Genomic DNA, 57080 nt, shown 5'->3' on the forward strand with positions numbered 1-57080 from the left:
CAGCATCATCGCCAAGCTGTCCTGAGCGAGCTGAATGCTACGGCCTGACGCCGCGGCGTCAGGCGGCTTTCTTCTTCGCTAGCCTCGCCTTGATCGAGGCGACGTCGGCGCGCGGGGTCGCCGCGAACAGCGTCCTGGTGTAGCTGTGCTTGGGGTCGGCGAAGACCTCGTCGCGCGAGCCGTATTCGACCGCTTCGCCGAAATACATCACCATCACATCGTCGGCGATGTAGCGCACCACGGACAGATCGTGGCTGATGAAGACATAGGTCAGCTGGAACTCGTCCTGCAGGTCGGCGAGCAGGTTGAGCACCTGTGCCTGCACGGAAAGATCGAGCGCCGAGACCGGCTCGTCCAGCACCAGCAGGCTTGGGTTGAGCATCAGCGCACGGGCAATGGCAATGCGCTGGCGCTGGCCGCCCGAGAACATGTGCGGGTAGCGGTTGTAGTGCTCGTGACCGAGGCCGACCTTCTTCAGCATCTTCATCGCCAGGTCGCGCCGCTCGGCCGCCGGCTTGTCGGTGTTGATCAGCAGGGGCTCGCCCAGCACGTCGCCGATCTTCTGGCGCGGATTGAGCGATCCATAGGGGTTCTGGAAGACGATCTGCACCTTGCGGCGCATCTCTTTGGTCAATCCGCCCTTGGCGATGTCGACCTTGTTGCCGTCGATGAACAGGTCGCCTGACGTCGCCGGATCGATCAGCGTGATGATGCGGGCGAGCGTGGACTTGCCGCAGCCGCTTTCGCCGACGATGGCCAGCGTCTTGCCCTTGTCGACCTTGAACGAGACGCCCTTGACCGCGTGCACTGTGCGCGGCCCGGTGAACAGGCCACCACCGATATGGTAGTCGCGGACGATGTTCTTGCCTTCGAGGACCGTGGTGCTCATCAGGCGGCTCCAACTGCCGAAGGCGCCGGCTCGAACATCATGTCGGAAACGGTAGGCAGCCGGTCGCCGACGGCGTTCTCCGGCAGCGCCGACAAAAGCGCCCGCGTGTAATTGCTCTTCGGCGATTCAAACAGCGACAGCACGTCGGCCTCTTCCATCTTGCGGCCCTTGTACTGGACGATGACACGGTCGGCGGTCTCGGCCACCACGCCCATATTGTGGGTGATCATGATCAGGCCCATACCGTATTTGGCCTGCAGCGAAACCAGCAGATCGAGGATCTGCTTCTGGATGGTGACGTCGAGCGCCGTCGTCGGCTCGTCGGCGATCAGCAGCTTCGGATTGCAGGCGATGGCGATGGCGATCATGACGCGCTGGCATTGGCCGCCCGACATCTGGTGCGGAAACGAGCTAAGCCGTTCTTCCGGATCGGCGATGCCGACCAGCTTCATCAACTCGATGGCCCGCGCGCGCCGCTGAGCGCGATCCATACCCATATGGAAGCGCAGCACCTCCTCGATCTGGAAGCCGACGGTGAAGCACGGATTGAGGCTGGCGATCGGCTCCTGGAAGATCATCGAGATGTCCTTGCCGACGATCTTGCGGCGTTCGGACGGGCTGAGCTTCAGGAGATCGACGCCGTCGAAGGCCATGCGGTCTGCCTTGACGGTTGCGGTGTTGGGCAACAGGCCCATTACCGCGAGCATCGCCACAGACTTGCCGGAACCGGACTCGCCGACGATCGCCAGCACTTCGCGCGGCTCGATCGAGAGGTCGATGCCTTGCACGGCCATGAACGGTCCGGCCGCGGTGTCGAAGGAAACGGTGAGGTTCTTGATCTCGAGCAGAGGCATGCTCACGACCTCTTCAGCTTGGGGTCGAGCGCGTCGCGCAGGCCGTCGCCGATCAGGTTGATGGCGAAGACGGTGATCAGGATGGCGAGACCCGGGAAAGTAACCACCCACCAGGCACGCAGGATGAACTCGCGCGCCTCGGCCAGCATGGTGCCCCACTCCGGCGTCGGCGGCTGCGCGCCCATGCCGAGGAAGCCAAGGGCCGCCGCCTCGAGGATGGCGTTGGAGAAGGACAGCGTCGCCTGCACGATCAACGGCGCGATGCAGTTGGGCAGGATGGTGACCAGCATCAGCCTGAGATGACTGGCGCCGGCGACCTTGGCGGAGACGACATATTCGCGGGTCTTCTCGGCCATCACGGCGGCGCGGGTGAGCCGGGCGAAATGCGGCTGCAGCACGAAGGCGATGGCGATCATGGCGTTGACGAGGCCGGGGCCAAGCACCGCGACCAGCACCAGGGCCAATAGCAGCGACGGGAAGGCCAGGATGATGTCCATGATGCGCATGATCAGCGTGTCGACCCAGCCGCGGCAGTAGCCGGCGAGTAGGCCGAGAATGACGCCTGAAATCAGCGCTGACGTGACGACGACGAAGCCGATGGCGAGCGAGAACCGCGAGCCGTAGATCAGGCGCGACAGCATATCGCGGCCGACAGCGTCGGTGCCGAGCAGGAACTGCGCGTTGCCGCCCTCCTGCCAGGCCGGCGGCGTCAGGAAGAAGTCGCGGAACTGATCGTCCGGCGAATGCGGCGCCAGCAGCGGCGCGAAGATGGCGATCAGGATCAGCAGCGCAAAGACGAAGAGCCCGATCACCGCGCCCTTGTTGACGGAGAAGTAGTGCCAGAACTCGCCGAACATCTGCAGCCTGGCATCCTGCGGCTTGACGACGGTCGCGGCTTCGATGGTGGCTGGGCCTTCATTGCTCATGTCAGTTGGCCCGGATGCGTGGGTTGATGACGGCGTAGAGCACGTCGACGATGAGGTTGACCGACATGACGATCAGCGCGATCAAAAGCAAGCCGCCCTGCACGGTGAAATAGTCGCGCTTGGAGATGGCGTCGATCATCCATTTGCCGATGCCGGGCCAGGAGAAGATGCTCTCGGTCAGGATGGCGCCGGTCAAAAGCGTGCCGACCTGCAGACCGATGGTGGTGACGACCGGGATCAGCGCGTTGCGGAAGGCATGCAGGCCGATGACGCGGCGCGGCGCCAGGCCCTTGGCGCGCGCGGTGCGGACATAGTCCTCACCCAGCACTTCGAGCATCGCCGAGCGTGTCTGCCTGGCGATGACTGCGAGCGGGATAGTGCCGAGCACGATGGTCGGCAAGATCAGGTGCGACAGCGCCGAGCGGAATGCGCCCTTCTGCCCCGAGATCAGCGAATCGATGGTCATGAAGCCGGTCACCGGCTTGAAGAAATAGAGAAGGTCGATGCGGCCGGAAACCGGCGTCCAGTGCAGCGTGCCGGAGAAGACGATGATCAGCAGCAGGCCCCACCAGAAGATCGGCATGGAATAGCCCGCCAGCGCCGTGCCCATCGTCAGCTGATCGAACCAGGAGCCGCGGCGGATGGCGGCGAAGATGCCGGCGGCGACACCCAGGACAACGGCAAAGATCATGGCGAAGATGGCGAGTTCGACCGTTGCCGGGAAGCGCACCAGGAAATCCTTGAGCACCGGCGTCTTGGTTGAAAACGAGGTGCCGAAATCGCCGCTCAGGACATTCGTCAGATAGGTCAGGTATTGTTGCCAAATCGGCAGATCGAAACCGAACTGGTGCATCAGCGCCGTGTGGCGTTCGGGCGACAGGCCGCGTTCGCCCGCAAGCACCAGCACCGGATCACCGGGCAGGATGCGCACGAAGCCAAAGGCGAGGATGGTTATCCCGATGAAGGTCGGGATGATGAGGGCGAGCTTGCCGAGGATATAACGCAGCATGGCGGGCGAGTGGGGGCGTCACCACATGGTGGCGCCCCCGTTTCGCAACCTTATTCGGCGATATCGACGCCGTCGAAGCGGTGGATACCGAGCGGATCCATCGCAAAGCCGGTGACGGTCTTCTGCATCGGCATGAACACCTTGGAGTGAGCGAGCGTCGCCCAGGGTGCCTGTTCCTTGAAGATGACCTGTGCCTGTTCATAGAGCTTGGTGCGCTCGGCCTGGTCCGAAACGGTCTTAGCCTTGTTGATGAGCGCATCGAAGTCCTTGTTGCACCATTCCGCGCGGTTGTTCGAACCGACGGAAGCGCAGCTCAGGAGCACGCCGAGGAAGTTGTCCGGATCGCCATTGTCGCCGGTCCAGCCGACGATGACGGCGCCGTCGTGATCGACCGCGGAAGCGCGCTTAAGGTATTCACCCCAATCGTAGCTGACGATCTCGACGGTGACGCCGACCTTGGCGAAGTCCGCCTGGATCAGCTCGGCGGTGCGACGCGCATTCGGCATGTAGGGGCGCGACACCGGCATGGCCCAGACGTTCATCTTGAGGTCCTTGACGCCGGCTTCTTCAAGCAGCTTCTTGGCTGCATCCGGATCGTAAGGATCGTCCTTCACTTCCTTGTTGTAGGACCACATGGTCGGCGGGATCGGATTGATCGCCACCTGGCCGGCGCCCTGGAAGACGGCATCGATGATGGCCTTCTTGTTGATGGCCATGTTGAGCGCCTTGCGAACGCGCACGTCGTCGAACGGCTTCTGCTGGGTGTTGTACATCAGCGCGCCGACATTGAGGCCTTCCTGCTCCTCGACCTTCAGGTTCGCATCGGCCTGCAGGCCGGCGATGTCGGCCGGTGCCGGGTACGACATGATGTTGCATTCGCCGGCCTTGAGCTTCTGCGCGCGCACCGCCGGATCGGTGGTGATGGCGAAGACCAGATCGTCGATCTTCTGCTTGCCGCCCCAATAGTCCGGGTTGGCCTTGTAGCGGATGGCGGCGTCGGTCTGGTAGTCGACGAAGATGAACGGGCCGGTGCCGATCGGCTTCTGGTTGAACAGCTCAGGCGTCTTGTCGGCCTGCAGCTTGTCGGCATATTCCTTGGAGACGACCGAGGCGAAATCCATGCCCAGCGTCGGAATGAAGGTGATCGCCGGCTCCTTGAGGGTGAACTTCACCGTCAGGTCATCGACCTTCTCGACCTTGGTAATGTTGTCGCCGAACTGGTCATTGTAATACTGGTAGGCAATGCCCGGAATGTACTGGAACCAGGGGCCGTTCTTGTCGACCTGGCGTTCGAACGAGAACACCACGTCGTCGGCGTTGAAGTCGCGCGTCGGGGTGAAATAGTCGGTTGCGGCGAACTTGACGCCCTTGCGCAGCTTGAAGACATATTCCTTGCCATCGTCGGAGATCGTCCAGCTCTCGGCCAGGCCCGGCGAGGTCGTCGTCTTGCCGTGATCGAATTCGACAAGGCGGTTGAAGACGGTGCGCGATGACGCGTCGAACGTCTGGCCTGCGGTATACGGCGCCGGATCGAAACCTTCCGGCGAAGCTTCCGCGCAGTAGACCAGAGTTTTCGCATTGGCCATGCCGCTCAGGACGCTTGCAGCCAGCAACGCGGCTGCAAAAGTCAGCTTCTTATTCATTGAGCACTCCCTGATGTTCTTCCAAGCCCCTCTATCAGGCTCGCGAAGCGCGCATATAAGCACCGTTTTTCCGGCTTTGGAACACCCCGTTTGCTTACCCCGCGGGAAGCAGGAAAAAAATCCGCTATTTTGCCAAATTGCAGAAAAAATTAGCAGTTTTTTCCATTCACGAGATTATTAACAACCGAATTTTTTTATTGATCGCCAAGCTGACGATATAAATGTTCCCGGCGCTTCCGAGCGGCCGAGGGATACGCCAGGACACCGCCTGGGAGCGCTGGCGGCGGCAAAGACTTTCGACGGCAAATCTTTCGCCATGTTGCCGCAAGGGCAAGACTTGCACGGTCACCAACGGAGGCAATACATAGGGTGTAGCGGCCGCAGCGGAGGGCGTCCTTGTCAATTCAGGGGCGAGCGCGGCGCGGATGAACAAGACTTGTCCAGGGAGGAACGGTTGGCAAAAGCATCAAGGACGACGGCGCCGGTGAAAGCGGGAGCCAAGGCGCCGTCGAAAGCAGCCGGTACTGCCAAGCCGAAAGCACCCGTTTCCAAAGCCGCCACGCCGAAGGCGGCCGCGGCGCCCGTAAGGGCAAGCACAAGGCCAGTGGTGAAAGCCCCGGCCAAGGCTGCGGCCGGAAAGACGGCGTCGGGAAATAAAGCGGGGGCGGCAAAGCCCGCTGCCAGGCCGGCGTCGAAAGCCGCCGCGGCGATGAAGACCCCACCGGCGGCAAGGCCGGCCGACGCCACCGCCAACCGATTGCCGAAAACGCTGACGGCGCTGGCCGCCGGCTTGCCGGAAAAGCCGTGGCTCAAGAGCTATCCGAAAAACGTGCAGGCCGAGATCGGCGCCCTGCCCTACAGCTCGATCGGCGATTTCCTCGTCGCCGCCTGCAAGCAGTTTTCCGCGCAGCCGGCCTTCACCTGCATGGACAAGTCCATCAGCTACACCGATGTCGAGCGGCTGTCGGCGGCCTTCGGCGCCTACCTGCAATCGAAAGGCCTGCGGAAAGGCGCGCGCGTCGCGCTGATGATGCCGAACGTGCTGCAATATCCGGTGGCGATGATGGCGATCTTGCGAGCGGGTTATGTGGTGGTGAACATCAATCCGCTCTACACGCCGCGCGAGCTCGAACACCAGTTGAAGGATTCCGGTGCGCAAGCCATCGTCATCCTGGAGAACTTCGCCAACACCCTGCAGGCGGTGATCGCCAGGACCACGGTCAAGCATGTGGTGGTCGCCGCGATGGGCGACATGCTTGGCGGCCTGAAGGGCACGATCGTCAATTTCGTCGTGCGCCGCGTGAAGAAGATGGTGCCGGCATGGTCCTTGCCCGGCCATGTCAAGTTCAATGCCGCCATGAAGGCCGGCGCCGGCATGGGCTTCAAGCCGGCCAAGGTGGAAGCCGACGATGTCGCCTTCCTGCAATATACGGGCGGCACCACGGGCGTGTCGAAGGGCGCCACACTGCTGCACAGAAACGTGCTCGCCAACGTTGCGCAGAACGCGCAGTGGATGGAGGATGCCTACACGATCAAGCCGAAACCGGCGCACCCCAACTTCATCTGCGCGCTGCCGCTCTATCATATTTTCGCGCTGACCGTGAACGCGCTGATGGGCATGCAGCAAGGCGCCCGCAATGTGCTCATTCCCAACCCGCGCGACATTCCCGGCTTCGTCAAGGAATTGCAGAAATATCCGGTGCACATCTTTCCCGGCCTCAACACGCTTTTCAACGCGCTGCTCAACAATGAGGATTTCCGCAAGCTCGACTTCAAGCCGCTGGTGCTGACGCTGGGCGGCGGCATGGCGGTGCAGAAGGGCGTCGCCGAACGCTGGAAGACGCTGACCGGTTGTTCGGTCACCGAAGGCTACGGCCTCTCGGAAACCTCGCCGGTGGCCACCGCCAACAAGTTCACCGCCGGCGACTTCACCGGCACCATCGGCTTGCCGCTGCCCTCGACCGAGATCGCCATCCGCGACGACGACGGCAACAATTTGCCGCTCGGCGAGGTCGGCGAGGTCTGCATCCGAGGACCGCAAGTGATGGCGGGCTACTGGAACCGGCCCGATGAGACCGCCAAGGTGATGACCAAGGATGGCTACTTCAAATCCGGCGACATGGGCTTCATGGACGAGCGCGGCTACACCAAGATCGTCGACCGCAAGAAGGACATGATCCTGGTTTCGGGCTTCAATGTCTATCCGAACGAGCTCGAGGAAGTCGTGGCGATGCATCCGGGCGTGCTCGAAGTGGCGGCGGTCGGCGTGCCGGACGAGCATTCGGGCGAGGTGCCGAAACTGTTCGTGGTCAAGAAGGATCCGGCGCTGACCGCGGAGACGCTCACCGCCTTCTGCCGCGAGAACCTGACCGGCTACAAGCGGCCCAAATACATAGAATTCAGGACCGAGTTGCCGAAGACGCCGGTCGGCAAGATCCTGCGGCGAGCACTGCGCGAATGATTGCAGCCGGCGGCGCGGATGCCGTAAATGCACCTTGCCGTCCTGACCCGGCAGAATTCATCAGAACGAACATGCGCCTCGCCCCGGTGCCGTCGGTGCCTGAGATCCAGCTTTATACACCGCATCCGGCCAGTGGCCTGAGACGGCTCATAGATCCGCACCAAAGCGCTGGCGACGATGACGACACGATCGAGGCTGACAACGATGGACCCGAGCCGCAGCCGCCTTACTGGGCTTATGTGTGGGCCGGCGGCGCGGTGATTGCGCGCCACATACTGGATCATCCGCAAACGGTAGCCGGCCGCCGCGTGCTCGACCTCGGCGCCGGTTCGGGTCTTGTCGGCATTGCCGCCGCCAAGGCTGGGGCACGCGAAGTCATCGCCGCAGAGATCGACCGCAACGGCGTTGCCGCGCTCGCTCTAAACGCGGCGGCCAACGGTGTCGCCATCACCGTGATCGGAGACGACATCACCAGGGGTCCGCCGCCGGCCGTCGACCTCGTGCTTGCAGGCGATGTCTTCTACAGCCAAGGCGTCGCCGACCGCGTCATGCCTTTTTTCGAACGCTGCCTGAATGCCGGCATCGAGGTCCTGGTCGGCGATCCTAGCCGCGCCTATCTGCCACGATCACGGCTGCGCCTGCTCGCCGAACATAAGGTGCCGGATTTCGGCCAGGCGAAAGACAGCGCGCTCCAGCCAAGCGGCGTCTTTCGCTTCGAAGGCTGACGAGGCGGCCGCGTCTACCGACGGGATCAGATCGTCTCCTTGACCCGCGCCGAGAGAAAATCCGGCAGATCGGCAACGGAATCCAGGATGGCGTCGGCAATGCCGGCCAGCGATTCGCGGGTTCCGGTGCCGGAGAGCACGCCGACCGCCAGCCCGCAGCCGCCGGCACGCGCCATTTCGAGGTCGTGGCGGTTGTCGCCGACCATGGCGATTTCCGCCGGCCTGAGGCCGGTGAGATCGCTGAAGGCCAGGATCGTGTCGGGCGCCGGCTTCGGATTGGCCACCGCGTCGTAGCCATAGGCCGCGTCGAACAATTGGGCGACGCCGAGCGTGACAAGCGTCTTTTCCGCGCCGCTGGTCGAATCGTTGGTGGCGACGCCAAGCCGGTAGGACTTCCTGTGCAGTGCCGTCAGCGTGTCGACGATGCCCGGCAGCGCCACGGCCATCGCCGAGCCTTGCACCGAGGTGATCTCGTTGAAGCGGGCGACCGCCAGCATCTGATCCTCGTTGGAGAGGCGCGGAAACCACAATTCGACGACGTCGAGATTGGTGCCGGAGGCAAATATCGAGTCAGGCTTAAAGCGCTTGTTGGCGAAATCGAAGCCGGCGGCGGCCAGCAGCCTGTCGGCTTTCCAGCGATCGCCTTCGGACGCATCCATGGCCATGAAGTCGGCAACGCCGAGCCAGGTGGCGTTGAAGTCGACAAGCGTGCCGTCCTTGTCGAACAATATTCCCTTGATGTCTGCCAAGCTTTTCACTCCGAGCCACGCAAATGGTGGATGAATCCCACAAGGCCTGCGGTCGATGCGTCCCGCTTGGCGGCACTTTCCTTGCCCTCCACGACAGGCAGAAGGCCGGTGGCCAGTTCCTTGCCGAGTTCGACGCCCCACTGGTCGAACGAGTTGATGTTGAACAGCGTGCCCTCGACGAAGACGCGGTGCTCGTAGAGCGCGATCAGCCGGCCGAAGGTGCGCGGGTCGAGTTTGCGGTAAAGGATGGTCACCGAGGGGCGATTGCCGGAGAAGACGCGGTGCGGGGCTATCTTGTCGACCTCGGCCGGCTTCATGCCCTTGGCCAGCATCTGGGCGCGGGCTTCGTCCAGCGTGCGGCCCTTCATCAGCGCTTCCGACTGCGCCAGGCAGTTGGCGAGCAGCAGATCGTGCTGGTGCTTGAGATCGGGCTCGTGGCCGACGGCCGCGGCGAGGAACTCGACCGGGATGAAATCGGTGCCCTGGTGCAGCAGCTGGAAGAAGGCATGCTGGCCGTTGGTGCCGGGTTCGCCCCAGACAAGCGGTCCGGTCGGCGTCGTTGCCGCCGTGCCTTCGAGGGTGACGCTCTTGCCGTTCGATTCCATGTCGAGCTGCTGCAGATAGGCGGGCAATCTGGACAGGCGCTGGTCGTAAGGGATGACGGCGCGCGCCGGGTAACCGCAGATGACGCGATGCCACCAGCCGACCAGCCCCAGCAGCGCCGGCAGGTTCTCCTGCACCGGTGCGGTACGGAAATGCTCGTCCATCTCATGCGCGCCATCGAGGAAGGCGCGAAAATTCCGCGGGCCGACAGCGATCATCACCGGCAGGCCGATGGCGCCCCAGAGCGAATAGCGGCCGCCGACCCAATCCCAGAAGCCGAAGACGCGATCGGGCGCGATGCCGAACTTGGCGACCAGATCGAGCGCAGTGGACACGGCGGCGAAGTGCTTGCCGACCGCTTCCTTGCCGAGCGCCTTCTGCACCCAGTCGCGCGCCGTCTGCGCATTGGTCATCGTCTCGACGGTGGTGAAGGTCTTGGAAGCGATGATGAAAAGCGTGGTCTCGGCGGACAGCCCCTTCAGCGTGTCGTGGATATGGGCGCCGTCGATGTTGGAAACGTAATGCGCGCGCGGCCCGTCATGATAGGGCGCCAGCGCCAGCGTCGCCATGGCCGGGCCGAGATCGGAACCGCCGATGCCGATGTTGACGATGTCGGTGATCTTCTTGCCGGTGGCGCCGGCCGCCTTGCCGGAGCGCACGGCATCGGCAAAGGCGCCCATGGCGTCGAGCACGGCGATGACGTCAGCCTTGACATCCTGGCCATCGACGGTGACGCCCTTGCCGGTCAGGTTGCGCAGCGCCGTGTGCAGCACGGCACGGTCCTCGGTGACGTTGATCTTCTTGCCGGCGAACATGGCGGCGCGACGAGCTTCGAGATCGGCGGCCAGGGCGAGCTTTTCCAGCAGTTCCATGGCGGTCGCATCGACCGCGCATTTCGACCAGTCGAGCAGCAGATCGCCATCGGTGGCGGAGAATTCCACGAACCGCTTGGGATCGGCGGCGAAGGCCTGGCGCATGCTGGCGGGCGCTGCAGCGCGGTGATCGCGCAAGGCGGCGAGCTGTTTTTGAAAGGACGATTGATCCACTGCCAAACTCCGAGACCTCGAGCCATCATTACGGACCGGATGTTTCCGGCGCGTGTCGTCGCGACAATCTATCGGGCCGAACTCCACCCGTTTCAATGCGCAGCGATGACGCACAGAGTCACGCAACTATGCCGCGGCGCAGCATCAAAATGGCGTGAAGGATCACTGGCAAATCCCAACGATCAGAAAAATTGATTGGCGCAACCCCTTGTGCCACGGTTACGTTCGGCTGGTCCAGCCAAGCGAAAAAGGCTGGCCATCGAGGAAATCTCCCATGCCACAGCGAAACGACACGGCGATATGGTCCGGCCTGTTCCGGATTTCGGCTGAATCCGGCCAAACCCTGCAAGCGCAGATCCGCCAAGCCATCGTGGCCGCCATTCTGGACCGCCAGATCGCCGCTTCGATGCCGCTTCCTTCCTGCCGGATCCTGGCCGAAAAACTTGGCGTGGCGCGCGGAACCGTGGTGCTGGCGTTCCAGCAGCTCGTCGACCAGGGTTTCCTGGTGGCGCGCGAGCGGCGTGGACATTTCGTCAATCCCGATGTGCTGGCGACACCGGCCAAGCCGCACCAGAAGGCGCCCGACCAGGCCAACGAGATCGACTGGAAGGCACGCCGCAAGATCTTCGCCAGCGACATGCCGCCGCCGGCCAAGCACGAGAACTGGATCAAGTCGTCCTACCCCTTCGTCTACGGCCAGTTCGATCCGGCGCTGTTCCCTACCGCCGAATGGCGCGAGTGCAACCGCATGGCGCTGGCGGTGTTGGAAATCCGCAACTGGGCGTCCGACATGGTCGACCGTGACGATCCGCTGCTGATCGAGCAGATCCAGGCGCGGCTCCTGCCCCGGCGCGGCATCTTCGCCAATCCCGACGAGATCATCGTCACGTTGGGCGCCCAGAACGCGCTCTACATGCTGGCGACGCTGCTGATGTCCAAAGGCTCCAAGGTGGCGATGGAGGACCCCGGCTACCCCGACGCCCGCTCGATCTTCCGCCTTGCGGGCGCGGAGATACAGCCGGTGCCGGTCGACCAGTCCGGCATCGTAACCGCTTCTATTCCCAATGATTCCGGCTTCGTCTTCGTCACGCCCAGCCATCATTGCCCGACCATGGTGCCGTTGTCGGCTGAGCGGCGGCAGGATCTTCTGGCGCGAGCCAACCGCTACAACCAGATCATCATCGAGGATGGCTATGACAGCCAGCTTCTCGACGAGGCACCGCAGCAAGCGCTGAAGAGCCTCGATCGCTCCGGCCGCGTGGTCTATGTCGGCTCGATGTCCAAGACGCTGGCTCCCGGCCTGCGGCTCGGCTACATCGTGGCGTCCGCGGGACTGGTCGCGGAACTCAGGGCGCTGCGCCGCTTCATGCTGCGTCATCCGCCGGCGAACAACCAGCGCGCCGTCGCGCTGTTCCTGTCGCTCGGCCACCACGAGGCGCTGGTGCGGCGGCTGTCGTCGGCCTTCGACGAACGGCGCAAGCGGCTGGTCCATGCGATTTCCGCCTTCCTGCCGGAATGGCGCTCGACCGATTCGGCCGGCGGCACGTCGCTGTGGCTCGAAGGGCCGCGCGGCACCGATTCGCGCGGGCTGGCCGAGGCAGCGGCCTCGCGCAGCGTCATCATCGAGCCAGGCGACCGTTTCTTCGATCGCACTGAAAAGCCTTCGCGTTTCATGCGGCTGGGCATCTCGTCGATCGCACTGCAGCACATCGAGCCAGGCATTCGCGAACTGGCCACGGCCGCCGGACGCAGACCCGCAGCCGCCTGATCCATCGTTGATCTCTCATGACCGGAGCCGCTCGCAGCGGCTCCGGTATTTTAGTTCTGGCACATGGAACTGGGCCAGCTGGCCCATAGGATGGGCCAGTGCCGGCGGCATAGTCGGCGTCAGGGGAAGAAGCAGGCCGATGGTGGACCAACCGCCACGAGTTCCTGCCGATGAAGGTGGAGTGCTTCCATGCCAGTGGCTGTCGAACAGCAGGACACGCCGGCGAACCGTCGTCCACAACGCTCCGGTCTTCGCGAAACAGGACATGCCATGCGATCATCTCCCCTAGTGGAGGATACCAGACCACAGCACAAGGCCATCGAGGGCGGCGGCTACGGGCCGCTGCGCGGGGATGACCGCGAGCGTATCCACGAAGGCGTGCTGACGCTTCTGGAGACAGTGGGTTTCGCCAACGCCATTCCTTCCTGCATAAAGGTACTGACCAAGGTGGGGGCGGTCCATGGCGACGATGGCCGGGTCCGCTTTCCGCGCGCGCTCGTGCTCGACACCATCAAGCGGGCGGCACGACATTTCACACTTCATGGCCAGGCCCCCAGGCACGACATGGTGGTCCAGGGCAAGCGCGTGCACTACGGCACGGCAGGCATCGCCGTGCACCTGGTGGATATCGAAAAGCGCGAGTACCGCGAGTCCAAGCTGCAGGATATTTATGATGCCGCCCGCATCGTCGATGGGCTGGACAACATCCATTTCTTCCAGCGGCCGATGGTGGCGCGCGACATCGCCGATCCGCTCGAGATGGATTTCAACACGCTTTATGCCTGTGTGATGGGAACATCGAAGCACGTCGGAACATCCTTCACCGTGCGTGAGAACGTGAAGCCTGCGCTTGAAATGCTGTACGCCATCGCCGGCGGCGAGGAGAATTTCCGCGCCCGGCCATTCGTTTCCAACTCCAACTCATTCGTCGTGCCGCCGATGAAATTCGCCGAGGATGCCTGCGGCGTGCTTGAGGCCTGCGTTGAAGGCGGCATCCCGATCCTGCTGCTGTCGACCGGCCAGTCCGGCACCACGGCACCCGCGGCGATGGCCGGCGCCGTCGTGCAGGCGGTGGCCGAAGTGCTGGCCGGCCTGGTCTATGTCAACGCGCTCAAGCCCGGCCATCCGGCGATCTTCGGCGCCTGGCCGTTCATGTCGGACCTGCGCACCGGCGCCATGGCGGGCGGGTCGGCCGAGCAGTCGGTGGCAACGGCGGCCTGTGCCCAGATGGCGCAATTCTACGACCTGCCCGGCGGCTCCGCCGCCGGCATGACTGATTCGAAATTGCCCGATATTCAGTCCGGCTACGAAAAAGGCATCACCAATGTGATGGCCGGCCTCTCCGGCCTCAACCTCGTCTACGAGGCGGCCGGCATGCATGCCTCGCTGCTCGGCTTCTGCCTGGAGAGCCTGGTCATCGACAACGACATGCTCGGTCATTGCCTGGGCTGCGCGCGTGGCATCGACGTGACCGACGAGGCCCTGTCGATCGACAGCATCGCCGAGGTCTGCCTCAAGGGTCCGGGCCACTATCTCGACAACGAACAAACGCTCAAGCTGATGCAGACCGAGCACTTCTATCCCGCCCTCGGCGATCGTTCCTCGCCGAAGGAATGGAACGAAAAGGGCCGGCCTGATATATTGCTGCGTGCGATCACCGAGAAGAAACGCATTCTTGCCGAACGATTTCCGCGCCATGTGCCAAAACAGGTCGACGACAGATTGCGTGCCCGTTTCGGCAACCTGATCCACCTGCCGCGCACGCAAATGGGCGGCTGACCGGAGACGAGTTCGTGCAGCCATGCAGCCACCACCCAGGATCAACCATCGGGCAGAACGACAAATGAGTGTGCATCCTATCCAGCAAGCCCACACAGACGGCGACGCGATCGATCGGCTGGTGGCATCTCATCGGCCAGGTCACGGCCTGGTGCGTGCCTTCTATCATGACCAGGCAATCTTCGAGCGCGACATGGAACGTGTCTTTCGCCGCCACTGGCACTGCCTGGCCCATGCCAGCGTCATCGCGAACCCGGGCGATTTCGAGTTGTTCAAACTGGGCGACGAGGCGGTCATCCTGACACGCGGCATGGATGGCACCGTGCATGCCATGCTCAATGTCTGCCGCCACCGCGGCGCCGAGGTCTGCACCAAGGAAAAGGGCAACGCGAAGATGTTCGTGTGCCCCTACCACGCCTGGAGCTATTCCAATGACGGCTCATTGCGCGCTGCCCGCCTGATGCCGAAGGATTTCGACCGCTCGGCGCACGGGCTGAAGAAGCTTCATGTCCGCGTCGCCTCCGGGCTGGTCTTCATTTCCTTCGCCGAGACGCCGCTCGATTTCGATCCGATCGAACAGTCGCTGCGCACGAGTTGCGGCCAATATGGCTGGGGCGACGCCAAGGTGGCGTATCGTCAGTCCTATCCGCTCGACGCCAACTGGAAGCTCGCCGTCGAGAACTATGTCGAATGCTACCATTGCGGACCGGCGCATCCGGAATATTCGCAGACGCATGCGCTGGAAAAACCGGCCGAGATGATCGAGCAGCTCAATGCGGCGATGGAGCAGCGCACCTGCGCGCTCGGCATCGAGATCGGCAGCGCCAACCGCTGGCAGAACTCGGCGGCCGGTCAGGAAGCAATCGACACCTTCCGCTACGCGCTCTATGACGGCGTTTCGAGCGGCAGCCAGGACGGCTCTCCGGTGGCCCCGCTGATGGGCCGCTTCACCGACTATGACGGTGGCGTCACTTCCATCCATCTCGGCGGCACGACCTTTCTCGTCTGCTATCCCGATCACGGCATGATCTACCGATTCATCCCGAAAACGGCTGGTACATGCGAGATGGAACTGATCTGGCTGGTGCGCGGCGACGCGGTCGAGGGTCAGGATTACGATCTGGAGAAGCTGACCTGGCTATGGAAGGTCACCACCGACGAAGACAAGAAGATCATCGAGCACACCGCGCGCGGCGTGCGCTCGCACTATTTCGTGCCCGGACCTATCGCGCCGATGGAATACAACGAACTGCGCTACATCGGCTGGTATCTCGAGGAGATCAGCCGGGCCTGAACGGTTCGGCTGCCTTAGGAGGATCAGGCAGATCTTGCCTTTCGCGTCATTCCGCGCTGAGCCCGTATCGGTCGACGACTTCGGGGTTGATGAGCTTGGCATGCAGTGTCATCAGCACGATCTGCGCGTCGAGGCTGTCGCCGGTTTCAAGCGCCGCCTCGATGCGGCGCTCGGCTTCCAGCGTCCGCTGATGGCCATTGGCTTGCTCGAAGGTTTCGGGACCCGCGATGCAATAGCTGCATAATTGTGCCACCGACGCATAGGTACCCCGTGGCGGCTCGTCGGGCCAGCGATCCTTCATGAGATTGACCAGGGTAAGCTTCACGCCCTCCGGCACAAGGGCTGGATGCAGATCCGCGCCGCGCAATGCATCGTCGAGCTGCCTCAAGTCGCCCGAGCGGCCGAACATTCCGAGGAAGCCGAGGGAAGAGCGCCGTCCGGCCATGATGTTTCCTTCCGTTCCAGCCCACTTAGGTGGTGGGCAAGCGAATTACAAAGGCGGTGCTATCTAACCAGCCGCCGCCAGCAAGACCCCTGCAAGGGCGGATAGCGCGAGTGTCGGCAGCATGCCGATCTTCAGCTTCAGGATGGCGATCATGGCGGCACCCGAAAGCAAGGCCGCACGCCAGTCGATCGACGAAAGCACCGGCACATTCATGCCAAGACCCGTCGCATGCACCTCACGGAAGATGACGTGCAAGCCAAACCATAGGGCCAGATTCATAATCACCCCGACAATTGCGGCGGTGATCGCGCCCAGTGCGGCCGACAGTGCCTTGTTGCCGCGCAACGCCTCGATGTAGGGCGCCCCGAGGAATATCCAGAAAAAGCAGGGCGTGAACGTCACCCACAGGGTGAGCAACGCCCCCAGCGATCCGGCAAGCAACGGGTCCAGCGAGCCGGAGTGGCGGAACGCGGCGATGAAGCCGACGAACTGCAGCACCAGGATGAGCGGCCCCGGCGTCGTTTCGGCAAGCCCAAGGCCATCAACCATTTCACCAGGGGCCAGCCAGCCGAAGGACTGGACGGCTGCCTGCGCGACATAGGCAAGCACCGCATAGGCGCCACCGAAGGTGACGACAGCCATGAGACTGAAGAACCGGCCTATCTCGGTCCAGACGCTTGCAGAGCCGGTGAACCACCAGATCAAAAGAACAGGCCCGAGCCAGAGCGGCAGCCAGATGGCGACGGTGCGCGGCGCATGCCATTTGGTCGGTTTGACATGGGCGAGTTCGCCGCGTTCGAACATCAGGTCGACCGCTCCCTTGAAGTCGGCAACATCGTCCTTGCCATGGGCCGAGCCGGAAAACAGGCCGGGAGCAATGCGATCCCCCAGCCATCCCGTCAGGCCGGCGAACAAGACGATGAGCGGAAACGGCACATTCAACGCATAGATGGCGATGAACGCCGCGACCGCGATCGACACCATGACCCGGTTCTTGAGGGCGCGCCGTCCGATCCGGATCACCGCCTCGATGACGATGGCAAGCACCGCCGCCTTCACCCCGAAAAACAGCGCCGCGACGAGTGGCATGTCGCCGTAGAGCATGTAAAGGCTGCTCAAGACGAGCATGACCAGCGCGCCCGGCACGACGAACAGGATGCCGGCGACAAGGCCGCCGATCGTCCTGTGCAGCAGCCAGCCGACATAGATGGCGAGTTGCTGGGCTTCCGGGCCAGGCAGCAACATGCAGTAGTTCAACGCATGCAGGAAGCGCTGTTCACCGATCCAGCGCCGGTCCTCGACCAGCTCCTTGTGCATCAGCGCGATCTGCCCGGCAGGTCCGCCGAAGCTGAGCAATCCGATCCTCGCCCAGACCTTCGTGGCTTCCGCGAAGGTCGGCGCAGCCGGCGGCTCGACGGCCACCGCCTTGTTGTCGGGGACAAGAATGGTCATGACGGCTTACCCGCAGCGGGCCAGTTGTGCGTTTCTTCGGTGGCGTCGCGACACCAGCGGAAGAACGCGTCGTAGAGCAGCATGCCTGCTTCCAGTTGTTCCAGATCGTCGCGGTACATACGCGACAGACCCAGCGAGGCAGCCAGAAAACCGGCCGCCTGGGGCACCAAGTCGAGGCTTGCGGTGTCGGCCGCGCGCACGATTACGGCGAGGCGATCGAGCGCCTCGGATTCCAACCCGAACTCCTCGATCATCGTGTCGAAGGTGCAGCGTTCGCCACGATGGCTCCAGAACACATTGTCGATGTCGAACGGCACGGCCTGAAAGCGGTCGGCAACAGCCAATACTTCAGCGGGCTCGACAAACAGGAACACCGCGTCGGGGTCGAGGAAACGCCGGATCAGCCATGGGCAAGCGATGCGGTCGACCTTCGGGCGCGATCGCGTCACCCAGACGGTGGCGCCCTTTTCATTGCGCGGCGGCATTTTGGCGGTGCGGACCAGAAGTCCCCCGGCATCGCGCCAGGCCTCAAACCCGCTTTCAAGGGATTCGGCTGATATCCCCTCATGGCGCAGCCATGCAACGACGCCTTGCGAGAGCTTTTGCCCCTTCTGGCATACGACGGCCACCGGCTTGCCGGCGAATGCGGCCGCCCAGGTCGAAACGGTTTTGAAATCGCGCCGGCACGAAGCCGGCAACAGGCGCGGGTCGGCGTCGAAATCGTCATCGATGCGAACATCGATAATGACAGGCGCGCCCGGCAGACCGATGAGCCGGGACAGTTGCGATACAGTGATAGCGGTTGTTGACGGCATGGCGTCCACCTCCTGGAAGAGAAGCTTGGACGCGAACGTTGGGCTGACGCCTCACGGGGTCGTCGCGATGCACCCCTTGTCATGATGGTGGATTTGTTGGGCGCGCTTGTCAAGGACGGTGACCGTTCTCGACCTACCCGGCAACACGCTGACCGGAAAACCGACGGCGGCTTGATTTGATCAAGCCGCCATCCGTCGATCCAGAATCAATGATTGTCCCCGGAGCAATCAGTGATTGTCCCCGGAGCAATCAGTGATTGTCTCTGGGGACACCGCTGGTGTGCGCGACATCCTGGTATTTCACCGCCGGCTTCAGCACCATTCCCTCCGAGAACTGCGCGACCATGCCGCGCTGGATCTCCTGCCAGGGCGTCTGGTGCTTGGGATAGTGGAAGCCGCCATTGTTCTGCAACTCGGCGCGGCGCCGGGTGATCTCGTCGTCGGTGACGAGGATGTCGGCCGTGCCCTTGCGCAAGTCGATGCGGACCCGGTCGCCCGTCTTGAGCAGCGCCAGTCCGCCGCCGATCGCGGCTTCCGGCGAGGCGTTGAGGATCGACGGCGAACCCGACGTGCCCGACTGGCGGCCGTCACCGATGCAAGCGAGCGCGTGGATGCCCTTCTTGATGAGATAGGCCGGCGGCTGCATGTTGACGACCTCGGCACCGCCGGGATAGCCGACCGGGCCGGCGCCGCGCATGAACAGGATGGTGTGTTCGTCGATGCCTTGCGCCGGGTCGTCGATGCGGGCGTGGTAATCCTCCGGCCCATCGAAAACCATGGCGTTGCCTTCGAAAGCCTCGGGATCCTTGGGGTTGGAGAGATAGCGTTCGCGGAATTCCGGCGAGATGCCGCTGGTCTTCATGATCGCCGAATCGAACAGATTGCCCCGAAGATTGATGAAGCCGGCATTGGCCTTCAGCGGCTTGGCGACAGAGCGGATGACGTCGGGATTTTCGTTGGCGACGCCCTCGCTATTCTCACCGATCGACTTGCCGTTGACGGTGCGCGCGCCGGGATGCGGCAACAGCCCGCCCTTCATCAGTTCGGCGATGACCGCCGGCACGCCGCCGGCATGGTGGTAGTCCTCGCCAAGGTATTCGCCCGTCGGCTGCAAATTGACCAGTAGCGGCACATTGAGGCCGACCGTCTGCCAGTCGTCATTGTCGAGCTTGACTCCGAGGTGGCGCGCGATGGCGTTGAGATGGATCGGCGCGTTGGTCGAGCCGCCAATGGCCGAATTGACGACGATAGCGTTCTCGAAAGCTTCTCTCGTCATGATGTCGGACGGCTTCAGATCCTCATGCACCATCTCGACGATGCGCTTTCCGGTCTCATAGGAAATCTGGCCGCGCTCGCGGTAGGGCGCGGGAATCGCGGCCGAGCCCGGCAACTGCATGCCAAGCGCTTCGGCCAGCGAGTTCATCGTGGTGGCGGTGCCCATGGTGTTGCAATAACCGGTGGACGGCGCCGACGAGGCGACGATGTCCATGAACTCGTCATAATCGATCTCGCCGGCCGACAGGCGCTGGCGCGATTCCCAGACGATGGTGCCGGAGCCGGTGCGCTTGCCCTTGTGCCAGCCATTGAGCATCGGCCCGACCGACAGCGCGATCGCCGGGATGTTGACGGTGGCCGCCGCCATCAGCAGCGCCGGCGTCGTCTTGTCGCAACCGATGGTGAGCACGACGCCATCGAGCGGATAGCCGTAGAGCACTTCGACAAGGCTGAGATAGGCAAGGTTGCGGTCAAGTGCCGCGGTGGGGCGCTTGCCGGTCTCCTGGATCGGATGGCAGGGGAATTCGAAAGGAATGCCGCCCATCGAGACGATGCCTTCGCGCACACGCTTGGCGAGTTCGATATGGTGACGGTTGCAAGGCGACAGATCCGAGCCGGTCTGTGCGATGCCGATCAGCGGCTTGCCGGACATCAGTTCGGCGCGCGTCAGGCCGTAATTGAGATAGCGCTCGAGATAGAGCGCCGTCATGCCCGGATTGTCGGGATTGTCGAACCACTCCTGCGAGCGAAATTTTTTCTTGTGGGTGGGGGCGCCTGCCATCATGGTCTCCGTATTTGTAAGACAAATCGATATGGCAACGCGCGGGAGCAGGCAAGAGGGCGTGCGGTCGCAACCGGACTTTGGTGCGATAGACACGCACCAAGCCGTGCGTTACGGGTTCCGACAGTCTTGTCCGGGAGGTTTTCATGGCTTTGGTGATCGAAGGCGAGGAGCGCATTGCCGCACCGCTGCAAAAAGTGTGGGAAGCGCTGAACGATCCCGAGGTCTTGAAGGCGACCATTCCCGGCTGCCAGAGCCTGGAGATGAAGTCGCCGACCGAGATGGCGGCAACCGTGGTGGTGAAGATCGGACCGATCAAGGCGACATTCAACGGCGAAGTGACGCTGAAGAACCTGAAGCCGCCGCACTCCTACACAATCCAGGGCGAAGGCAAGGGCGGCATTGCCGGCTTCGCCAAGGGTGGCGCCGACGTGACGCTGACGGCAGATGGACCTGACGCCACGGTATTGAACTACGCGGCCAAGGCCGATGTCGGCGGCAAGATCGCCCAGCTCGGCAGCCGCCTGATCGAATCGACCTCGAAGAAACTGGCCGGACAGTTTTTTTCGTCGTTCGGCGAAAAGGTCGGCGGCTGAGCCCTCAAGCGGGCATCACTCGAACACAATACTCGGCACCGCCGCTGCCGCCGCGCCACGCTCTTCATTGACCCGGTCCCAGACCTTCGAAGCGATGTCGCGATAGATTTTCGCCTCGGCGCCGTCGGGCTTCGAGACGACAACCGGCGTGCCGGCATCCGAGCTTTCGCGAATGCCCATCTCGAGCGGCACTTCGCCAAGGAAGGTGACGCCGAGACGCTCGGCCTCGCGGCGCGCGCCGCCATGACCGAAGATATCGTAGCGCTTGCCGGTGTCCGGGGCGATGAAATAGCTCATGTTCTCGACGATGCCGAGCAACGGCACGTCGACCTTCTTGAACATGTTGAGGCCTTTTCGCGCGTCGATCAGGGCCAGATCCTGGGGCGTCGAGACGATGACAGCGCCGGCCAGCGGCACCTGCTGGGCCATGGTCAGTTGCGCGTCGCCGGTACCGGGCGGCATGTCGACGACGAGCACGTCGAGACGGCCCCATTCGACCTCGCGCAGCATCTGCGTCAGCGCCGACATCACCATCGGGCCGCGCCAGATCATCGGCGTTTCCTCGTCGACGAGGAAACCCATCGACATCACCTTCAGGCCGTAATTCTCCATCGGTTTCAAGATCTTGCCGTCGACGGTCTGCGGCCGTCCGTGGATGTTGAGCAGCCTGGGCATGGACGGTCCGTAGATGTCGGCATCCAGCACGCCGACGCGCAGGCCGTTGGCGGCGAGGCCGAGCGCGATATTGACGGCAGTGGTCGACTTGCCGACGCCGCCCTTGCCGGACGCAACCGCGATGATTGCCTCGATACCGGGCACGCCACGCTTGCCCGAACTGTGCGAGGCGGGCGCGTGCGGAGCCGCACGCGGCGCGGCGGCAGCGGGCGCAGCCGGCGGAACGGGCCTCGGTGCGGGGCGCGACGGAACCGGCGCCTCCATGCCGCCGCCCTTCTTTTCGGCCGTCAGCGCGACGACCGCGCCGGCGATCCCGGGGATTGCCTTGACGACACGCTCGGCGGCGGCGCGCAGCGGCTCCATTTCCTGGGCACGAGCGGCGGGAACGGTAATCGAGAAGAAGACCTTCCCGTCGGCGATGAAAATCTCCGAAACCATGCCGAGGTCGACGATGTTGCCGGTGAAATCCGGCCCGTTGACCGTCTTCAGACGCTCGGTGACAATTTCCTTGGTGACGGACATGGCAGTTTTTCCTTACGCAGCTTGCGCCTGAGATGCAGCTTGCACCTGAGATAATGCAGTTTCCGGACAGAACCAAGCCGTGGAGCAATGGCTGTCTTGGCGTGCCTGAAAAAGCGGCGGGTCCTGTCGGATTTCATCCGCTCCAAACGTCTTCCAGATAATCGAGCGCCGATGCGGCCAACAATCAGGTCAAGCGACAGTCGTCAAACGATCGCGGCGACCTATTTCGGTGACCAGCACGCGACCGACAATCAGAGAAGGAGGCGATCATGCTCGCAAACAGCAACGCAACGGCAAATCTGGCGGTAAGCGACCTGGCAAAGGCCAAGGCTTTCTACGAGGGAACGCTTGGCCTGCAACAGGTGCACGATGAGGGCGGCGAACTGATCGTCTACAAAAGTGGCGATACCACCCTCAACGTCTATCATTCCCAATTTGCCGGAACCAACAAGGCGACAGCGGTGACCTGGATGGTTGGCGACGAGATCGGCAACATCGTCAAGGAGCTGAAGTCGAAGGGCGTCGCCTTCGAGCACTATCAGATGCCGGGCTTGACGCTGGAGGGCGATATCCACGTCGGTTACGGAATGAAGGTCGCCTGGTTCAAGGATCCAGACGGCAACATCCTGAACCTTGTGGACAGGTAGATGTCACCTCGCCAGGCCAACCGCGAGGTAGGTGAGCGCCGAAATCAAAGCGGTGGCCGGCAAGGTGACGATCCAGGCAATGACGATGTTGCCGGCAATGCCCCAGCGCACGGCCGAGACGCGGCGGGCGGCGCCGACGCCGATGATGGCGCCGGTGATGGTGTGCGTGGTCGATACGGGAACGCCGAGCCAGGTCGCGGCAAACAGCGTGATCGCCCCACCGGTCTCGGCGCAAAAGCCCTGCATCGGGTTCAGCCGGGTGATCTTCGAGCCCATGGTGTGGACGATGCGCCAGCCGCCGAACAACGTACCGAGCGCCAGCGCCGTCTGACAGGTGAGCACGACCCACAGCGGCACGTAGAATTCTTCGCCGAGCATGCCTTGCGAATAGAGCAGCACGGCGATGATGCCCATGGTTTTCTGGGCGTCGTTGCCGCCGTGCCCGAGCGAATAGAGCGAGGCGGAAAAGAACTGCATGACGCGAAAGGTGCTGTCGACCGCAAACGGCGTCTGGCGCACGAAGAGCCAGGAAACGGCAAGGATCAGGACAAGAGCCAGGACAAAGCCGGTCGCCGGCGACACGACGATTGCCGCAACCGTCTTGCCAAGCCCTGTCCAGACGATGGCGCCCACGCCTGCCTTTGCCACACCGGCGCCGACCAGGCCGCCGATCAGCGCGTGCGAGCTGCTCGAAGGGATGCCGGCGATCCAGGTGACGATGTTCCAGACGATGGCGCCGACGAGGGCTGCAAAGATCACCGCCGGGGTGACGATGCTGACGTCGACGATACCCTTGCCCACTGTCTCGGCGACGTGGAGGCCGAAGAACATGAAGGCGATGAAGTTGAAGAAAGCCGCCCACAATACCGCGTATTGTGGCCGCAGCACGCGGGTGGAAACGATGGTGGCGATGGAATTGGCGGCATCGTGCAGGCCATTGAGAAAGTCGAAGAACAGCGCAACGCCGACGAGGCCGACCAGTACCGGAAAGGCGATGGTTGCTTCCATCACCTAGACATTCTCAATGACGATGCCGCTGATCTCGTTGGCGACGTCCTCGAAGCGGTCGACCACCTTTTCCAGTTGGCCATAAATCTCTGAGCCGATCATGTAGGCCATCGGATCGCTGCTGCCGTGCTTCCTGAAGAGATCCTTCAGCCCTTGCTCGTGCAGGTCGTCGGCCCGGCTTTCGACGCGCATGACCTCCTCGGCGATGGCGTTGAGGCGCACAGTATGCGTCGCGACCTTGTTGAGCAGCGGGATCGCCTCAGCCACAAGCTTGGCGGCGGCGACGATGACGCCACCCATTTCCTGCATCAGCGGATCGAACTCCTTGCGCTCGAACAGCTTCACCGTCTTGACCGTCTTGTGCATCATGTCGATGGCATCATCCATCGACTGGATCAGGTCCTTGATGTCGCCGCGATCGAAAGGCGTGATGAAGGAGCGCCGCACCGCCAGCAGGACTTCCGCGGTGATGTGGTCGGCCTCATCTTCGAGATCGATGATTTTCTGGCACCAGAGGTCGATATCCCTGCCCTGGAGAAGCTGCTCCAGCGCCTCGGCGCCGCCGACCACGGTGCGCGAATGTCGTTCGAACAGTTCGAAGAAGCGATCTTCGCGCGGCAAAAGCTTGCGGAACCAGCCCAGCATGGTCGATCTCCCAGTTTCATCCACATAGCGCCGCATTGCGCCGCGGGAAACAGGTAGCCGGCTTAAAGGTGTGGATGCCGGGCATTTGTGCGTGGTGCTTGCGGTAGAGCACAATTTCCCCGACCTTGCAGCGAACGACCGGAAAGATCGCATGATCGACAAGCTGGAATTCTTCATCGCGCTCGCCAGGGAGGAGCATTTCGGCCGGGCGGCGGAGGTATGCGGCGTCACCCAACCGACGCTCTCGGCCGGCATCAAGCAGTTGGAAGGCCAGCTTGGCGTCATGCTGGTTCTGCGCGGCTCACGCTTCCAGGGGCTGACGCCGGAGGGAAAACAGGTGCTGGTGTGGGCACGCCGCATCGTCGGCGACACCAGAACCATGCGCGAGGAAATGCGCGCAGCGCGCCACGGACTTTCGGGCCGTATCCGCATCGCCGCCATCCCGACGGCGCTCGCCATGCTGCCGCGGCTGACGACGCCGTTTCGCGAAAAGCATCCCGGCGTCACCTTTTCGGTGCTGTCGCGGACCTCGATCGAGGTGCTGTCGCTGCTCGGCAATTTCGACATCGATGCCGGGATCACCTATCTCGACAACGAGCCGCTGGGGCGGGTGACCAGCGTGCCGCTCTATGACGAGCGCTACCAACTGATCACCGCGATGGGGAATCCCTATTCCGACCGCGACAAAGTGACATGGGCGGAGCTCTCGAGCCTGCCGCTGTGTCTGTTGACGCCGGACATGCAGAACCGCCGCATCATCGATCAGCATCTGGCCGAAGCCGGCGTGCAGGTGCGACCGACGCTGGAATCCAATTCGATGATCGTGCTGTTTTCGCACATCCGCACCGGCAAATGGTCGTCGATCATGCCGCTCAACCTTGCGGAAACATTCGGCTTTGCCGAGCCGATCCGGGCCATTCCGATCATCGAGCCAGATGCCAGCCACACGGTCGGCCTGGTGGCGACACCGCGCGAACCGCACACACCTTTGGTCTCGGCGCTGCTGGACGAGGCAATGGCGCTGGCGGACGATTTCCATGCCAACCGTTCCGCTAGACAGGGTTAGTCAAACGGAACGATAGAAAATTTCTATCGTACAACGAAACCGCTTTATTGATTTCAGAGGTTTTCTCTGATTTCTTAAGCACTTAGCGATAAAGCGGCACGCGCATGTCGTTGTTCCAAAACAGCTTGATGCTTTTGGCCGATATGCATGGGTCGCTACTATAGGGAGGGCGCTGCATGACAATGCAGCCTGCAAGTACCGAGATTACGTCGCGCACGGCCGCGATCATCCAGGAGATGAAGGGCCTCGAAGGCCCATTGCTGCCGATCCTTCACGGCATCCAGGAAGAGTTCGGCCATGTGCCCAAGGATGCGCTGCCGGTCATCGCCGAGGCGCTGAACATTTCCAGGGCCGAGGTGTACGGCGTCGTCAGCTTTTATCACGATTACCGCAGCCACCCGGCAGGCCGCCATGTGCTGAAGCTCTGCCAGGCGGAATCCTGCCAGTCGATGGGTTCGGACGCCATCGCCGCCAAGCTGAAGCAATTGCTGGGCATCGGCTTCCATGAGACGACCCGCGACGGTTCGGTGACGCTGGAGCCGGTCTATTGTCTGGGCCTGTGCGCCTGTTCGCCCGCCGCAATGCTGGATGGCGAGGTGATCGGGCGGCTCGATGACGAGAAGCTCGACGAGATCGTTGCAGAGGTGCGCTCATGATCCCGCGTATCTACATTCCAGGCGATTCCGGTGCGCTGGCGCTGGGCGCCGAAAAGGTCGCCAAGGCGATCGCCGGCGAACTCGCCGAGCGCGGCATCGAAGCCAAGATCGTGCGTAACGGTTCGCGCGGCGCCTATTTCCTCGAGCCTATGGTCGAAGTCGCGACAGCCAATGGCCGCGTCGCCTATGGGCCGGTCAAACCATCCGACGTCAAAGGCCTGTTCGACGGCGGCTTTCTCACCGGCGGCCACCACAAACGCTGGCTGGGCACGCCGGACAAGATCCCCTTCCTGGCCAAGCAGACGCGGCTGACCTTCGCGCGCTGCGGCGTCACGGATCCGCTTTCGCTCGAATCCTACAAGAAGCATGGCGGGTTGAACGGACTGACGAACGCGCTGGCGCTGACGCCTGCCGCCATCGTCGCCCAGGTTACCGAGTCGGGCCTGCGCGGGCGCGGCGGCGCCGGCTTCCCGACCGGCATCAAGTGGAAAACGGTGCTCGATGCCGCAGGCGACCGCAAATACATCGTCTGCAACGCCGACGAAGGCGATTCGGGCACCTTCGCCGATCGCATGATCATGGAGGGCGATCCCTTCGTGCTGATCGAAGGCATGACGATCGCCGGTATAGCCACGGGCGCGACGAAGGGCTTCGTCTATGTCCGCTCGGAATATCCGCATGCGGTGGCGATGATGAACAAGGCCGTCGAGATCGCCCGCAAGGCTGGCGTTCTTGGCGCCAGCGTGCTGGGCTCACCCTACGCTTTCGACATGGAGATCCGGGTCGGCGCCGGCGCCTATGTCTGCGGCGAGGAGACGGCGCTGCTCGATTCGCTCGAGGGCAAGCGCGGCATGGTTCGGGCAAAGCCACCGCTGCCGGCTCACAAAGGGCTGTTCGGCAAGCCGACGGTGATCAACAACGTCATCTCGCTGGCCTCGGTGCCTGTCATCATGGACAAGGGTGCGGCCTACTACAAGGATTTCGGCATGGGCCGCTCGCGCGGCACGATCCCGATCCAGATCGCCGGCAACGTCAAATATGCCGGTCTGTTCGAAGCCGCTTTCGGCATGACGCTGGGCGAGATCGTCGACGAGATCGGCGGCGGCACGGCCACGGGGCGCCCCGTCAAGGCCGTGCAGGTCGGCGGGCCGCTCGGCGCCTATTTCCCGCGCGCGCTGTTCGACACGCCATTCGATTATGAAGCCTTCGCCGCCAAGGACGGGCTGATCGGCCATGCCGGCATCGTGGTGTTCGACGACACCGCCGACATGCTGAAACAGGCGCGCTTCGCCATGGAGTTCTGCGCCATCGAAAGCTGTGGCAAATGCACGCCCTGCCGCATCGGCTCGACGCGCGGGGTTGAGACCATCGACAGAATAGTTGCGGGCATTGAGCCGGAGAAGAACCTCGCTCTGGTCACCGATCTCTGCAACACGATGAAGTTTGGTTCGCTCTGCGCGCTGGGCGGCTTCACGCCCTATCCCGTGATGAGCTCGATCACCCATTTCCCCGACGACTTCAAGCCAGCGCCCGTGCGCGTGGCTGCCGAATAGGAGCTGGCAGATGAACATCAAGGCCGACTTCCCCTCCCTCGTCGAAGAGATCGACTACGGAACCCCCCAATCGAAGGCGCAGAAGCAGGTCACGCTGAACGTCGACGGGCGCAGCATCACCGTGCCGGAAGGCACCTCGATCATGCGTGCGGCCATGGAGGGCGGGGTCGAGATCCCGAAGCTTTGCGCCACCGACATGCTGGACTCCTTCGGGTCGTGCCGTGTCTGCCTTGTCGAGATCGAAGGACGTGGCGGCACGCCGGCGTCCTGCACGACGCCCGTCGGCGAAGGCATGATCGTGCGCACGCAGACCGAGCGGCTCGACGCCATTCGCCGAGGCGTCATGGAACTCTACGTCTCCGACCATCCGACCGGCTGGAACGAACAGGCCGGAACCGGCGCCAGCGAGTTCGATGCAGTGGCGAAGTCGATCGGCCTGATCGAGAACCGCTACGGCATCGAAGGTCGCAACCACGTCAAGCCGGAAGGTGGCGTGGCGCCCGGCCATGGCTCGCTGGCGGTCGACTACATCGCCCGCGACGAGTCCAACCCCTATTTCACCTATGATGCCTCGCAATGCATCGTCTGCTCGCGCTGCGTGCGGGCCTGCGAAGAGGTGCAGGGCACCTTCGCGCTGACCATCGAGGGACGAGGCTTCGAATCCCGGGTTTCGGCGGGGATGCACGAGGCGTTCATCGATTCGGAATGCGTGTCCTGCGGCGCCTGCGTCCAGGCCTGTCCAACCGATGCGCTGCGTGAGAAGACGGTGCTTGCCAAGGGCCTGCCGGAGCGCTCCGCCGTCACCACCTGTGCCTATTGCGGCGTCGGCTGCTCATTCAAGGCCGAGGTGAAGGGTGACGAAGTCGTTCGCATGATGCCCTATAAGGAGGGCAAGGCGAACCACGGCCATTCCTGCGTCAAGGGCCGTTTCGCCTATGGCTATGCCACCCACAAGGACCGCGTCCTGTCGCCGATGATCCGGGAAAAGGTCACCGACCCGTGGCGCGAGGTGAGTTGGGAAGAGGCGATCGCCCATACGGCCAAGGAATTCCGCCGCATCCAGTACCAGTATGGACGCACCTCGATCGGCGGCATAACCTCCTCGCGCTGCACCAATGAGGAAACTTACCTAGTCCAGAAGATGGTGCGGCAAGGTTTCCGCAACAACAATGTCGACACCTGCGCACGAGTCTGCCATTCGCCGACGGGCTACGGGCTCGGCCAGACCTATGGCACCTCGGCCGGCACGCAGGATTTCGATTCCGTCGACTTCACCGACGTCGCCGTCATCATCGGCGCCAACCCGGCTTCCGCTCACCCGGTGTTCGCCTCGCGGCTGAAGAAGCGGCTGCGCCACGGCGCCAAGCTGATCGTGCTCGATCCGCGCCGCACCGAGATGGTCAAGTCGGCCCATATCGAAGCGGATTACCACCTGCCGCTGAAGCCCGGCACCAATGTGGCCGTGCTGACGGCGCTGGCGCATGTGATCGTCACCGAGGGCCTGTTCGACGAAGCCTTCATCCGCGAACGCTGCGACTGGACGGAGTTCCAGGATTGGGCATCGTTCGTCGCCTTGCCGGAAAACAGCCCCGAAACCGTCGGCAAATTGTCCGGCGTCGATCCCGAACTGATCCGGGGGGCCGCCCGCCTCTACGCCACCGGCGGCAACGGTGCGATCTATTACGGCCTCGGCGTGACGGAACACAGCCAGGGTTCGACCACTGTGATGGCAATCGCCAATCTCGCCATGGCCACCGGCAATATCGGCCGGCCCGGCGTCGGCGTGAACCCGCTGCGCGGCCAGAACAACGTGCAGGGCTCCTGCGACATGGGCTCCTTCCCGCACGAACTGCCCGGCTACCGCCACATCTCCGGCGAAGCCGTGCGCGATATCTATGAGACCTTGTGGGGCGTGAAGCTGGACGACGAACCCGGCCTGCGCATCCCCAACATGCTGGACGCCGCCGTCGACGGCAGCTTCAAGGGCATCTACATCCAGGGCGAAGACATTCTGCAGTCCGATCCCGACACCAAGCATGTCGCCGCCGGCCTTGCCGCGATGGAATGCGTCGTCGTGCACGACCTGTTCCTCAACGAGACCGCAAACTATGCGCATGTCTTCCTGCCGGGCTCGACTTTCCTGGAGAAGGACGGCACCTTCACCAACGCCGAGCGCCGCATCAATATGGTGCGCAAGGTTCTTGAGCCGAAGGCGCGCTACGCCGATTGGGAGGCGACGCAGGAGCTTGCCCGCGCGATCGGGCTGGACTGGAACTATCAGCATCCCTCGGAGATCATGGACGAGATCGCGATGACGACGCCGAGCTTTGCCGGCGTCTCCTTCGAGTTGCTCGACCGCGTAGGATCCGTGCAATGGCCCTGCAACGAGAAGGCGCCGCTCGGCACCCCGATCATGCACATCGATGCGTTCGTGCGCGGCAAGGGCAAGTTCATCCGGACCGAATATGTGGCGACGGACGAAAGGACGGGGCCGCGCTTCCCGCTGCTGCTCACCACCGGCCGCATCCTGTCGCAGTACAATGTCGGCGCGCAGACCAGGCGCACCGACAACAGCATGTGGCACTCGGAGGACCGGCTAGAGATCCACCCGCACGATGCCGAGAACCGCGGCTTGCGCGACGGCGACTGGGTCCGGCTGACGAGCCGCTCGGGCGAAACGACGCTGCGCGCGCTGATCACCGACCGGGTGTCGCCCGGTGTGGTCTACACGACGTTCCATCATCCGGACACGCAGGCCAACGTCATCACCACCGACTTCTCCGACTGGGCGACGAACTGTCCGGAATACAAGGTGACGGCGGTGCAGGTCGGCGCCTCCAACGGACCGTCGGAATGGCAGCGCGACTATGACGAGCAGGCCAAGCAGAGCCGGCGCATCGCGTCTTTGCAGGCGGCGGAGTAGTCTTGGGCGCGCGCCGCAAAGCCACGACGCAGGTATCGCGGCTGGCGCACCGCGCGGTTGGGACGACGGCTGCCGACCGGATGGTGCCGGAAGAGACGCCGGTGGCGTTCTCCTTCGCCGGCACCACCCATGCGGTGATGATGGCAAGCCCGGCCGATTTCGAGGATTTCGCGCTTGGCTTCTCGCTGACCGAGGGCATTGTTGCTGCGCCGGAGGAGATCGAAGCCATCGAGGTCGAGGATCATGGCGCCGGCATCGATATCCAGATCCGGCTGAAGGATCGAGCCAATACACGTTTCGAGGCGCGACGTAGACGACTGGCTGGCCCGGTCGGCTGCGGGCTCTGCGGCATCGAGTCGATTGAGGAGGCGATGCGCTCGGTCGACGCGGTTGGTGCTTCAAAGCTTACGCTTGATGCCGACGACATTGTCCGTTCGGTCAAGCTTCTGTCTAAAGTGCAGCCGCTGCATACCGAGACCGGAGCCGTGCACGCCGCCGGCTTCTATGTACCTGGCAAGGGCATCGTCATGGCGCGCGAAGATGTCGGCCGTCACAATGCGCTCGACAAGCTGGCCGGCGCGCTGGCCAAAGCCGGCATCGATGGCGCATCCGGTGCTGTCGTGGTGACATCCAGGGTTTCGGTTGAAATGGTGCAGAAGACGGCTTCTATCGGCTCGGCCTTCATCATCGCCGTCTCGGCGCCGACCGCACTTGCCATCCGCACGGCGCAAGAGGCTGGCATGACGCTGGTGGCGCTGGTTCGCGGCGAGGATTTTGATATTTTCACCCACCCCGACCGGGTGGTTTGCGGAGTTGCCCAGCATGTCGCATGACGAAGAACACATTATGAGCACCGCCGAGAAGCTGGTGCGCATGGCAAACCAGATCGCCGATTTCTTCCATTCCAAGCCGCGCGAGGAAGGCATTGCCGGCGTCGCCGAGCACATCAACAAGTTCTGGGAGCCGAGGATGCGGCGGCAGTTCTTCGAAATGCTGGACGACGGCACCGGGAACTTCAACGAGTTGGTGGTGGCCGCCTCCGCCAGGATCAGGCGGCCGATCACGCCGGCTGCGGCCGACCTCAAACTCGGACTCGAGCCCTCCCCTGCCGACGTCGCCGCCTCGCAGGAATAGTCGCCAAGCCGCGCCTGCTTATATTCGCCATCGCTAAAGTTTAGCTGCCGCAATCTGCGCTGTTCTGCTATGGTTTGACGACCAGAATCGTCAGGCCGGGGTGGAAATCTCGTGAGGCCGATCGAGACGCGATACGCCCGTAGCGGCGATGTGCGGATCGCCTATCAGGTGGTCGGGCAGGGATCGTTCGATCTCGTCTTCGTGCCGGGCTTCATTTCGAACCTCGACCTGCACTGGGAAGACGAGGGCTATACCAGGCTCTTGAAGCGGCTTTCGGCATTCTCGCGGCTGATCCTGTTCGACAAACGCGGCACCGGCCTGTCCGACCGCGTCGACGCGCATAACCTGCCCAGTCTCGAAACGCGGATGGACGATGTGCGCGCGGTTATGGACGCCGCCGGCAGCGGCCGTGCAGCGCTGCTCGGCTCCTCCGAAGGCGCGCCGATGGCGATGCTGTTCGCCGCCACCTATCCGGAGCGGACGCGAGCCCTGGCGCTCTATGGCGGCTATGCGCATTTCCACAAATGGGTGATGTCGCGCGAACGCCTCGACGCTTTCATCGAGATGGCGGAGACAGCCTGGGGCACCGGCGCCACGCTGCCCCATTTCGCGCCGAGCCGGGTCGACGACGCGCATTTCGCCCAGTGGTGGGCACGTTTCGACCGATTATCGGCGAGCCCGACGGCGGCGGCGGCGCTGGCGCGCATGAACGCCGACGTCGACATCCGCCATATCCTGAGCGTGATCAGCGCGCCGACGCTTGTGATACATCGCCGCAACGATGCGCGGGTCGATCCCGATGCCAGCCGCTTCCTTGCACAGAAGATCCCCGGTGCCCGGCTCGTCGAGATTCCCGGACGCGACCATCCGATCTGGACCGGCGATGTCGAAGGGGTGGCCGACCTGATAGAGGAATTCCTGACCGGCGAGCGCGCCGTGGGCGAAGTGGACCGCGTGCTGGCGGCAGTTCTGGTGACACGTATCTACGACACGGCTCGGCTCGGCGACCGCATGTGGAGCGAACGCAGCCAGCGCTTCCAGGAAACCTGGCGGCTGCTGGTCGGGCGCCATGGCGGGCGTTCGGCGGGCCTGCATGGCGAGTTGATGATTTCGCGCTTCGACGGCCCGGCACGCGCCATACGCTGCGCGGCGGCGCTGCGCGAGGCGGCGCAGGAAATCGGCGTGGCAAGCGCGCAAGGGGCGCATGTCGGCGAGATCGAAGTGCGCGGTCCGCCCGTCGGGATGACGGCGCGGGTGGCGATGCAACTGGCCGCCCATGCCGGGCGCGGCGACATTATCGCGTCGCGTCTGATCGCCGACCTGGCGGCTGGGTCGGGCCTGCATTTCACCGACGCCGGGCGCGTCAGCGTCGACGAGTTGGAGGAGCCGCTGGCGCTGGTCCATGCGACGTCCGAACAACATCTGGAACCCGCCGGCCGGCCCAAACCCAAGGCTGCCGAGCCGGCCGCATTGACGGCGCGCGAAAGCCAGGTGGTGAGCCTCGTCGCCGATGGCAAGAGCAATGCCGCGATCGCCGCCGAATTGAGGCTGAGCGAACATACGGTCAAGCGCCATGTCGCCAACATACTGCTCAAGCTGGACCTGCCGTCGCGGGCGGCGGCGGCGGCGTTCTCAGTCAGGCACCCTGGCCCGCACGGGCCATGAGAGCCATGGCGCTTTCGGGGGAAGCGGCCAAAGGCGGGTAAGCGGTATCAGTGTTCTCCATGCAGGCCAGGCGGATGTCGCCGGAAAAGGTGCTGCGAACGGAGGAGGAAATGCTGAAGTCGAACCGGACACTCAAATTGCTTGTGATCGCTGCAAGCGTGGGCGCGCTGTTCGCCATCGCTCCGGCAAAGGCCGAGGACGCGTCCGCGGCGGCGACCTACAAGGACATTGAGGCGACGCTCGGCTCGGTGCCGGACATGTTCAAGACGTTGCCGGATGTGGCCGTCGCCGGCGCCTGGGCCGAGATCAAGGGCGTGCAGCTCAACCCGAAGACGGCGCTTGACGGCAAGACCAAGGAACTGCTGGGCCTCGCCGTCGCGGCGCAGATCCCGTGCCAGTATTGCATCTATTTCCACACCGAGGCGGCCAGGCTCAACGGCGCCAGCGACGAGGAGATCAAGGAGGCGGTGGCGATGTCCGCGATCGTGCGCCACTGGTCGACGATGCTCAACGGCAGCCAGGTCGATCTGACGACCTTCAAGAAGCAGGCCGACGACGTGTTCGCGGCCGTCAAGGCGAAGTCGCAGTAAAAACCACTGCCTGGCGACAAGCGCCGGGCAGCACTTCGACCATCAACCGCCCGGAAGACGGGCCAATGGAGGATGAAATGCTGACCAAGACCCAAACAGTGGATGGCGCGGCGATCAAGAAGGCCATCGAGACCCGTGACGGCAAGATGCTGTCGAGCTTCTATGCCGATGACGCGCTGGTGCGGGTGATCGACCGCAACAACCCGCCGAGCAAGCCGCTTGAAATCCGCGGGCGCGCCGCGATCACCACATTCTGGGACGACATCTGCAGCCGGGCGATGACCCACAAGGTCGACACCACCATCGCCGACGGCGACAGCCTCGCCTTCACCCAGGCCTGCGCCTATCCGGACGGAACCAAGGTGTTCTGCGCGGCGATGCTGGAGCTGAAGAACGGGCGGATCGCAAGGCAGACCGTCGTGCAGGCCTGGGACGAGTAGGCAACAGCCGGTGGATCAACCGCGGCCTGGGCCGCAAACCTGGAGGAGAAGACGATGTTCAGCGCCAGATGGCAGATCGACGCCAAGTTCGGACACAAGCAGACCGTGCTCGACCTGTTGAAGAAATGGGAACGCGAGATCGGCTCGCAGGTCGGCCTCGCCGAGCTGGAGTTCCAGATCATGACCGGTTCTATCGGCGCGCGGGAGGCGACGGTCGAGTCCCATCACCAGGTCGAAAGCCTGGCCCAGTTGGAGGCGTTCTTCGCCAAGATCGGCAAGATCGACGCGCACGCGAAATGGGGCAAGGAGATCGAGCCCTATGTCGTGTCGGGCACCAGCCTATGGAATATTTATCGCGTTGTGGAGTAGCGACTCTTCTCCCCGTGAACGGGGAGAAGAGAAAATAGCCACGCCCGGCCCTTCGCAGGCGCAGGGCGTTCGAAGCTCGAAAAGCCAAGCAATTGGCTTTTCGTTTGCTACGCGGACCACTTCTCAACCATGCGCCACCATCACATGCCGCACGGCGGTGTAGTCCTCCAGCGCATAGAGCGACATGTCCTTGCCGTAGCCGGACTGCTTCAGCCCGCCATGCGGCATCTCGTTGGTCAGCATGAAGTGGGTGTTGATCCATGTGCAGCCATATTGCAGGCGGGCGGCCGTCGCCATGGCGCGCGAGACATCCTTGGTCCATACCGAGGACGCCAGGCCGTAGTCGCTGTCATTGGCCCAGTTCACCGCCTCGTCGACCTCCGAAAAACGAGTAACCGAGACGACCGGGCCGAACACTTCGCGGCGCACGATTTCGTCTTCCTGCAGCGCGCCGGCAACGACTGTCGGCTGGTAGTAGAAGCCGGAACCCTCGCCCGGCTTGCCGCCGGTGGTGATCTCGATGTGGTTCAGTTCCGAGGCGCGCTCGACGAAGCTGGAGACGCGGTCGCGCTGGCGGCGGGAGATGAGTGGGCCGATCTCGTTTTCGGTGTCGTCGGGACGATTGTACTTGATGGTCGAGACGGCCGAGGAGAGATCGGCGACGAGTTTGTCATAGATCTTCCTGCCGGCGTAGATACGGCAGGCGGCGGTGCAGTCCTGGCCGGCATTGTAATAGCCGAAGGCGCGCAGGCCGTTGACCACGGCGCCAAGATCGGCGTCGTCGAAGACGATGACCGGCGCCTTGCCGCCGAGCTCGAGATGCGTGCGCTTGACCGACTTGGCGGCCGCCTGCAGCACTTTCTTGCCGGTGGCGACATCGCCGGTGATCGAGATCATGTTGACCTTGGGATGGTTGATCAGCGTGTTGCCGACGCTGTCGCCGCGGCCGAGCACGACATTGACCACGCCTTCCGGCAGGATTTCCGCAAGGATTTTTGCCAGCTTCAGCGCCGTCAGCGGTGTCTGCTCGGAAGGCTTGAAGACGACGGTGTTGCCGCCGGCGATTGCCGGCGCCAACTTCCAGGCCATCATCATCAGCGGATAGTTCCACGGCGCGATGGAAGCGACGATGCCGATGGCGTCGCGGCGGACCATCGAAGTATGGCCGGGAATGTATTCGCCGGCGACGACGCCGGGCATCGAACGGACGGCACCGGCGAAGAAGCGGTAGCAGTCGACGATGGCCGGGATTTCATCATTGAGCACGGCGTTGATCGGCTTGCCGCAATTGAGCGCCTCGAGCGTGGCGAATTCCTTGGCATCGGCCTCGATGCGGTCGGCGATCTTCAGCAAATAGCCGGAGCGCTGCGCCGGCGTGGTGCGCGACCACAAGACGAACGCTTGTTCGGCGGCAGTGATCGCCGCCTCAATCTGTGCCTGGCTGGCCTCGGGCAGGCTGAGGATGGTCGCCCCGGTCTTTGGATTGAGGATCGGTTCCTCGGTCTCGGTGCCCTTCTCGAATCTCGAGCCGATCAGCATCTGGGTGTCCATAAGGTTTCTCCTTAACAGGAGCGAGTAGCGAGTAGCGAATAGCGAGTAGGGTTTGACTGTCGATCTTCCCTATTCGCTATTCGTCACTCCCTATTCGCTGATTTCATTTTCCACTGCCCGCAATCTGGTCGCCGTCGCGGGTGAGGTAATAGGCGGCAAGGATGGGCAGCAGCGTCACCAGCACCACGACCATGGCGACGACATTGGTCACCGGGCGCTGGCGCGGACGGATCAGCTCTTCCAGCATCCAGATCGGCAATGTCTGCTGCTGGCCGGCGGTGAAGGTGGTGACGATGACCTCGTCGAAGGACAGCGCGAAGGCCAGCATGCCGCCGGCAAGCAGCGCCGTGGCAATGTTGGGCAGCACGACATGTCGGAAGGTCTGAAAACCGTCGGCGCCGAGATCCATCGACGCCTCGATCATCGATCCGGAGGTGCGGCGAAAGCGGGCGACGGCATTGTTGTAGACGACGACGACGCAGAAGGTGGCGTGGCCGAGCACGATCGTCCAGAACGAGAACGGAATGTCGGCGAGCGAAAAGGCCGAGCGCAGCGCGATGCCGGTGATGATGCCGGGCAGCGCGATCGGCAGGATGACCAGCAGCGAGATGGTTTCGCGGCCGAAGAATTTTGTCCGCGAAACCGCCGCCGAACAGAGCGTGCCGAGGACGAGCGCGATCGCCGTCGAGATCGCGGCAACCCTGACCGACAGCGACAATGCCTGCCAGACATCCGGCCGGTTCCAGGTGACGGCGAACCATTGCGTCGTCAGGCCGGGGGGTGGCCAGACAAAGCTCTTCTCCTCGGTGGTGAAGGCATAGACGAAGATCAGCAGGATCGGCAGATGCAGGAACAGCAGGCCGCAGGCGGCGGCGATCTTCAGGCCGAGCGGCGCCGACTGGGAACCATCAGAGCGCATCGAAGGCCCCCATGCGCTTGGCGCCCCAGAGGTAGAAGCCCATGATGACGATCGGCACCACGGTGAAGGCGGCGGCGAGCGGGATGTTGCCGGCCGTGCCTTGCTGCGAATAGACCGCCTGGCCGATGAACAGCCGCGAGGTACCGATGATCTGCGGGATGATGTAGTCGCCCAGCGTAAGCGAGAAGGTGAAGATCGAACCGGCGACGATGCCCGGCAGCGCCAGCGGGAACAGCACGTTGCGGAAGGTCTGTCCCGGAGAGGCGCCGAGATCAGACGAGGCCTCGACGAGATTGCCGGGCACGCGCTCGAGCGCCGCCTGTACCGGCAGGATCATGAACGGTAACCAGACATAGACGAAGACGATGAAGGTGCCGGTGAACGATACCGACAGCGAATTGCCGCCGACGATCGGCAGCGACAGCCAGGCGTCGAGCACCCACAACAAATGCAGCTTGGCGAGGAGCCAGGTGAGGATGCCTTCCTTGGCCAGGATGAGCTTCCAGGCGTAGATCTTGACCAGATAGCTCGACCACAGCGGCAGCATGATGCCGAGATAGAACAAGGCCTTCCAGCGACCGCGCGCATAGCGCGCCGCGTAGTAGGCGATGGGGAAAGCGATGACGGCCGAGGCCAGCGTGACCAGAGCCGCCATCGTCACCGTGCGCAGGATGATATCGAGATTGGCGGCCTGGAACAGGTCACCATAGGTCTTGAGCGTGAACTCACGGTTGATGAGACCGGAAAACTCGTCGATGGAGAAAAAGCTCTGCGCCAGGAGCGCAAACAGCGAGCCGATATAGACGATGCCCAGCCAAAGCACCGGCGGCAGCAGCATGAGCAACAGCAGGACCTTCGGCTTGCGCCAGAAAAGGTCCGACAGCGCGCCACGCAGGCCGCCGCTGCCCGGCAGGATGGCGGGCGCGGGATTGGAGCTGAGCGCGGCGGTCGTCATGATGGAGCTCTGTACTCATGGAGGATGTATGAGAGGCCGAGATCCTTCACACCCCCCTCTGTCCTGCCGGACATCTCCCCCGCAAGGGGGGAGATCAGCAGCTTGTCCGCCTCACCGGCTCTGCAGCGTTGGAAGCTGGCGAAGCCAGTGGTAACAGCCAATCTCCCCCCTTGCGGGGGAGATGTCCGGCAGGACAGAGGGGGGTGCAATGCGCAAACCTTCATCATGCCGGCTCGTCCATCAGATGCAGGTGCTCGCGGTTAAAAGTCAGCACGACCGCCTCGCCTTCCCCAGGCAAGGCCGTGCCGGCCGGCACGATGGCGTGCAGTCGAAGGCCGTCGGCGTCGAGCGCCAGTTTTGTCGTGGCGCCGAGATAGTTGGTCGAGACGAGGCGGGCGGACACGCCTTCACCACTTGTGCCCCCGCTGGCCGCGCGGCCGACGCGAATGGATTCAGGGCGGAGACTCCCCCAGCGATGCTGGCCGGAATAACGCTGGACGAAATCCGGTGGCAGTACATTCGATGAGCCGACAAAATCGGCAACAAAACGCGTCTTCGGCCGCTGGTAGATATCCTCCGGCGTGCCGATCTGCATGATCTTGCCGTCGTTGAAAACGGCGACGCGGTCGGCCATCGACAGTGCTTCGCCCTGGTCGTGGGTGACGAAGACGAAGGTGATGCCGAGCGCCTTCTGCAGCGACTTCAGCTCCTCCTGCATGTTCTCGCGCAATTTGAGGTCGAGCGCGCCGAGCGGCTCGTCGAGCAGCAGCACCTTTGGCTGGTTGACCAGCGCACGGGCGAGCGCGACGCGCTGGCGCTGGCCGCCGGAAAGCTGGCCGGGGCGGCGGGCGCCATAGCCGGGCAGCCGCACCAGTGACAGCGCCTCTTCCGCCGCCTTGTGCCGCTGAGCCTTGCCGACGCCCTTGACCATCAGCCCGTAGGCGACGTTGTCGAGCACGTTCAGATGCGGGAACAGCGCATAGTCCTGAAACACGGTGTTGACGTTGCGGCGATAGGGCGGAACGCCCTCGGCGCGTTCGCCGAAGATCGAGATCGAGCCCGATGTCGGCTGCTCGAAGCCGGCGATGAGGCGCAGGCAAGTGGTCTTGCCGGAACCGGACGGCCCGAGCATGGCGAAGAATTCCCCCGGCGCGATATCGAGATCGACCGCGTCGACGGCGCGCACGCTGCCGAAATGGCGCGAGGCTTTCTGGAAGGAGACGGCGGAGGTCATGGGCTGTCAGTCCGTTGCCGGTTTGGTGTGCTGATGTCGCGCGACGTCCTACCTCCCCCCTTATGGAGAGGTCGCGGCGCAGCCCCGGGTGGGGGTGCCTCGAAAAACGCCGAGCCGACCCCACCCCGACGCTATGCGTCGACCCTCCCCACGAGAGGGAGGGTAAGAAAAATCACCGCCCGCCGATGACGCCGATATAGTCCGACACCCAGCGGTAGTAGGGCACGCACTGGTCGTTCTGGGTGGTGCATTTCGACACCGGCGTCTTCCAGAACTTGATCTTGTCGAAATTCTCGTAGCCGTTGGTCTTGCAGCCTTCGTCGGTCAAAAGCTCGTTGCCCTTGCAGGCGGCGGGCACGACGGGCAGCGAACCGAACCAGGCCGAGACATCGCCCTGCACCTTGGGCGACAGCGAATGTTCCATCCACATATAGGCGCAGTTTGGGTTGGCCGAATCGGCTTCCATCATCGTGGTGTCGGCCCAACCGGTGGCGCCCTCCTCCGGGATGGTGGACGCGACCGGCTTCTTGGCGGCGACCAGCGTGTTGACCTGATACGGCCACGAGCCGGAAGCGACGACGCCTTCGTTCTGGAAATCGTCGACCTGAATGGCGGCGTCGTGCCAATAGCGGCCGACCAGCGTGCGCTGGACGCGCAGCAATTCCAGCGCAGCCTTGTACTGATCCTCGTTCAGTTCGTAGGGGTCCTTGATGCCGAGTTCCGGCTTGTGGAACATCAGATAGTTGGCGGCATCCGCGACGTGGATCGGCCCGTCATAGGCTTGGACGCGGCCCTTGTTGGACTTGCCGTCAGGCAGCTTCATTTCCTCGAAGACGATGTTCCAGCTCTTGGGAGCCTCCTTGAACACGTCGGTGTTGTACATGAGGACGTTCGGACCCCACTGGTAGGGAACGCCGTAATGGGCGCCGCCAACGGTGAACCACGGCGCGTCCTTGAGGCGCTCGTCGACGGTCTTCCAGCTCGGGATGAGATCGGTGTTGATCGGCTGCACGCGCTTGCCGGCAACGAGGCGCAGCGAGGCATCGCCCGAAGCCGTGACGAGGTCGAAGCCGCCCTCATTCATCAGCGAGACCATTTCATCGGAGGTGTTGGCGGTCTTGACGTTGACCTTGCAGCCGGTCTCCTTCTCGAAGGAGGTCACCCAGTCATAACCCTTGTCGGTTTCGCCGCGCTCGATATAGCCCGGCCAGGCAACGATGTTGACCTGACCTTCGCCCTTGCCAAGTTCCTTGACCTGGGCGACGGCCTGACCGGAAAAGGTCAGCGCAACCGTCAGAGCAGTGCATGACTTCAGGAATGAATTCATTGTCGATCTCCCATTTAGGCGCCTGACCCTGAAAGCCGGTTTCGGTCTTCGCTAGGGGTCACGCGCGGACTGAAAACTGTCAGTTCGTCCGTTGGGCTTGATGCCGCTCTGATGGCGGCTTTGGTCCCTAACCGAAAGTGCTTCGAAAATTCCGGTTTCGCAAATTCATTTATCAGAAGGGCGATATCGGTTTTTCCGATAGGTGGGCAGCCGATCTCTCAGGGACGCTGGCGGACCGTCCGTTGCGACTGGGCAAGGCCGATGAAATCGCGCGCCGCCTGCGGCAGACCGGAGCCGCGCCGCCAGACCATGCCGACCTGGACCACCGGCAAGGAGCCGGAAATATCGCGCGATTCGATGCGGTCGCCTTCCAGCGACCAGGGCCGGTAGACGAGGTCGGGCAGCAGCGCCACACCGGCGCCGGTGGCGACCAGACTGCGCACGGCCTCCACGGAACGGGTGCGGAAGGCGACATGCGGCTTGGCGCCGATCGCCGTCAGCAGCTTGCCGGTATTCTCCTCGATCTCGTCGACGGTCAGCATGATCAGCGTTTCGGAGGCAATGTCGCCAATGCCGATGATGTCGGCGCCGACGAGCGGATGACCGAGCGGCAGCCACAGCCGATAGGCCGAGACTTCGAGGATTTCCGACTGCAACGCGGTGCGGTCGCGCAAATTGGAGGTGACCATGACGGCAATGTCGAGCTTGCCGCCGATCAGGAGGTGTTCGAGATAATCGCCATTGTCCTCGATGGCAGAGACCTCGACGCCGGGATAGGCGCGGCGGTAGCGGGCGAGCAGATCCGACAGCACATAGCCGGCGACCAGTGAGGTGACGCCGAGCTGCAGCCGGCCGGCCGCCACCGTCTGCTCGCCCGAGAAAGAGCGGCGCGCGTCGGAAACGTCCGCGAGAATCTTCGTCGCGTGGCGCAGGAACTGGTGGCCCTTGTGGGTGATGTTGAGGCCACGCGGATGGCGTTCGAACAGTTCGACGCCGAGATCGCTTTCGAGCTCCTTGATCGCTTCGGTGACCGACGATTGCGAGATTGACAGGTTCTGCGCGGCGCCCGAGACCGTGCCTTGCTCGGCGACTGCGATGAAGAACTGCAACTGGCGGATGGTGAAAGCCATGGCCGGACTAAACACGGCGGACGCGATGCTGGGAAGTGGCAACCGGCGAACACTTGACGCCTTCGCCTATCGTAACTAACTAAGTTACATGAAGCGCAACAGCCGACTGTCCTCGACCTTGCACATTCTCGTCCACATGGCCGAGAAGCCCGAACAGGCGCTGACCTCCGAGCAGCTTGCCACCTTCATCCACACCAATCCGGTCGTGGTCCGCCGCACCATCGCAGGCTTGCGCGATGCCGGCATCGTCACCTCGTCACGCGGGCACGGTGGCGGCTGGCTGCTCGGACGGGCGCCCGAGAAAATCTCCCTGGCCGAGATCAGCGCAGCGCTTGGCGAGACGCTGCTGCCGTTCAGCACCGAGCCGGAAAGCCCCGGCTGCCTCGTCGAGCAGGCGGTGATCGCCGTGCTCGACGATTTTCGCATCGCCGCCGAAAAGCTGCTGGCGGAGAAACTGAGCCGCATCACGCTGGCCGACCTGACCGCCGATTTCCGCCGCCGTTTTGACCTCATTGGAGTCTCCAGCCATGCAGTATGATCTTGCCGTCGTCGGCGGCAGCTTTGCCGGCCTGTCCGCCGCCATCCAGGTGGCGCGCGCAGGACGCAAGGTGCTGGTGATCGACGCCGGCCAGCCGCGCAACCGCTTTGCCGAGCATTCGCACGGCTTCCTCGGACATGACGGGCGCGCGCCCGGCGCAATCCTGGATGACGCAAGGCGGCAGCTGCTGGCCTATCCGACAGCCAGGGTTGTCGACAGGCGTGCGGACAAGGCCGTTGCTGCTGACAGCAGCGATTTCGAAATCGCCACCGACGGCGGCGAGACATTCGGCGCCACACGGCTGGTGCTGGCCACCGGGGTGCGCGATATCCTGCCGGAGGTTGCCGGTCTTGCCGAGCTCTGGGGCAGAAAAGTGCTGCACTGCCCCTATTGCCACGGCTACGAGGTTTCCGGCGGGCCGCTCGGCGTGCTCGCAACCGGCCCGATGTCCCTGCATCAGGCGCAATTGATCGCCGATTGGGGCGATGTCACGCTGTTCGGCAACGGCCTGTTCGAGCCTGACACAGAGCAGATGCGCGCGCTGGAGAGCCGAAAGGTGCGGTTTGAGCCCACCAGCGTTGCCGAGCTGCGGGAAGACGGCTCCGGCGGGTTGATCGTCCACCTCGACGATAGCCGAAAGGCCGGCGTCAGGGCGATGTTCACCGCGCCGCGCAACACCATGGCCAGCCCGCTGGCCGAACAGCTCGGCTGCGGCTTCACCCAAGGCCTTCTCGGTCCGGTAATCACCGTCGATGACAGGCAGCAGACGACCGTGCCCGGCGTCTACGCCGCCGGCGACGCGGCACGCTCGATGCACAACATCGCCTTTGCGGTATCGGCTGGCACCTTTGCGGGCGTCTGCGCCCACCAGTCGCTGGTGTTTGGCTAAAACCCGGCTTCCTCGTCGGCGATGCTAAGCCGCGCGCCGGCCTGCGCAAGGGCGGCGGCCAGGTCGTGCGGCGGCGAGCGGTCGGTGGCGAGTTCGGAAAAGCTGTCGAAGCCGCAGACCTGGACCAGACCAAGACGGCCGAATTTCGAGTGATCGGTGATGACCAGGGACCGCTGGCCGCGCGACAGCACCATGCGGGCGAACTCGGCCTCATCCAGATCAAAATCCATGACGCCCATCACCGCGTCGACGCCGCCGGTGGAAATGATGGCGTGGCTGACCGAAAAACGACTGACAAAATCGATTGCCGAGGCGCCGAAAGCAGCGCCGGAATCGCTGCGCAGCTCGCCGCCCGCCATATAGACCTTGTTGCCGTTGATGGTGGCCAAGGTGCGGGCAATATCCGAGGAATTGGTGACGACCGTCAGGCGCCGGTGGCCAAGCAGTTCACGCGCAAGGAATGAGGTCGTCGTGCCGGTGTCGAGCATGATCGATTCGCCGTCGCGTATGGTGGCGGCGACCATGCGGGCAATGACGCGCTTGGCGTCGGCGTTCTCACGCATACGCCGCTCGAACGGCGCTTCGCCGATCATCGACGGCAGGCCGATGGCGCCATGCATCTTGAGGACAGAGCCATCACCAGTCAGTGGCTTGACGTCGCGGCGCACCGTCTCCAGCGACACGCCCAGCCGGTCGGCCAGACTGGCGATGGTGACGGTGCCCTCTTCCTGCACGAGACGCAGGATCTCGCCGTGTCGTTTGGACTGGGCCATCTGGTTTCCCGAACTGATGCTCTTGACCGATTTTAAGGTAATTCACATGCTTTTAAAGGAACTACCTTATGCTTTCGGGCAAAATACCCAAAAAAGGTCACACCTTTTTATTGACAAGCGGGCAGCCCTGGCGTGAAATCAAAGACATTAACGGGCTTCAGATCTGCGACTGGGGCAGAGCCGCAACTCAGTGATCAGGCTGTTTGGAGTGCCTGTTCAAGGAATTTTCAGATCCGCGGGGGCGGATGCCGGGCTCAAAAACCTGGCCAAGGGGCTCGTCGGTGCGGTGCGGGATACCGATCCTGGCGTCCCGCACCGACGAGATTATTTACGTTTCTCCCGCCATCGTTGCGCTGTTCACGGCGCCTTGTCGAAGCCCAGCAAACCAGGGATGTTCCGTGACCGCCGAAGATCGCATCCGCGCCCTGCCCTGCTGGACCGGTGGCATCGAGATCGCACCGCTGCCCGGCGGCCTGAGCAACGCGAATTATGTGGTCACGGACGCGGCCGGACGACATGTCGTGCGCTTCGGCAAGGACTATCCGTTCCACCATGTCTTTCGCGAGCGCGAGGTTATGACCGCGCGGGCGGCGCATGCCGCCGGTTTCGCGCCAGCCGTCCGCCATGCCGAACCGGGCATACTGGTAACGGAATTTCTCGGTGCGAAAACCTATCTGGCGGAAGACGTGCGCGCCAATCTCGGCCGCGTCGCGGCTCTGATGCGCGCCTTCCACCGGGAAATGCCCAATCACGTCTCCGGCGCCGGCTTCATGTTTTGGGTGTTCCATGTCATTCGCGACTATGCGCGCACGCTTGAAGAAGGCGGCAGCCGCAAGCGCAGCGACTTGCCGCATCTGCTGACGCTGGCCGACGAACTGGAGCGCGCGCAGAAGCTGCTGCCGATCGTTTTTGGCCACAATGATCTGCTGCCGGCCAACATTCTCGATGACGGCAACAGGCTGTGGCTGATCGACTTCGAATATGCCGGTTTCAACACGGCGATGTTCGACCTCGCAGGCGCCGCCTCCAACGCCGGCATGAGCGACGAGGAATCCTTCGCCTTCCTGACAGCCTACTTCATGAAGGAGCCGGACGATGCGATCCGCCGTTCGCACGCGGCCATGCAATGCGCCTCGCTGCTGCGCGAGGCGATGTGGAGCATGGTCTCCGAGCTCTATCTCGACGCGCCAGGCATCGACTACGTCGCCTACACCGAGGAAAACCTCGTCCGGCTCGACGCGGCACTGGAAAACTACCGGACAAAATACGGGATACAGAAATCATGACATTGCCGAGCCAGGCCGCCATCGTCGTCATCGGCGGCGGCATCATCGGCTGTTCGACGGCCTATCATCTGGCGCGCGACCATAAGGCTGACGTGGTGCTGCTGGAGCAGGGCAAGCTGACCTCGGGTTCGACCTGGCATGCCGCCGGCCTTGTCGGGCAATTGCGCTCGTCGGCGTCTATCACCCGCGTGCTGAAATACTCCGTCGACCTCTACAAGGGACTGGAGGCCGAGACCGGTCTCGCCACCGGCTGGAAGATGACCGGCTGCCTCAGGCTCGCCACCAATGCCGACCGCTGGACGGAGTACAAAAGGCTGGCGACAACAGCAAAAAGCTTCGGCATGGACATGCAATTGCTGTCGCCGGACGAGGTGAAAAGAATGTGGCCGCTGCTGGAGACCGGCGATCTCGTCGGCGCCTCCTGGCTGCCGACCGATGGCCAGGCGAGCCCCTCCGACATCACGCAGTCGCTGGCCAAGGGCGCGCGCATGCATGGCGCCAAACTGTTCGAGGATGTCCGTGTCACCGGCTTCGAAATGAAGGACGGCCGCATCACGGCGGTGAAGACCAGCAAGGGCGACATCGCCTGCGACAAGGTGGTCAACTGTGCGGGCCAATGGGCGCGGCAAGTGGGGGCCATGGCCGGCATCAACGTGCCGCTTCAGCCGGTGAAGCACCAGTACATCATCACCGAGAAGATCGACGGTCTGGCGACCGACGCGCCGACCATCCGCGACCCTGACCGACGCACCTATTTCAAGGAGGAAGTCGGCGGGCTGGTGATGGGCGGCTATGAGCCGAACCCGCAGGCCTGGGCGACTGGTCTCCCCGGCGGCGACGTACCCAATGATTGGGAGTTCAGGCTGTTCGACGACGACTACGACCATTTCGAGCAGCACATGAGCCAAGCGATCGCGCGCGTGCCGGCGCTGGAAACCGTCGGCGTCAAGCAGATGATCAACGGGCCGGAGAGTTTTACGCCGGACGGCAATTTCATTCTCGGCACAGCGCCCGAATGTGCCAACATGTTCGTCGGCGCCGGCTTCAACGCCTTCGGCATCGCCTCGGGCGGCGGCGCCGGCTGGGTGCTGGCGCAGTGGGTGGTCGACGGCGAAGCGCCGCTCGACCTTTGGGTGGTCGACATCAGGCGCTTTTCCAACCTGCACCGCGACCGTCAGTGGGTCCGCGACCGCACGCTGGAGGCCTATGGCAAGCACTATACGATCGGCTTCCCGCATGAGGAGTATGCCAGCGGGAGGCCCCGTATCCTCTCGCCGCTCTACGACAGGCTGAAACAGCATAATGCTGTGTTCGGCTCGAAGCTCGGCTGGGAGCGGCCGAACTGGTTCGCGCCCGAAGGCGTCGAGCCGCAGGACATCTATTCGATGGGCCAGCAGAACTGGTTCGCGGCGGTCGGCGACGAACACCGTCATGTGCGCGAAAAGGTTGGCATATTCGATCAATCCTCCTTCGCCAAATACGAGTTGAGCGGGCCCGATGCGCTGAAGGCGCTGGACTGGATCTGCGCCAACGACGTCAGCAAACCGGTCGGCCGGCTGACCTACACGCAGCTTCTCAACACGCGCGGCGGTATCGAGGCTGATCTCACTGTGGCGAGGCTGGCCGAGGAGAAATTCTACATCGTCACCGGCACAGGTTTCCGCACGCATGATTTCTCATGGATCAGCGATCATATCGGCGAAGGGCTCGACGCCAGGCTTGTCGACGTCACCGAGGATTTCGGCACGCTGTCGCTGATGGGTCCTCGGGCGCGCGACGTGCTCTCGGCGGCGACCGGAACCGACGTGTCGAATGCCGGCTTCCCGTTCGGCCATGTGCATGAGATTGCCATCGCCGGCCACACGGTTCGGGCGCTGCGCGTCACCTATGTCGGCGAACTCGGCTGGGAACTGCATGTGCCGATCGCGGCCACCGGCGAAGTCTTCGACGCGCTGCTGGCGGCAGGCGAGAAGCATGACATCCGCCCGGTCGGCTATCGGGCGCTGGAATCGCTAAGGCTGGAAAAAGGCTATCGCGCCTGGGGCTCCGACATCACCCCCAACGACACGCCGCAGGAAGCCGGGCTCGGTTGGGCGGTCAAGCTGCGCAAGAACACCGATTTCGTTGGACGGCGCGCGCTGGAGAAGACCAGCGGCGCGGCACTGAAGAAACGCTTTGCCGGCTTCACGGTCGACGACCCCGAGATCGTGCTGCTCGGTCGCGAAACCATACTGCGCAATGGCGATCCGGTCGGTTATCTCAGCAGCGGTGGTTATGGCTACACGCTGGGCAAGACCATCGGCTACGGCTATGTGCGCAACGCCGACGGGGTGAGCGACGATTTTCTGGTCTCGGGCGACTATGAACTGGTGGTTGCGATGGAGAGGACACCGGCCAAGATCCATCTCGAGCCGATGTACGACCCGGCAGGCGCCAGGGTCAAAGCGTAGGTCAGGTCACGCGCAGTGCGAGACCGCGGCTGGGCACGGTGTCGGCTTCGCCCGGCATGGAGACGTAAGGGCGCGTTTCCTCGACGCGGGTGACGAGGCCTTGCGCCTCGATCTCGCCGACACGCGTGGCAAAGCCGGCATCCCACAGCGTGTTCTTGACCGTCAGCACGATCACGCCGCCCGGGCGGCAGATGCGGATTAGCTCGTCCAGCCCCTCGACGCCGACATGGCCCGAGGTGAAGACGCCGGCCGAGATGATCCCGGCATAGGCATCATCGGCAAAGGGCAGATGACCGCCGAGCGCCAGGCAATGGAGCGCGGAATAGACGCCCTTGCGGGCCGCCTGATCCAGCATGCCTTGTGAAATATCGAGTGCCTCGACTTGCGGGTAACCAGCAATATCAAGCCATTCGCCGATGAGCCCGGTGCCGGCCCCGGCATCGAGCAGCGGTGCTGAACCGCGCGGCAGATGGCGGGCCAGCAAGGCAAGGCAGATCGTCGGATGGCGATAGCCGGCGGCCGACATGTCGGCGTCATAGGTTTCCGACCAGCGATCATAGAGTGCGGCCACCTCTTCGGGCCGCTTTGCCGCGTAGGCCGCGCCGAGCGCGCCATGATGTTTGCTGTCCGCCACTTTTATCCAGTCCGCCAATTTTTGATCTCGCAGTGATGATAGCCAAAGCGCGAAAATTGTGGAACCGTCGCTGCGACAAATAACGGCGTGGGGGCGCAGGCATGGTGACTGACGAGGCGCGTGCGGCACTGGACGCCATTCCCATGCTGGCCGGCTACAGCGGGCCGCTGGAACGGCTGGGCGGCCTCACCAACCTCGTCTTCAAGGCCGGCGACTTCTGCCTGCGCATTCCCGGCAAGGGCACCGAGGAATACATCAACCGGGCCAACGAAGCAGTGGCTGCACGCGAAGCGGCAAAGGCAGGGGTCAGTCCCGAGGTGCTGCATGTCGACCCCGGCACCGGGGTGATGGTGACACGCTACATCGCCGGCGCCGAAACGATGTCGCCGGAGAAATTCCGGACACGTCCGGGCAGTCCGGCCCGCGCCGGCGAGGCCTTTCGCAAGCTGCACGATTCAGGCGCGGTGTTTCCCTTCCGCTTCGAATTGTTCGCGATGATCGACGATTACCTCAAGGTGCTGTCCACCAAGGAGGTCGCCCTGCCCGCCGGTTATCATGACGTGGTGCGCGACGCCGAGAGCGTGCGCTCGGCGCTGGCCGCCTATCCGCTGCCGCTCGTTGCCTGCCACTGCGATCCGCTGTGCGAGAACTTTCTCGATACCGGCGAGCGGATGTGGATCGTCGACTGGGAGTATTCGGGCATGAATGACCCACTCTGGGACCTTGGCGACCTCAGCGTGGAAGGCAAATTCGACACGGGGCAGGATGAGGAGATGATGCGCGCCTATTTCGGCGGCGAGGCCAAGCCGGCGGAGCGCGGCCGCATCGTCATCTACAAGGCGATGTGCGACCTGTTGTGGACGCTGTGGGGGCTGATCCAGCTCGCCAACAACAATCCGGTCGATGATTTTCGCGCCTATGCCGACGGTCGGTTCGCGCGCTGCAAGGCGCTGATGGAGACGACGGAGTTTTCACGGCACCTGGCGGCGATACGTCAGGGCTGAGCCTACTAATTCACGCCCTTCGGCACGTTTTCGGGCGGCACCGCAGTCTCGACCACTTTCTGGCGGTGGAAGATGAACAGGCCGGCCAGAACGACGATGCCCGAGCCGATCAGTATGCGCGGGCCTGGCACGTCGCCGAAGAATGCCAGTCCGAACACCACCGCCCACAGCAGCAGCGTGTAGTGCAGCGGCGCCAATGTCGAAGCCGGCGCCAGCTTGAGCGCCCTGGTGATCATCAGATGCGCGCCGCAGGAGACGATGCCGAGCAGCAGCATGGCGCCGAGATCGAGCGCCGACGGCGTCTGCCAGGCGCCGATGGTCAGCACACCCCCGACCAGCAGCGTGCCGATAGTCTGCCATGTCACCAGATTGGTGTCGCTGGTGCCGCGCAGCCGGCGGTTGAGGATGATGGCGAAGGCGAAGGAGATGCTGCCCACCAGCGCAAAGCCCGACGACAGCGAGAACGCCGCCGAGGACGGTTTCAGCATGATCAAAACGCCGCAGAAGCCGAGCAGGATCGCCATCCAGCGGCGCCAACCGACCTTTTCGCCAAGCAAGAGGTGCGAGAGCGCCGCAACGTAGATCGGCCCGGCCATGTAGAAACTCATGACATCGGCAAGCGGCAGATAGACCACGGCGGCATAAAAGAGCGCGGTGTCGAGCGTGGTCATGACAACGCGCAGCAGCTGCAGCTCCAAGCGCTCCATGCGAAACAGCTTGGCCGTGCCTTGATGGGCAATCATCGGGCCAAGCACGAAAAAGGCGCCGATGGAGCGGATCAGCACCACCTGACCGACGGAGAAGCTGGCGACCAGCCACTTGCCCATGGCGTCGTTCAGCGCAAACAGGAAGTCGCCGGCCAGCATCAGCAGAATGCCGGCCAGAAGCACATTCCTGATCGTCGAATTCTGCGCCACGGGCTGCGTCATGCCGATCCCGATTCCTCCCTGGTAAGCCGCGTCGTAGACGGAAGCGGCGGCTTTGACGAGGAGAATTCGGGCAATGGGTAAGACCAGCGCCAGGAATCGGCTGTATCTAGCTGGATATGTGCCGCCGGTTCACCATTCCCGGCCTTCCGTCGATGGACAGCCTGGTTTCCTGCTTCGTCCGCTCCGCCACCACCTTGCCCCTGGCGATGACGCACAGGCGCTCGGCGCGCAAGCGCAGGGCTTCGACCGGATTGCCGGCATCGAGGACGACAAGGCTGGCGCGCTTGCCGACCGCCAGGCCGAGATGATCGAGGCCCATGATCGCGGCATTGACGTTGGTGACCATGTCGAAGCAGCGCGCCATCTCGGCCGGGCTCGACATCTGAGCAACGTGCAGACCCATGAAGGCGACATCGAGCATGTCGGCGGTGCCAAGCGAATACCAGGGATCGAGCACGCAATCCTGGCCCCAGCCGACGCGAATGCCGAGCGCCAGCATCTCCTTGACCCGAGTCAGGCCGCGGCGCTTCGGGAAGGTGTCGTGGCGGCCCTGCAGCATGATGTTGATCAGCGGATTGGGAATGACCGAGACGCCGGCCTCGGCGATCAGCGGCAGCAGCTTCGAGACGTAGTAATTGTCCATCGAATGCATCGATGTGAGATGCGAGCCGGCCACCCTGTTTTGCAGACCAAGGCGCTGCGTCTCATAGGCAAGCTGTTCGATGTGACGCGACAGCGGGTCGTCGGTCTCGTCGCAATGCAGGTCGACCATCAGGCCGCGCCTGGCCGCGATCTCGCACAGCTCCGTTACCGAGCGCGTGCCGTCGGCCATGGTGCGCTCGAAATGCGGGATGCCGCCGACAATGTCGACGCCCATGTCGAGCGCGCGAATGGTGTTTTCACGCGCAGATGGAGCGCGATAAAACCCGTCCTGCGGGAAAGCGACCAGTTGCAGGTCGATATAGGGAGCGACCGTCTTCTTGACCTCGAGCAGCGCCTCGACCGCCAGCAGCCTGTCATCGCAGACATCGACATGGGTGCGGATGGCGAGCAGGCCCATCGACACCGCCCAGTCGCAATAGGCCAATGCGCGATCACGCACCGCCTCATGCGTCAAAAGCGGCTTCAACTCGCCCCATAGCGAAATGCCTTCGAGCAGCGTACCCGACGCGTTGATGCGTGGAATGCCGTATGAGAGCGTCGCGTCCATGTGGAAATGCGGATCGACGAAGGGCGGCGAGACCAGATTGCCGCGGGCGTCGACCTCGGTTCGCGCGGAACCCTGCATAATGGGCTCGATCGCCGCGATCGTCTCGCCGCTGATGCCTATGTCGGCAACCCTGCCATCAGGCAGCGTGCCGCCGCGAACGATAAGGTCGAAATCCATCTGTCGTCATCCCGTCAAAAGAATCATCTGATATAGCCGAGGCTGAAAATCGCATCCCGTCGATGCCGCTTGCAACAGCGGTTTGTCCGCGGCGGCCGCGGATGGTTCCATCCGGCCGCAACTCCCTCTATAAGCCGCCTTCGTTGTCCCGGTTTCAAGGATCCGCCGTTTGTTTCGTTTCTTCCGCTCGACGGAAAACCAGCGCCTCGTTGCGAGGTTGATCCGGGAATCCTTTTATCAGCACAGGTTTGGCTACGGCGCCGCGATCTTGTCGATGCTTGTGGTGGCCGCCACGACCGGCGCCAGCGCCTGGATTCTCAAAGAGATCACCGACGAATTCGTGGTCTTCAAGCGGATTGACCGCGTCAACCTGATTGCGGCGGGGGTCGCCACGATCTTCATTCTCAAGGGTCTCGCCAACTTCATCCAGGCTTATTTCATGAGCCGGGTCGGCAACGCCATCATCGCCGATCGCCAGCGCAAGATCTACGATCGAATCCTGGCGCAAGGCATCGAATTCTACCATTCGACCTCCTCGTCCGACCTGATCACACGCATGACCAACAATGCGCAGGCGGCGCGCAACGTGCTCGACCTCGTTGTCACGTCCTATGTGCGCGACCTGTTGTCGCTGGTTGTGCTGGTAGGAGTCATGGTCTGGCAGCAGCCAGCCTTGTCTATAATCTGCTTCGTCGTCGGCCCCTTGGCTATCTACGGGGTCAACCGCATCCTCAAACGTGTTCGCAAGTTCGCCGCGATGGAGTTTCGCTCGGTCGGCCAGATCGTGCAGGTGATGCAGGAAACGGCAATCGGCGTCCGCGTCGTCAAATCATTCAACCTCGAAGGCGCAATGCGCAACCGCATGTACAAGGCTGTGTCGGACGTCGAGAACCGGGCCAACAACATCGCGACGCTGGAAGCTGCGACAAGCCCGGTGATGGAGACGCTGGCCGGGCTGGCAATTGCCGGGGCCATCTTCGTCAGCGGCTTCCTGGTCTTGCAGGGCGGCCAGATGCCGGGAAACATCATGGCCTTCATCGGGGCGCTGCTGTTTGCCTATGAGCCGGCAAAGCGCCTTGCGCGCGTGCGCATATCGCTGGAAAGCGGTATTGTCGGCGTGCGCATGATGTTCGAGCTCGCCGACCAGCCGCTGACTCTGGTGGAGAAGCCCGACGCGAAGCCGCTTCTGGCCGGACCGGGCGAGATCCGGTTCGACGCCGTCGACTTCGCTTATCAGAACGGGCCGCCGGTGCTGGACAGATTCGATCTGACGCTTGCGCCCGGCAAGATGACGGCGCTGGTCGGGCCTTCCGGCGGCGGCAAGTCGACGATTCTAAACCTGATCATGCGCATGTACGACCCGAAGAGCGGCAAGGTGCTGTTCGATGGTCAGGATATTTCCCATGCAACGCTCGCATCGCTGCGGGAAAAGATCGCCTATGTCAGCCAGGACACGTTCCTGTTTGCCGGCACCATCATGCACAACATCCGGCTTGGGCGCGAGGGTGCGACCGACGAAGAGGTGATCGCCGCCGCCAAGGCGGCCAACGCCCATGACTTCATCAGCGCGCAGGCGAAAGGCTACGAGACGGATGTCGGCGAGAATGGCGGCCTGCTGTCGGGCGGCCAACGCCAACGGATCTCGATCGCACGCGCCATGCTGCGCAATGCCGAGATCCTGCTTCTGGACGAAGCGACCAGCGCGCTCGATGCCGAATCGGAAGCACTGTTCCGCGACGCGCTGCAGCAATTGACGGAAGGCCGCACGACGATCGTTATCGCGCACCGTCTGTCGACCGTGCACCAGGCTGACACGATCGTGGTGCTCGAAGCCGGCAAGGTGGTGGAAAGCGGCCCGCACAAGACCTTGCTCAAGCAGGGCGGGCTCTACCAGAAGCTTTATGAGTATCAGTTGATGCCCTGATGGTGTTCCGGATGTTGGAGCCAGGCGCCCTCATCCGGCCCTTCGGGCCACCTTCTCCCCGAGGGGAGAAGAGATCGTCAGCGCCGGCGCCAGCCTCTTCTCCCTAGCGGGGAGAAGAGGCCGCGTAGCGGCCGGATGAGGGGGCCTGGGCGCGAACCTTATTCCGGCACGAACCTGACAGCCCCCTTGGCCGCGCTGGTCGCCATCGCGGCATAGGCGCGCAAGGCGGTCGTCACCTTGCGCTTGCGCTTTTCCTCTGGCTTCCAGGCCAGGGCGCCCCTGGCCTCCATCGCCGCCCGGCGCGCAGCGAGCTCCGCGTCATCGACAGCAAGGCGGATGCTGCGGTTCGGGATGTCGATCTCGATCGTATCGCCCTCCTGCACCAGCCCGATCAGCCCGCCTTCGGCGGCTTCCGGCGACGCATGGCCGATCGACAGGCCCGAGGTGCCGCCGGAGAAGCGGCCGTCGGTGACCAGAGCGCAGGCCTTGCCGAGCCCTTTCGACTTCAGATAGCTGGTTGGATAAAGCATTTCCTGCATGCCTGGGCCGCCGCGCGGCCCTTCATAGCGGATGACGACCACATCGCCGGCCTTGATCTCGTTGGACAGGATCGCCTTGACGCTGGAATCCTGGCTTTCGAAGACGCGGGCCGGGCCGGTGAACTTCAGGATCGATTCATCGACGCCGGCCGTCTTCACGATGCAGCCGTCGAGAGCCAGATTGCCTTTCAGCACGGCGAGGCCGCCGTCCTTGGAAAAGGGATGTTCGGTCGAGCGGATGACGCCTTTCTCGCGGTCGAGATCGAGCTCGTCCCAGCGGCGATCCTGGCTGAAAGCGACCTGTGTCGGCACGCCACCAGGGGCGGCGAGGAAGAAATCGCGCACACTCTGGCTGGTCGTGCGGGAAATATCCCAATGGTCGAGCGCTTCGCCCAGCGTTCGCGTATGGACCGTCGGCAGGTCGCGGTTGAGCAGGCCGGCATTGTCGAGCTGGCCGAGGATGGCCATGATGCCGCCGGCGCGGTGGACGTCTTCCATGTGGACGTCGGACTTGGCCGGAGCAACCTTGCACAGCACCGGCACCTTGCGCGACAGCGCGTCGATGTCGTCCTGATCGAAATCAATCTCGCCCTCATGCGCGGCAGCCAGGATGTGCAGCACGGTGTTGGTCGAGCCGCCCATGGCGATGTCGAGCGTCATGGCGTTCTCGAAGGCGCCCTTCGAGGCGATGTTGCGCGGCAGCGCGGTTTCGTCGTCCTGCTCGTAATAGCGCTGAGCGAGATCGACGATCAAGTGGCCGGCCTCGACGAACAACCGCTTGCGGTCGGCGTGGGTAGCCAGCGTCGAGCCATTGCCCGGCAACGAAAGGCCCAGCGCCTCGGTCAGGCAATTCATCGAATTGGCGGTGAACATGCCCGAGCAGGAGCCGCAGGTCGGGCAGGCCGAGCGCTCGATGACCTTGACGTCCTCGTCGGAAATTCGGTCGTCGGCGGCCGCGACCATGGCATCGACCAGGTCGAGCGCCTGCGTCTTGCCGGCCAGAACCACCTTGCCGGCTTCCATCGGACCGCCGGAAACGAAGACGGTCGGGATGTTGAGGCGCAACGAGGCCATCAGCATGCCGGGCGTGATCTTGTCGCAATTGGAGATGCAGACCATGGCGTCGGCACAGTGAGCGTTGACCATGTACTCGACCGAGTCGGCGATCAGCTCGCGCGACGGTAGCGAATAGAGCATGCCGTCATGGCCCATGGCGATGCCGTCGTCGACGGCGATGGTGTTGAATTCCTTGGCGACGCCGCCGGCCTTCTCGATCTCGCGCGCGACCAACTGGCCGAGATCCTTGAGATGGACATGGCCCGGCACGAACTGGGTGAAGGAGTTGACCACCGCGATGATCGGCTTGCCAAAATCGCTGTCCTTCATGCCGGTGGCGCGCCAGAGGCCGCGAGCGCCGGCCATGTTGCGGCCATGGGTGGTGGTGCGGGAGCGATAGGCAGGCATGTTTTTTCCTTGGTGGCTGGCCACAGCCAGGCATGGCGCGGCGGAGCTGAATTCGGACCGCAGGCGTTATAGACGCGCAAGCCCGGTCTGGCCACAATTTTGCAATGCGCCAGAACGCAAGGCGCAACTTGGTTGACGAGGGTCATTCACCTGTATATAGCCAAATGGGTATATACCTTATTGGCTATGGATGACAGATGAACCAGCTGGACGCTACCTTTGCCGCGCTCGCCGATCCAACACGGCGCGCCATCCTTGCGCGGCTCATCCAGGGCGAAGCTTCGGTCATGGAGCTCGCCGAACCCTTCGCGATGAGCCAACCGTCGATTTCCAAGCATCTCAAGGTGCTGGAAAACGCTGGGCTGATCTCTCGTGGCCGCGACGCGCAGCGCCGGCCATGCCGGCTGGAAGTCGAGCCGCTGGCCGAGGCCAATGACTGGCTGGAGCGTTATCGCAAAATCTGGGAAGGCAATTTCCAGCGCCTCGACGCCCTGTTGGGCGCCATGCAAGCCGAAAAAGCTCCCGGCGAGGCAGACCAATAGCCGGAAAAAATCGGGACCTGTGTCGGATCGCCGGCCGGCCGGCCGTCCTTGGACAACATAAGGAGGATCATCGTGAGCACCACAATTCTTCCCGGCTCAACCGTCGCCACCTTGACAGTGACCACGCCCAGCGACCGTGAGATCCAGATCACCCGCCTCTTCGCGGCGCCACGGCCGATGGTCTTCGACTGCTGGACGGTGCCGGAGCTGCTGAAGGGCTGGCTGCACGGCCCGGACGGCTGGCGTCTGACGGTCTGCGAGATCGACCTCAGAGTCGGCGGCGCGACGCGTTATGTCTGGCAGCACCGCGACGGTCGCAGTATGGGTATGAGCGGCGCCTATCGCGAAATCGTACGGCCGAGCCGGATCGTCGCAACCGAACTGTTCGACGAGGACTGGACCGGTGGCGAAACGATCGGAACGGTGACCTTTACCGATCAGACCGGCAAAACCCTTTTAACGCAGACGGTGCTCTACGCTTCGCAAACAGCCCGTGACGGCGCTCTCGGCACCGGCATGACCAGCGGCATGGCCAACAGCTACGCCCAGCTCGACGCCTATCTTTTTTCACTCCAGGACGCCGCCAAGGGCGCCGCCTGACC

51 protein-coding genes (1 of these 51 running past the window's edge) are annotated in these 57080 nt (G+C 63.4%); 26 read left to right on the forward strand and 25 right to left on the reverse strand.

Annotation, left to right across the window (positions count from 1 at the left end; translation table 11 throughout):
• Positions 1-25, forward strand: partial view of a cysteine desulfurase-like protein gene (locus tag NKJ37_RS07595; RefSeq protein ID WP_023811482.1) — the 3' end only. It extends 1250 nt beyond the left edge of the window; the window shows 25 of its 1275 coding nt (coding positions 1251-1275); its start codon lies beyond the left edge, outside the window; its stop codon occupies positions 23-25.
• 33 nt (positions 26-58) lie between these two features.
• Here NKJ37_RS07595 and NKJ37_RS07600 read toward each other — a convergent pair whose 3' ends face one another.
• The 5 genes from NKJ37_RS07600 to NKJ37_RS07620 form a co-directional block, all read right to left on the reverse strand.
• Positions 59-889, reverse strand: coding sequence for a dipeptide ABC transporter ATP-binding protein (locus tag NKJ37_RS07600; protein ID WP_023811483.1), 831 nt, complete (start codon positions 887-889; stop codon positions 59-61).
• Positions 889-1743, reverse strand: a complete 855-nt coding sequence (locus tag NKJ37_RS07605; RefSeq protein WP_023811484.1) for an ABC transporter ATP-binding protein — start codon at positions 1741-1743, stop codon at positions 889-891. Before NKJ37_RS07605 ends, NKJ37_RS07600 begins: the two co-directional genes overlap by 1 nt.
• A 2-nt stretch (positions 1744-1745) precedes the next feature.
• On the reverse strand, positions 1746-2600 hold the full coding sequence (locus NKJ37_RS07610) for an ABC transporter permease subunit (RefSeq protein ID WP_224618710.1): 855 nt from the start codon (positions 2598-2600) through the stop codon (positions 1746-1748).
• 70 nt (positions 2601-2670) lie between these two features.
• On the reverse strand, positions 2671-3678 hold the full coding sequence (locus NKJ37_RS07615) for an ABC transporter permease subunit (protein ID WP_023811485.1): 1008 nt from the start codon (positions 3676-3678) through the stop codon (positions 2671-2673).
• A gap of 50 nt (positions 3679-3728) precedes the next feature.
• Positions 3729-5321 (reverse strand): ABC transporter substrate-binding protein, encoded by a 1593-nt coding sequence (locus NKJ37_RS07620; RefSeq protein ID WP_023811486.1) that lies wholly within the window; start codon positions 5319-5321, stop codon positions 3729-3731.
• Positions 5322-5775: 454 nt separating this feature from the next.
• Here NKJ37_RS07620 and NKJ37_RS07625 point away from each other — a divergent pair, with 454 nt between their 5' ends.
• Both NKJ37_RS07625 and NKJ37_RS07630 read left to right on the forward strand, forming a co-directional pair.
• Positions 5776-7782 carry a long-chain fatty acid--CoA ligase gene (locus NKJ37_RS07625; RefSeq protein ID WP_352439698.1) on the forward strand — a complete coding sequence of 669 codons (2007 nt, stop codon included), beginning with the start codon at positions 5776-5778 and terminating at the stop codon, positions 7780-7782.
• Positions 7779-8507: a class I SAM-dependent methyltransferase gene (locus NKJ37_RS07630; protein WP_352751794.1), complete on the forward strand. Its 729-nt coding sequence runs from the start codon at positions 7779-7781 to the stop codon at positions 8505-8507. Before NKJ37_RS07625 ends, NKJ37_RS07630 begins: the two co-directional genes overlap by 4 nt.
• 26 nt (positions 8508-8533) lie before the next feature.
• Here the strand turns inward: NKJ37_RS07630 and NKJ37_RS07635 are convergent, their stop codons facing one another.
• Both NKJ37_RS07635 and pgi read right to left on the reverse strand, forming a co-directional pair.
• Positions 8534-9256 (reverse strand): HAD family hydrolase, encoded by a 723-nt coding sequence (locus NKJ37_RS07635; RefSeq protein WP_128304850.1) that lies wholly within the window; start codon positions 9254-9256, stop codon positions 8534-8536.
• Positions 9257-9261: 5 nt separating this feature from the next.
• Positions 9262-10911: a glucose-6-phosphate isomerase gene (gene pgi, locus NKJ37_RS07640; RefSeq protein WP_502895826.1), complete on the reverse strand. Its 1650-nt coding sequence runs from the start codon at positions 10909-10911 to the stop codon at positions 9262-9264.
• Between the two features lie 268 nt (positions 10912-11179).
• Between pgi and pdxR the strand changes: the two genes are divergently transcribed.
• The 3 genes from pdxR (at position 11180) to NKJ37_RS07655 (ending at position 15746) form a co-directional block, all read left to right on the forward strand.
• A complete protein-coding gene (gene pdxR / locus NKJ37_RS07645) occupies positions 11180-12673 on the forward strand; it encodes a MocR-like pyridoxine biosynthesis transcription factor PdxR (protein WP_352439701.1) in 1494 nt (497 codons plus the stop codon).
• A gap of 189 nt (positions 12674-12862) precedes the next feature.
• Entirely contained in the window at positions 12863-14452 is a 1590-nt protein-coding gene (locus tag NKJ37_RS07650) for a trimethylamine methyltransferase family protein (RefSeq protein WP_352439702.1), read from the forward strand.
• Between the two features lie 64 nt (positions 14453-14516).
• Positions 14517-15746 (forward strand): aromatic ring-hydroxylating oxygenase subunit alpha, encoded by a 1230-nt coding sequence (locus tag NKJ37_RS07655; RefSeq protein ID WP_023811492.1) that lies wholly within the window; start codon positions 14517-14519, stop codon positions 15744-15746.
• A 46-nt stretch (positions 15747-15792) separates the two neighbouring features.
• On the opposite strand, the gene NKJ37_RS07660 is transcribed toward NKJ37_RS07655, so the two are convergent.
• From NKJ37_RS07660 to NKJ37_RS07675, 4 genes are all read right to left on the reverse strand, one after another.
• Positions 15793-16191, reverse strand: a complete 399-nt coding sequence (locus NKJ37_RS07660; RefSeq protein WP_023811493.1) for a hypothetical protein — start codon at positions 16189-16191, stop codon at positions 15793-15795.
• 63 nt (positions 16192-16254) lie between these two features.
• Positions 16255-17643, reverse strand: a complete 1389-nt coding sequence (gene chrA, locus NKJ37_RS07665; RefSeq protein ID WP_352439703.1) for a chromate efflux transporter — start codon at positions 17641-17643, stop codon at positions 16255-16257.
• Entirely contained in the window at positions 17640-18458 is an 819-nt protein-coding gene (locus NKJ37_RS07670; protein ID WP_127290063.1) for a chromate resistance protein ChrB domain-containing protein, read from the reverse strand. The genes chrA and NKJ37_RS07670 overlap by 4 nt, the downstream gene beginning before the upstream one ends.
• A 250-nt stretch (positions 18459-18708) precedes the next feature.
• A complete protein-coding gene (locus tag NKJ37_RS07675) occupies positions 18709-20514 on the reverse strand; it encodes an IlvD/Edd family dehydratase (protein WP_023811496.1) in 1806 nt (601 codons plus the stop codon).
• Between the two features lie 146 nt (positions 20515-20660).
• Here NKJ37_RS07675 and NKJ37_RS07680 point away from each other — a divergent pair, with 146 nt between their 5' ends.
• Positions 20661-21110, forward strand: coding sequence for an SRPBCC family protein (locus NKJ37_RS07680; RefSeq protein ID WP_023811497.1), 450 nt, complete (start codon positions 20661-20663; stop codon positions 21108-21110).
• Between the two features lie 15 nt (positions 21111-21125).
• Here the strand turns inward: NKJ37_RS07680 and NKJ37_RS07685 are convergent, their stop codons facing one another.
• Positions 21126-22307, reverse strand: coding sequence for an Mrp/NBP35 family ATP-binding protein (locus tag NKJ37_RS07685; protein WP_352439705.1), 1182 nt, complete (start codon positions 22305-22307; stop codon positions 21126-21128).
• Between the two features lie 269 nt (positions 22308-22576).
• Here NKJ37_RS07685 and NKJ37_RS07690 point away from each other — a divergent pair, with 269 nt between their 5' ends.
• On the forward strand, positions 22577-22954 hold the full coding sequence (locus tag NKJ37_RS07690; protein WP_352439706.1) for a VOC family protein: 378 nt from the start codon (positions 22577-22579) through the stop codon (positions 22952-22954).
• A gap of 3 nt (positions 22955-22957) precedes the next feature.
• Here the strand turns inward: NKJ37_RS07690 and NKJ37_RS07695 are convergent, their stop codons facing one another.
• Complete coding sequence (locus NKJ37_RS07695; RefSeq protein ID WP_352439799.1) at positions 22958-23962, reverse strand: inorganic phosphate transporter; 1005 nt, start codon at positions 23960-23962, stop codon at positions 22958-22960.
• Positions 23963-23965: 3 nt separating this feature from the next.
• Positions 23966-24607: a DUF47 family protein gene (locus NKJ37_RS07700; protein WP_352439707.1), complete on the reverse strand. Its 642-nt coding sequence runs from the start codon at positions 24605-24607 to the stop codon at positions 23966-23968.
• Positions 24608-24758: 151 nt separating this feature from the next.
• On the opposite strand from NKJ37_RS07700, the gene NKJ37_RS07705 reads away from it, so the two are divergent.
• From NKJ37_RS07705 to NKJ37_RS07750, 10 genes are all read left to right on the forward strand, one after another.
• A complete protein-coding gene (locus NKJ37_RS07705; RefSeq protein ID WP_352439708.1) occupies positions 24759-25673 on the forward strand; it encodes a LysR family transcriptional regulator in 915 nt (304 codons plus the stop codon).
• A 176-nt stretch (positions 25674-25849) separates the two neighbouring features.
• Positions 25850-26329 carry a formate dehydrogenase subunit gamma gene (locus NKJ37_RS07710; protein WP_352439709.1) on the forward strand — a complete coding sequence of 160 codons (480 nt, stop codon included), beginning with the start codon at positions 25850-25852 and terminating at the stop codon, positions 26327-26329.
• The gene (locus NKJ37_RS07715; protein ID WP_352751783.1) at positions 26326-27882 is read left to right on the forward strand and encodes a formate dehydrogenase beta subunit; all 1557 of its coding nucleotides are present in this window, start codon (positions 26326-26328) and stop codon (positions 27880-27882) included. Before NKJ37_RS07710 ends, NKJ37_RS07715 begins: the two co-directional genes overlap by 4 nt.
• A 10-nt stretch (positions 27883-27892) precedes the next feature.
• The gene (gene fdhF, locus NKJ37_RS07720; protein ID WP_352773499.1) at positions 27893-30805 is read left to right on the forward strand and encodes a formate dehydrogenase subunit alpha; all 2913 of its coding nucleotides are present in this window, start codon (positions 27893-27895) and stop codon (positions 30803-30805) included.
• Positions 30806-30807: 2 nt separating this feature from the next.
• Positions 30808-31638, forward strand: coding sequence for a formate dehydrogenase accessory sulfurtransferase FdhD (gene fdhD, locus NKJ37_RS07725; protein ID WP_352773502.1), 831 nt, complete (start codon positions 30808-30810; stop codon positions 31636-31638).
• Positions 31628-31939 carry a formate dehydrogenase subunit delta gene (locus NKJ37_RS07730; protein ID WP_023811684.1) on the forward strand — a complete coding sequence of 104 codons (312 nt, stop codon included), beginning with the start codon at positions 31628-31630 and terminating at the stop codon, positions 31937-31939. The genes fdhD and NKJ37_RS07730 overlap by 11 nt, the downstream gene beginning before the upstream one ends.
• 111 nt (positions 31940-32050) lie before the next feature.
• Positions 32051-33604 carry an alpha/beta fold hydrolase gene (locus NKJ37_RS07735; protein WP_352439713.1) on the forward strand — a complete coding sequence of 518 codons (1554 nt, stop codon included), beginning with the start codon at positions 32051-32053 and terminating at the stop codon, positions 33602-33604.
• A gap of 110 nt (positions 33605-33714) precedes the next feature.
• Complete coding sequence (locus tag NKJ37_RS07740; protein ID WP_352439714.1) at positions 33715-34194, forward strand: carboxymuconolactone decarboxylase family protein; 480 nt, start codon at positions 33715-33717, stop codon at positions 34192-34194.
• Positions 34195-34271: 77 nt separating this feature from the next.
• Entirely contained in the window at positions 34272-34634 is a 363-nt protein-coding gene (locus NKJ37_RS07745) for a nuclear transport factor 2 family protein (RefSeq protein ID WP_352773506.1), read from the forward strand.
• Positions 34635-34688: 54 nt separating this feature from the next.
• The gene (locus tag NKJ37_RS07750; RefSeq protein WP_127290045.1) at positions 34689-35003 is read left to right on the forward strand and encodes a hypothetical protein; all 315 of its coding nucleotides are present in this window, start codon (positions 34689-34691) and stop codon (positions 35001-35003) included.
• A 123-nt stretch (positions 35004-35126) separates the two neighbouring features.
• Here NKJ37_RS07750 and NKJ37_RS07755 read toward each other — a convergent pair whose 3' ends face one another.
• The 6 genes from NKJ37_RS07755 to NKJ37_RS07780 form a co-directional block, all read right to left on the reverse strand.
• Positions 35127-36554, reverse strand: coding sequence for a gamma-aminobutyraldehyde dehydrogenase (locus NKJ37_RS07755; RefSeq protein WP_352439716.1), 1428 nt, complete (start codon positions 36552-36554; stop codon positions 35127-35129).
• Positions 36555-36657: 103 nt separating this feature from the next.
• Positions 36658-37473 carry an ABC transporter permease gene (locus NKJ37_RS07760; protein ID WP_023811678.1) on the reverse strand — a complete coding sequence of 272 codons (816 nt, stop codon included), beginning with the start codon at positions 37471-37473 and terminating at the stop codon, positions 36658-36660.
• On the reverse strand, positions 37463-38428 hold the full coding sequence (locus NKJ37_RS07765) for an ABC transporter permease (protein ID WP_023811677.1): 966 nt from the start codon (positions 38426-38428) through the stop codon (positions 37463-37465). Before NKJ37_RS07765 ends, NKJ37_RS07760 begins: the two co-directional genes overlap by 11 nt.
• Positions 38429-38651: 223 nt before the next feature.
• Positions 38652-39662, reverse strand: coding sequence for an ABC transporter ATP-binding protein (locus NKJ37_RS07770; RefSeq protein WP_352439717.1), 1011 nt, complete (start codon positions 39660-39662; stop codon positions 38652-38654).
• Positions 39663-39834: 172 nt separating this feature from the next.
• Positions 39835-40989, reverse strand: a complete 1155-nt coding sequence (locus tag NKJ37_RS07775) for an ABC transporter substrate-binding protein (protein WP_352773509.1) — start codon at positions 40987-40989, stop codon at positions 39835-39837.
• Between the two features lie 218 nt (positions 40990-41207).
• On the reverse strand, positions 41208-42119 hold the full coding sequence (locus NKJ37_RS07780) for a LysR family transcriptional regulator (RefSeq protein WP_023811673.1): 912 nt from the start codon (positions 42117-42119) through the stop codon (positions 41208-41210).
• 88 nt (positions 42120-42207) lie between these two features.
• Between NKJ37_RS07780 and NKJ37_RS07785 the strand changes: the two genes are divergently transcribed.
• Together NKJ37_RS07785 and NKJ37_RS07790 are read left to right on the forward strand one after the other, a co-directional pair.
• Positions 42208-42657, forward strand: a complete 450-nt coding sequence (locus NKJ37_RS07785) for an RrF2 family transcriptional regulator (RefSeq protein WP_128304833.1) — start codon at positions 42208-42210, stop codon at positions 42655-42657.
• Positions 42647-43546 carry an NAD(P)/FAD-dependent oxidoreductase gene (locus tag NKJ37_RS07790; RefSeq protein ID WP_352773512.1) on the forward strand — a complete coding sequence of 300 codons (900 nt, stop codon included), beginning with the start codon at positions 42647-42649 and terminating at the stop codon, positions 43544-43546. Before NKJ37_RS07785 ends, NKJ37_RS07790 begins: the two co-directional genes overlap by 11 nt.
• On the opposite strand, the gene NKJ37_RS07795 is transcribed toward NKJ37_RS07790, so the two are convergent.
• On the reverse strand, positions 43543-44319 hold the full coding sequence (locus NKJ37_RS07795) for a DeoR/GlpR family DNA-binding transcription regulator (RefSeq protein WP_023811670.1): 777 nt from the start codon (positions 44317-44319) through the stop codon (positions 43543-43545). The two genes, NKJ37_RS07790 and NKJ37_RS07795, sit on opposite strands and share 4 nt — an antisense overlap.
• Before the next feature lie 398 nt (positions 44320-44717).
• On the opposite strand from NKJ37_RS07795, the gene NKJ37_RS07800 reads away from it, so the two are divergent.
• Both NKJ37_RS07800 and NKJ37_RS07805 read left to right on the forward strand, forming a co-directional pair.
• Positions 44718-45605 carry a phosphotransferase family protein gene (locus NKJ37_RS07800; protein WP_023811669.1) on the forward strand — a complete coding sequence of 296 codons (888 nt, stop codon included), beginning with the start codon at positions 44718-44720 and terminating at the stop codon, positions 45603-45605.
• Positions 45602-48055, forward strand: coding sequence for a GcvT family protein (locus NKJ37_RS07805; RefSeq protein WP_128304830.1), 2454 nt, complete (start codon positions 45602-45604; stop codon positions 48053-48055). The genes NKJ37_RS07800 and NKJ37_RS07805 overlap by 4 nt, the downstream gene beginning before the upstream one ends.
• Position 48056: 1 nt before the next feature.
• Here the strand turns inward: NKJ37_RS07805 and NKJ37_RS07810 are convergent, their stop codons facing one another.
• Positions 48057-48689 (reverse strand): class I SAM-dependent DNA methyltransferase, encoded by a 633-nt coding sequence (locus tag NKJ37_RS07810; protein WP_164893001.1) that lies wholly within the window; start codon positions 48687-48689, stop codon positions 48057-48059.
• A 101-nt stretch (positions 48690-48790) separates the two neighbouring features.
• Here NKJ37_RS07810 and NKJ37_RS07815 point away from each other — a divergent pair, with 101 nt between their 5' ends.
• Positions 48791-49693 carry a phosphotransferase family protein gene (locus tag NKJ37_RS07815; protein ID WP_023811666.1) on the forward strand — a complete coding sequence of 301 codons (903 nt, stop codon included), beginning with the start codon at positions 48791-48793 and terminating at the stop codon, positions 49691-49693.
• A gap of 5 nt (positions 49694-49698) precedes the next feature.
• Here NKJ37_RS07815 and NKJ37_RS07820 read toward each other — a convergent pair whose 3' ends face one another.
• Both NKJ37_RS07820 and NKJ37_RS07825 read right to left on the reverse strand, forming a co-directional pair.
• Positions 49699-50622: a DMT family transporter gene (locus NKJ37_RS07820; protein ID WP_023811665.1), complete on the reverse strand. Its 924-nt coding sequence runs from the start codon at positions 50620-50622 to the stop codon at positions 49699-49701.
• Positions 50623-50728: 106 nt separating this feature from the next.
• Positions 50729-52009 (reverse strand): amidohydrolase family protein, encoded by a 1281-nt coding sequence (locus NKJ37_RS07825; RefSeq protein ID WP_023811664.1) that lies wholly within the window; start codon positions 52007-52009, stop codon positions 50729-50731.
• 169 nt (positions 52010-52178) lie between these two features.
• Here NKJ37_RS07825 and NKJ37_RS07830 point away from each other — a divergent pair, with 169 nt between their 5' ends.
• Positions 52179-53933: an ABC transporter ATP-binding protein gene (locus tag NKJ37_RS07830; RefSeq protein WP_128363991.1), complete on the forward strand. Its 1755-nt coding sequence runs from the start codon at positions 52179-52181 to the stop codon at positions 53931-53933.
• Positions 53934-54091: 158 nt separating this feature from the next.
• On the opposite strand, the gene ilvD is transcribed toward NKJ37_RS07830, so the two are convergent.
• A complete protein-coding gene (ilvD, locus tag NKJ37_RS07835) occupies positions 54092-55936 on the reverse strand; it encodes a dihydroxy-acid dehydratase (RefSeq protein ID WP_023811662.1) in 1845 nt (614 codons plus the stop codon).
• Between the two features lie 197 nt (positions 55937-56133).
• On the opposite strand from ilvD, the gene NKJ37_RS07840 reads away from it, so the two are divergent.
• Both NKJ37_RS07840 and NKJ37_RS07845 read left to right on the forward strand, forming a co-directional pair.
• Complete coding sequence (locus NKJ37_RS07840) at positions 56134-56478, forward strand: ArsR/SmtB family transcription factor (RefSeq protein WP_352673456.1); 345 nt, start codon at positions 56134-56136, stop codon at positions 56476-56478.
• 72 nt (positions 56479-56550) lie between these two features.
• Positions 56551-57078, forward strand: a complete 528-nt coding sequence (locus NKJ37_RS07845) for an SRPBCC family protein (protein ID WP_245273228.1) — start codon at positions 56551-56553, stop codon at positions 57076-57078.
• The last annotated feature ends 2 nt before the right edge of the window (positions 57079-57080 follow it).

The organism is Mesorhizobium sp. M0140 (assembly GCF_040322475.1).
In the GTDB taxonomy this organism is placed as follows: domain Bacteria; phylum Pseudomonadota; class Alphaproteobacteria; order Rhizobiales; family Rhizobiaceae; genus Mesorhizobium.

Bases quoted from the DNA above. Each gene is read 5' to 3' on its own strand.
- NKJ37_RS07600 (WP_023811483.1), bottom strand. From the start codon at position 889: ATGAGCACCACGGTCCTCGAAGGCAAGAACATCGTCCGCGACTACCAT.
- NKJ37_RS07605 (WP_023811484.1), bottom strand. From the start codon at position 1,743: ATGCCTCTGCTCGAGATCAAGAACCTCACCGTTTCCTTCGACACCGCG.
- NKJ37_RS07610 (WP_224618710.1), bottom strand. From the start codon at position 2,600: ATGTTCGGCGAGTTCTGGCACTACTTCTCCGTCAACAAGGGCGCGGTG.
- NKJ37_RS07615 (WP_023811485.1), bottom strand. From the start codon at position 3,678: ATGCTGCGTTATATCCTCGGCAAGCTCGCCCTCATCATCCCGACCTTC.
- NKJ37_RS07620 (WP_023811486.1), bottom strand. From the start codon at position 5,321: ATGAATAAGAAGCTGACTTTTGCAGCCGCGTTGCTGGCTGCAAGCGTC.
- NKJ37_RS07630 (WP_352751794.1), top strand. From the start codon at position 7,779: ATGATTGCAGCCGGCGGCGCGGATGCCGTAAATGCACCTTGCCGTCCT.
- pdxR (WP_352439701.1), top strand. From the start codon at position 11,180: ATGCCACAGCGAAACGACACGGCGATATGGTCCGGCCTGTTCCGGATT.
- NKJ37_RS07650 (WP_352439702.1), top strand. From the start codon at position 12,863: ATGCCAGTGGCTGTCGAACAGCAGGACACGCCGGCGAACCGTCGTCCA.
- NKJ37_RS07655 (WP_023811492.1), top strand. From the start codon at position 14,517: ATGAGTGTGCATCCTATCCAGCAAGCCCACACAGACGGCGACGCGATC.
- NKJ37_RS07660 (WP_023811493.1), bottom strand. From the start codon at position 16,191: ATGGCCGGACGGCGCTCTTCCCTCGGCTTCCTCGGAATGTTCGGCCGC.
- chrA (WP_352439703.1), bottom strand. From the start codon at position 17,643: ATGACCATTCTTGTCCCCGACAACAAGGCGGTGGCCGTCGAGCCGCCG.
- NKJ37_RS07670 (WP_127290063.1), bottom strand. From the start codon at position 18,458: ATGCCGTCAACAACCGCTATCACTGTATCGCAACTGTCCCGGCTCATC.
- NKJ37_RS07675 (WP_023811496.1), bottom strand. From the start codon at position 20,514: ATGGCAGGCGCCCCCACCCACAAGAAAAAATTTCGCTCGCAGGAGTGG.
- NKJ37_RS07680 (WP_023811497.1), top strand. From the start codon at position 20,661: ATGGCTTTGGTGATCGAAGGCGAGGAGCGCATTGCCGCACCGCTGCAA.
- NKJ37_RS07685 (WP_352439705.1), bottom strand. From the start codon at position 22,307: ATGTCCGTCACCAAGGAAATTGTCACCGAGCGTCTGAAGACGGTCAAC.
- NKJ37_RS07690 (WP_352439706.1), top strand. From the start codon at position 22,577: ATGCTCGCAAACAGCAACGCAACGGCAAATCTGGCGGTAAGCGACCTG.
- NKJ37_RS07695 (WP_352439799.1), bottom strand. From the start codon at position 23,962: ATGGAAGCAACCATCGCCTTTCCGGTACTGGTCGGCCTCGTCGGCGTT.
- NKJ37_RS07700 (WP_352439707.1), bottom strand. From the start codon at position 24,607: ATGCTGGGCTGGTTCCGCAAGCTTTTGCCGCGCGAAGATCGCTTCTTC.
- NKJ37_RS07705 (WP_352439708.1), top strand. From the start codon at position 24,759: ATGATCGACAAGCTGGAATTCTTCATCGCGCTCGCCAGGGAGGAGCAT.
- NKJ37_RS07710 (WP_352439709.1), top strand. From the start codon at position 25,850: ATGACAATGCAGCCTGCAAGTACCGAGATTACGTCGCGCACGGCCGCG.
- NKJ37_RS07715 (WP_352751783.1), top strand. From the start codon at position 26,326: ATGATCCCGCGTATCTACATTCCAGGCGATTCCGGTGCGCTGGCGCTG.
- fdhF (WP_352773499.1), top strand. From the start codon at position 27,893: ATGAACATCAAGGCCGACTTCCCCTCCCTCGTCGAAGAGATCGACTAC.
- NKJ37_RS07730 (WP_023811684.1), top strand. From the start codon at position 31,628: ATGTCGCATGACGAAGAACACATTATGAGCACCGCCGAGAAGCTGGTG.
- NKJ37_RS07740 (WP_352439714.1), top strand. From the start codon at position 33,715: ATGCTGAAGTCGAACCGGACACTCAAATTGCTTGTGATCGCTGCAAGC.
- NKJ37_RS07745 (WP_352773506.1), top strand. From the start codon at position 34,272: ATGCTGACCAAGACCCAAACAGTGGATGGCGCGGCGATCAAGAAGGCC.
- NKJ37_RS07750 (WP_127290045.1), top strand. From the start codon at position 34,689: ATGTTCAGCGCCAGATGGCAGATCGACGCCAAGTTCGGACACAAGCAG.
- NKJ37_RS07755 (WP_352439716.1), bottom strand. From the start codon at position 36,554: ATGGACACCCAGATGCTGATCGGCTCGAGATTCGAGAAGGGCACCGAG.
- NKJ37_RS07760 (WP_023811678.1), bottom strand. From the start codon at position 37,473: ATGCGCTCTGATGGTTCCCAGTCGGCGCCGCTCGGCCTGAAGATCGCC.
- NKJ37_RS07765 (WP_023811677.1), bottom strand. From the start codon at position 38,428: ATGACGACCGCCGCGCTCAGCTCCAATCCCGCGCCCGCCATCCTGCCG.
- NKJ37_RS07770 (WP_352439717.1), bottom strand. From the start codon at position 39,662: ATGACCTCCGCCGTCTCCTTCCAGAAAGCCTCGCGCCATTTCGGCAGC.
- NKJ37_RS07775 (WP_352773509.1), bottom strand. From the start codon at position 40,989: ATGAATTCATTCCTGAAGTCATGCACTGCTCTGACGGTTGCGCTGACC.
- NKJ37_RS07780 (WP_023811673.1), bottom strand. From the start codon at position 42,119: ATGGCTTTCACCATCCGCCAGTTGCAGTTCTTCATCGCAGTCGCCGAG.
- NKJ37_RS07785 (WP_128304833.1), top strand. From the start codon at position 42,208: ATGAAGCGCAACAGCCGACTGTCCTCGACCTTGCACATTCTCGTCCAC.
- NKJ37_RS07790 (WP_352773512.1), top strand. From the start codon at position 42,647: ATGCAGTATGATCTTGCCGTCGTCGGCGGCAGCTTTGCCGGCCTGTCC.
- NKJ37_RS07795 (WP_023811670.1), bottom strand. From the start codon at position 44,319: ATGGCCCAGTCCAAACGACACGGCGAGATCCTGCGTCTCGTGCAGGAA.
- NKJ37_RS07805 (WP_128304830.1), top strand. From the start codon at position 45,602: ATGACATTGCCGAGCCAGGCCGCCATCGTCGTCATCGGCGGCGGCATC.
- NKJ37_RS07815 (WP_023811666.1), top strand. From the start codon at position 48,791: ATGGTGACTGACGAGGCGCGTGCGGCACTGGACGCCATTCCCATGCTG.
- NKJ37_RS07820 (WP_023811665.1), bottom strand. From the start codon at position 50,622: ATGACGCAGCCCGTGGCGCAGAATTCGACGATCAGGAATGTGCTTCTG.
- NKJ37_RS07825 (WP_023811664.1), bottom strand. From the start codon at position 52,009: ATGGATTTCGACCTTATCGTTCGCGGCGGCACGCTGCCTGATGGCAGG.
- ilvD (WP_023811662.1), bottom strand. From the start codon at position 55,936: ATGCCTGCCTATCGCTCCCGCACCACCACCCATGGCCGCAACATGGCC.
- NKJ37_RS07840 (WP_352673456.1), top strand. From the start codon at position 56,134: ATGAACCAGCTGGACGCTACCTTTGCCGCGCTCGCCGATCCAACACGG.